Below are 55910 nucleotides of genomic sequence, written 5' to 3' on the forward strand. Positions count from 1 at the left end.
AATTCCTACGCATACACAAAGCCCGCGCGGAGAAATCCGCCGGGCTTTTGGCGTTCGCAGAAAACACTAATGCCGAACACGGCCCACCATGTTGACGAAAGACTCCGTCTGGATTTAGGCATCGACGGTACGGTGATTGCAGGAGCATGTCCTCCGAATGTTGCATTCAAAGCGGAAATGGAAACAGGACAGCCAAGAGGCCACCGGCGGCCGATATTTGATTTGAAAGCAAGCTTCGGAGATCGGTGCGCCGCGACCGCTTCTATGTTCATTCCACAAGGAGCATAGAAGGTAAAAACAATGCGTGAGATTATTCACTTTGCATGGGGGATCAGCTCCCTTGGCGACTTTGTGGTTGCGATGTCCGAGAAGGGTATTGTCGCCCTCGAATTCAGTGCAATGCATATGGCAATGGAAGACGCATTGCGCATCCGCTTTCCGGAAGCGGAGCTGGAGCGCAGCGAGGACGTGCTGGCCGACGTGATGGAGATCGTGGCCCGGACCATCGAGGACCCGGCTTCCGACTGCGATCTGCCGCTCGATCTGCGTGGGACATCCTATGAGATGCAGGTCTGGATGATGCTGCGGGAAATCCCGGCAGGGCGGACCACCAGCTATGGCGCTCTGGCTGCCAAACTTGGCTCACGCGATCCGCGTGAGGTGACCGCGGCGATCGCCAACAATCCGATCGCGGTGATCGTGCCGTGCCATCGCGTCATCAAGAAGGACGGTTCGATCTCCGGCTATCGCTGGGGCGTGCCCCGCAAGCGAGCGCTTTTAGCGCGTGAACAGCTTGGGGCGAAGCGCTAAATGGCAGGCGTGAATGTGTTTTTGAAAGGCGCGCGGGGTGATGAGCAGGCCGCCACTTCGCAACCGGCAGGGCCGGGCTGCGATCTCCCCGAACCACTGGAGATCATCCGGTTATCGCTCGCATCCGTCGAAGCCGCGCGCAGCCGCTTTCCCGGTTATCGTCTGACGCGGCTTGTCGCCGCGCGGCTTGAACTGGATGAAGCCGATATCGACCGGCTTTCGGACGTCGTCGGTGTCGATCTTCTTGGGTCGATTCCCGGCGTCTCCAGACCATTCGATTTCCATTTGCGGGATGTCATCGCGCGATACGGTCTGGAGGCGCTTTTCCGCGACGACGGGCATGCGCCATATCATCATTCGATCAGGCCGGCCGGCTATGACTTCCATCGCGACGCGGTGATTCCCGTCGGAATGGAGCAGTGGCGTGCCGATTATCGTCACATGCCGGAAGAACGGCAGATGATGGCTGCCTCCATCGTCTGGCTTTACCGGGCGGGGAAGGACAATGTCTGGCTGCGGCGGGTCCCATGCACATGGCACGCCGCCGATGCCATCGTATGTCTGGAGGCCGTTGGCGCCTTTGAAGACTGGGCGCGCCTTTATGCGCTCTATCCGGGCTGGTAAGCGCCGGGCAGCGAGGTCCGGATAGCATCCACTGGCGGGATGCCGCCGAAATCCGACGCTGCGTTTGTTGCCGATGCAGAAGACAAACTTATAGCCTCGTAGGTCTTGGAAAGCACGGTTCCATGTTGCGATTCAACCGCTCGCCAGCACTCCGTTTCATGCCTTCGAACTTAAAAAAACCGAAAAACGGGCACGAAAAACCGTTTCCGATTCAAAGGCATGAAACGGAGTTTGGCGTCCGGAAAGCTCGCCTATCCCTCCCGTCAGGTCATCGAGCGGTTTCGATGGTCGCTCGATTTGAAGAGAGGATCTTTCCATGAGCAAGGAAGAAGATAACAAGGCCATCGTCGTTCGCTGGTTCACCGAATTCTGGGGCAAGGATGTCAATCTTGCGGTTATCGACGAGATCGCCCATCCGGACATGCTCCTGCAATATTCCCTGCACGAGCCGCGTCGCGGCCGCGAGGACATCAAGGCTTTCATGACCGATTTCCGTGCCGCTTTCCCGGACCTCAACTTCTGGGGCACCGCAGACCTGATCGCCGAAGGCGACTATGTCGTCGGCCAGTGGGAGGGTGGCGGCACGCACACCGGTGCGGGGTGGGACGATCTCCTGCCCGGCTATGATACGCTTCCCGCCGCAACCGGCCGCAAGATGCATTTCACCGGCAAGACCGTGCTGAAGGTCGTCGATGGCCTGATCGTCGAAGAACAAGGCCTTGATGACGGCCTGACGGCGATGATGCAGCTCGGGCTGATCAAGAAAGCCTGATCGACCCGGCATCTGCTCGCCCGAGGGGCGGCGCGCGCTGAATGGAGGATTGAGGCCTGCGCCCCGGCGCGGGCCTCAATTACATTTATGCGTTATCGGGTGGCTGGCAGTTCGATTTGAAAGCAGGATTCGGAGTGCGCAGCCCGGTGCGTGATTGCAGATCAGGCGGAAGACATCCGAGAAGTCGAAATGATGAGCATAATCCCCGGCGCACAGGTCACCTCCAATGAATTACAGCAGGTCGTCGCCTATATACTGGATATCGCCGCGATGACCGCGACGATCACAGCCCTGCTGGAGAAGGAGATGGCCGGCTTCGCTAAGGAGATGCTGGAGATCGACGGTCGTTTTCCAGGCTTCGGCCGGCGCTTGCGCCGCCACGCAAGCAGGGAGATCGAGCGCGCCATATCCGGGGAGCTTCCGATTCTCAGGCACGAGTTTGAAGAACTGCTCAAATCCCGGCTCACGCCGGATGACATCACCACGGCACTCGCGTTTCAGCGTGAGCGTGTGGTCGCAGAATTGCGGGCCACCGCGTTCATCACGTCGCTTGAGAGGGGAGACCATGACGATACGAGCCTTTCGGCGAGGATGTCCGCCAAAATGAATCAGGAGCAGCATGCCGTCGTCGCCCGCTTTCTGCAGAGCCCTTGCGGTATGAAACTCATTCCGCTCACGCAGCAGATGCAAACGCTCAAATACGGCTGGATGCAGGCGATCGCCAATGGCGTCTCCGCGCGCCTGCCCCTGATCGGGAAAGGGATACTGCGGAAACATTATAGCCGAGTGGCGAAATCCTAGCTTAGCGTTCAAATTCCGATTCGAGCGCAAGGATCGGAGTGTGGCCGATCAGGTTCTGGAGCAAGGTGGCGCCAGATCAAATGCGAGTGAAAGACAATGGAACAGAACATCCGGTCAATGAAGACATCGCGTGAATCGGCCCTTCCTGTCGCGGAAGATCCGCGCTGGGCGCGCATTGTTGCCCGCGACAAGGCCGCCGACGGTGAGCTCTGGTATTCCGTTTCGACGACAGGCATCTATTGTCGCCCCTCGTGCCCGTCCCGTACGGCAAACCCGAAAAATGTGATGTTGCATGACACGATCGAGAGTGCGCGGGCGACTGGGTATCGCCCCTGCAAGCGGTGCAATCCCGAGGGCCTTTCGCTTGAATGCGAAAACGCCGCGCTGGTCGCAAAAGCCTGCCGCCTCATCGAGGAATGCGAGGAGGAGCCGTCGCTGGAAGAGCTGGCGGCAGCGGTCGACCGTAGTCCGAGCTATTTCCACCGCGTCTTCAAGGCTTCGACGGGCTTGACGCCAAAGGCCTATGCTTCGGCAAGCCGTGCGAAGAGAATTCGCGAGGGTCTGGAGACAGGCGTCAGCGTCACCGAGGCGATCTATGACGCGGGCTACAATTCGAGCGGTCGTTTCTACGAGAAGTCCACGGAAATGCTCGGCATGACCCCGACGCAATATCGCGCCGGTGGTGTGAACGAGGAAATCAAGTTCGCGGTCGGCCAGTCCTATCTTGGCGCGATCCTCGTCGCGTCCAGCACCAGGGGGGTGGCTTCGATCCTGCTCGGTGACGATCCAGATGCACTGGTCCGCAATCTTCAGGATCGCTTCCCGAAGGCACGCCTGATCGGCATGGATCGTGAATATGAAGCACTGATCGCCCGCGTCTGCGGCTTTGTCGAGAATCCGGGCATCGGGCTCGATCTTCCGCTTGACGTCCGTGGCACGGCCTTCCAGCGTCGTGTCTGGCAGGCGCTCCAGGAAATTCCGGTCGGGGAGCGCGTTTCCTACGCGGAGATTGCACGGCGTATCGGATCGCCGAGCGCGACGCGCGCCGTTGCTGGCGCCTGCGCCGCGAATAATCTGGCTGTCGCCATTCCCTGCCATCGGGTCGTTCGTAATGACGGCTCGCTCTCGGGTTATGCCTGGGGTGTCGACCGCAAGCGCCGGCTTCTCGATCGGGAGGCGTCGCAGAATGCATAGGGGCCGGAGCGTCGATGCTTTGGCGCAGCTTTCGGACCGCGGAGCGGCTTACCGAAACCGGCGCATTTTCTGGGAAGGCTTCTGAATGAATTTTCATACCCGTTACGATGAATCCGTCGCTTTCCTTGCGGGTTACGATGATGACTGGGCGAGACTGATCGACCTGGTCGGCCCTTGCCGGCACGATCCCAAGGCCGCGCGCGAACCCTTTGAGGCGCTCGTTCGGGCGATTGCCTATCAGCAACTGACCGCCAGGGCCGGCGATGCTATCATCGGCCGGCTCAAGGGCCTGTTCGAGGGCCGCGATTTTCCAACTCCGGAAGACCTCATCGCAACGGAGTTCGACATGCTTCGAGCCACCGGCTTCTCGGCCAGCAAGATCGCCACCATCAAGGCGATTGCACAGGGGACGATAGACGGTCTCATTCCCACGCGCGCAATCGCCGCCGTCATGGACGACGAAACGCTGATCGAGCGCATGGTCACCATCAAGGGTGTCGGCCGTTGGACTGTCGAGATGCTGCTGATGTACTCGCTGGAACGGATGGACGTTCTGCCGGTGGACGATTTTGGTGTTCGTGAAGGTTACCGTGTCCTTAAATCGCTGCCCGAGCAGCCGAAGCCGAAACAGTTGCGCGAGATATCGAAAGCATGGTCGCCGCACCGCACGGTCGCGGCGTGGTATCTGTGGCGCATCCCGCGCGAGCGCGGAAATGTGCTCGCGTGAGAGGGTGGGGAAGAACGTCATGCCGCTCCAAAATCGCGTAACCCCCTTCGGCGATATCGTCGCCATTTCCCAGCGGGGCCTGTTCACCGGCAATCGCGGCATCATCCACGATCCCACGACGAAGACGCTGCTGCGAAAGCGCTGGGCGACGCAGGCCTGGCTTATTTGCTCGTGCGATTTCAAGGGACGCCGCCGGAACGTCATGGCCAGGCGAAGCTGGACGGAACTGTTCTTTCTCGATGAGGCCGTCGCGCTGGCCGCCGGTCATCGCCCCTGTTTCCTTTGTCGACGCGAGGCTGCGGAACGATTTCGCGCGTGCTGGGTCGCCGCGAGGAACGAGCCTCGGATATCAGCTGCGGTGATGGATTCCGTGCTGCATGCCGAGCGTTGGCAGCGCGGCCACCAGCGCATGCACCCAAATCCATATCTGTCGACCGATCTACCTGATGGCGTTGTCGTTGCAGCCGAAGGGGAAGCGTATACGTTGCGCGCCGGCCTTGCCTATCGTTGGACCGCCGAGAGTTATGATCGGCCAGTGGTCTTTCACAATGCCAGCTGGCTGCTGACGCCGCCATCGACGGTCATGGCGCTCCTTGCGGGCTATCAGCCCGTCTTCCATCCTTCAATCAACTCGATACCGGATAGGCCCTGATATGCCCGATCTCTTTGGCATGTTCGCCCCGACTGAACCCGCCGTCGAGAATATGGCCGAAGGCGCCGTGTTGCTGCGCGGCGCGGCGCTTCCCTATGAGAAAGACCTGCTCGTGGCGCTTGGCGATATCACCGGCCAGTCTCCCTTCCGGCATATGGTCACGCCCGGCGGCTTTACCATGTCGGTGGCAATGACCAATTGCGGCGCAGCCGGCTGGGTTACGGATCGCACCGGCTATCGCTACGATCGCAACGATCCGGAAACCGGCCGTCCCTGGCCGGCCATGCCGGGCTGCTTCTTCGATCTGGCGGTGGAGGCGGCGACGCGGGCGGGTTATCCGGATTTCCGCCCCGATGCCTGCCTGATCAACCGCTACGAGCCCGGCGCCCGTCTGTCGCTGCATCAGGACAAGAATGAACGGGACTTCGCCAACCCGATCGTGTCAGTCTCGCTCGGCCTGCCAGCAACCTTCCAGTTCGGCGGCCTGAGGCGGAACGATCCCGTCAAGAAATATGCATTGCGGCATGGCGACGTGGCGGTCTGGGGCGGCTCGTCGCGGCTCTTCTATCATGGCGTTCCCGAATTGAAGGACGACGTTCACGAGGCCGTCGGGCGGATGCGCATCAATCTGACATTCCGGTGCGCATTATAATCTTCGAATATTCTTTCGGTTTGACGGCAATAACCGGAGTGCCGCTGAAACAACTTTGGCGCCAGATGTGCTATCGATCGCAACGTTGATCTGCGGAGCTCCGGCCGTTCAACATCGGATGGCCGCAACGGCAAAGACAAGGATATCCAGGCTCATGTTCCCGCGCGGCGGATTCGATGCGAAGGCGAGCCGGCGCAAGCTGCCCGGAACGGAGGCGGCCGTCGATGCGCTTGTCGCGCTTGCCTGGGACAATCCGGATAAGGCGCTCGTCATGAAATATATCGGCCGGTGCGTGGCCGATGGCCATGCAGAATGGGCCGCGCTCGCCAGTGGGGAAATCGAGGTCTGTTTCGCAACCGGTGAAACCTACTTGCTCGCGGAAACCACGATCATCAGGCTCGCTTGATCGATCGTATTCCCGATGCGCTGAGGCGCGTCCATGCGCGGTGGTTTTTGCACATCATATATCCGAGCCGGCTTCCGCGCCTCCCGCTGTCTGGGGTACCGGCGGTTCGAGACGGCTTGCCCCCCGGTAAGCGTTCGGCATTTTTCATTTCCGCAGCAGGATTTCGATTTGAAAACAAGGATCGGAGTTCGGCGGCGTGGCGAAGGTCGTAGTTTCGGTCATGAGGTTCGAGCAAGGAGATACGACAATGAACCGTATGATCAATACTGGTACGCTGCGGTCCGACCCGCAGGAAAATACAGTGCCGGCGACCGCTGACGTTCTCTCGTATGCGGTCACCAACTGTGAATTGGGCAAGGTGCTGGTTGCGCGCAGCCCGAAGGGCGTTTGCTCGATCCTGCTGGGCGATGATGCTGAGGTGCTCGTGGAGGATCTTGCCGGCCGCTTCCCGCAAGCCATACTCGTTCCGAACGAACCAGCCGTGAAGGACGATGTCGCCGGGGTCCTGGGCTATCTCGCGAAACCCTCCGGCGGCTTGCAATTGACGCTCGACATGCGCGGTACGCCATTCCAGCGTCGCGTCTGGGAGAAGTTGCGGGCCATACCCGCCGGCCGGACGGTGAGCTACACCGAACTGGCCGGCTGGCTGAGCCCGCTTTCCCATCCTCGCGCCGTCGCCACCGCCTGCGCCGCCAACCCGGTCGCATTGGCCATCCCGTGCCATCGTGTGGTGCGCGGCAACGGTGCGCTTGCCGGCTATCGCTGGGGTATCGAGCGCAAGCGCATCCTCATCGAGAAGGAGGCCCGCGCATGAACAGGACTGCGAACACCATGGTTCCGGCTTACGCGGATGCCTCGGCGGAAACCCGGATTGCCGCCTATGACTGGCGGGCGCTTGCCGGTGAGCTGGACAGCTATGGCTGCGCCGTCATGCCGGGGCTTCTTTCACCGGAAGAATGCCGCGGCCTTGCAGCGCTCTACCCCGACGAAAGCCATTTCCGCAGCCACATCATCATGGCGCGGCACGGTTTCGGGAAAGGGGAATATCGCTACTTCAAATATCCCCTGCCGGATCTCATCGGCGGCATCCGCACGGCCCTCTATCCGCGCCTTGCCGGTGTCGCCAATCGCTGGAACGAGCGGATGGGCCTGGACCAACGGTTCCCCGGTGAACATGCCTCATTCCTTGAGCAGTGCCACCATGCCGGTCAGGCCCGGCCGACGCCGCTGCTGCTGCAATATGTACCCGGCGACTTCAACTGCCTGCATCAGGATCTTTACGGCGATCTCGCCTTCCCGATCCAGGTGGCGGTCCTGTTGTCCGAACCGGGGCGCGATTTTACGGGCGGAGAATTCGCGCTGACCGAACAGCGGCCGCGCATGCAGAGCCGCGTCGAAGTTGTGCCGCTGCGCCAGGGCGACGGTGTCGCCTTCGCCGTCCACAATCGCCCGGTCCAGGGGACAAAAGGAAGTTATCGCGTGAATTTGCGCCATGGCGTCAGCCGGGTTCGTTCCGGCATGCGCCATACTGTTGGGATTATTTTCCACGATGCGCGGTGATGACGCGATGCCGGCGCCGGCCGGATCCGCACAATAGGAATGCAAAAGGGCTTCGGGGGAACTCGGAGCCCTTTTTCATCTGTAATCCTGAATTCCTGTGCCGATATCCCTGGTAAACTACATCTTCGCGATTGCCATAGACTCCAAACTGGCGATGATGCGCCGGACTTCAAGCTCGGAAGAACAAGCTGTGACCGCAGACCCTTTGCAGATCCTCAAGACCGTTTACGGCTACGATGCGTTTCGCGGGCGGCAGGCCGAAATCATCCGGCATGTGATGGAAGGAAACAACGCCTTTGTCCTGATGCCGACGGGCGGTGGAAAGTCGCTCTGTTACCAAATTCCGGCGCTTGCCCGAAACGGCATGGGGCTGATCGTCTCGCCGTTGATCGCGCTGATGGTCGATCAGGTCGCGGCCCTGCGTCAGGCCGGTGTGCGGGCCGAGGCTCTCAATTCCGATCTTTCGCCGGAAGCGCGCCGCGCGCTCTGGCGGGACATCCGGGCCGGCGAGGTCGATATTCTCTATGCCGCGCCGGAAACCCTTCTCAAGCCGGATGTTCTTGACGCGCTGCAATCCGTTGAACTCTCGCTGATCGCGGTCGACGAGGCCCATTGCCTGTCGCAATGGGGGCATGATTTCCGTCCGCCCTACCGTCAGCTGGATATGCTGATCGAGCGTTTCCCGAACACGCCGCGCATGGCGCTAACGGCGACGGCTGACGAACCCACCCGTTTGGAAATTCTCGGCCATCTGGGGATAAAAGAAGATGACGCCTTCATCGCCGGGTTCGATCGCCCCAATATCCGCTATGCGATCATGGAAAAGGACAATCCGCGCGCGCAGCTGAAGCGCTTCCTGAAGGATCGCGATGGTGAAAGCGGCATCGTCTATTGTCTTTCCAAACGCAAGGTGGACGAAACGGCTGCGTGGCTGCGGGAGGAGGGGCGCGATGCGTTGCCCTATCATGCCGGCATGGACAAGGCCGCCCGCGAGGAGAACCAGACCCGCTTCCAGCACGGTGAGGCGGTCATCATTGTTGCGACCGTTGCCTTTGGCATGGGCATCGACAAGCCGGATGTGCGCTTTGTCGTTCATATCGATCTGCCGGGCAGCATCGAGGCCTATTACCAGGAAACCGGCCGGGCCGGCCGCGATGGTCTGCCATCGGATGTGCTTATGCTCTACGGTTACGAAGATATTGCCTTGCGCAACCGCTTTATCGAAGAGTCTGACGCCGCAGACCAGCGCAAATACATGGAGCGCCAGAAGCTTGATGCGCTGCTCGGTCTCGCAGAAACTGCGAGTTGCCGCAGGCAGGTTCTGCTGTCCTATTTCGGCGATCGGTGTGAGCCCTGCGGCAATTGCGATACCTGCGCCGAGCCGCCGGACCTGTTTGACGGGGCCATCGCCGCACAGAAGCTTCTCTCCTGCATCTACCGCACGGGTGAACGTTTCGGTCAGGCCTATGTCATCCGTGTGCTGCTGGGTATCGAGGATGAGCGGATTTCCCGCTTCGGGCACGATCGTATCACGACTTACGGGATAGGCAAGGAACATGACAATCGCACCTGGCGCGCCATTCTGCGTCAAATGGTTGCCTTGCGGATGATTGACGTCGACCTGTCCGGGCATGGCGGCTTGTCCATTTCCGAAGACGGACGGCGGTTCCTGCGCGAAAAACCGGCCCTGATGCTGAGGATACCGTCCGCTCCCCGTTCTGCACGGCAATCGGCGCCGCGCCGCGCGGCATCGACGGTTTTACCGGAGTCCGATCGCAGTCTCTTTGAAGCACTGCGTACAAAGCGTATGGAAATCGCCCGCGCGCAGAATGTCCCGCCCTATGTGATTTTCCACGACAAGACCCTTATCGAACTTGCGATGGTAAAGCCGGCCTCGGCGAAGGAGATGGCTGAGATTCCAGGTGTCGGAGATACCAAGCTCGAGCGTTACGGGCCGGCCTTCCTGGCGGCGATCATGCAGCACGCCGCGGACGCGTGACCGCAGCTAGTCATATAAATAGCCGGATAATGAAAGCCGAAAGCGCCCGGAAAGGGTTCAGCCCGTCGTATCCTTGAACAGAACGTTCTGGTCGATGAGATAGCGCGAGAACAATGGCAGGCTCGCGCCGCCAATCGCCCGCGCCTGGCTGCCAACTGCGCCTTCGATGATGTCCGGCATAGTGACACCCTGCAAATCGTGGTGTTTGAGGGCAAGGCGGGTGGCGGCGACGATTCTCGTTCTGACCCAGTCGGGAAAACCGCCGTCGATGATCACACTGGAAAAATCGATGATGGAGGCGGCGGCGATAACCGCCTGCGCCAGCGCTGCGGCGGTTTTCCTGATCCAGCTTTCCAGCGGCTCGCCGAAATCGATCCACTCGTCAGGGGAAAACCATAGCGGGCGCGGATCGATGCCCTTTTCGCGCAGCATGTTTTCCAGAACGAAGATCGACGCGATTTTCAGAAGCTGGACGGTATTGCCATCTTGCCCTTGCACCGGCAGGGGGCCGATCGCGCCCGCCGTTCCGGTCTTTCCGGAAAACAGCGCCGAATTCAACACAACGCCGCCGCCTATGAAGGAGCCGATAAATATATAGAGAAAATCCGCATAGTTCTGGCCTGCGCCAAAAACCAGTTCGGCGCCGCAGGCGCTGGTCGCGTCATTCTGCAGAAAAACCGGATAGCTGACATTTTCGGCAATTTCCGAGCGGATATCGACGCCCCGCCACCGCTCCATTTCAATCTGTGGAGCGCCCACCTCCTGCGCCCAGTTCCACAATTCGAACGGAGCGGCAATGCCGACACCGGCGATTTTTTCCCGCTCGGCGGGAGAGAGTTTCGATTCTAGCTCCGTTATACCGTCGATCACGAAGGGCAGTATCCATTCCGGAAGAGGGTAGGGATAGGTTCTGCGAAGCTTGAGCCTGATCCGGCCGACAAAATCCATCAGCACGAGATCGACGCTGCGCCGGCCGATCTTCACGCCGAAAGAAAAGACAGCGTCGGGATTAAGCCGCATCGGCGTCGACGGTTGGCCGACTTTGCCGCGCAGCCTTTCACCACGAATGAGAAGCCCGTCCTTTTCAAGCGAACGCATGATGACAGAGACGGTCTGCGCCGAGAGGCCGCAAAGTCTTGATATTTCGGCTTTTGACAGTCCGCCGTGACGGCGGACGAGAGACAGCACGAGCCGTTCGTTATAAGCGCGCACCCCGATCTGGTTGGCGCCGCCGCTTATATCCATGGTGGTGAGCGGCGCTGGCGGCGCCGTCTCGACAGATTGTCTCATAATGTCATCCTCCCGCCCGCAATGTCCGCCGCGACCGACAAAGCAGGCTTTATGGCAATCTTGCTATCGCAACGTTAAATGACGCAGCGATATTCCTCCCTGCCGCATATTAGAATGCCATACGGAATTAATAATTCAATCGGATTTATTTATTGACAGCCGTTTCCTTTGATGGTTCCATCTGGGTCAACGATCATTGTTCTCGGAGGAGACGAGATCGTCGGGTAACCGTCACGGTGCTCAAATATCCATTGGGAGGATCTCATGAAGACCACTGTTTCCGCTCTTCTGGGCGCGCTTGCGCTTGGCGTTTCTTTCGCTTCCGCCGCATCTGCAGCCGATACCTCGGTTTGCCTCATTACCAAGACCGACACCAATCCCTTTTTCGTCAAGATGAAAGAAGGCGCGACCGCCAAGGCAAAGGAACTGGGCGTGACGCTGAAATCCTATGCCGGCAAGATCGACGGTGATTCCGAAAGCCAGGTAGCCGCCATCGAGACCTGCATCGCCGATGGCGCCAAGGGTATCCTGATCACCGCATCGGACACCAAGGGCATCGTTCCGGCCGTGCAGAAGGCGCGCGACGCCGGTCTTCTGGTCATCGCCCTCGATACGCCGCTCGAACCTGTCGATGCCGCCGATTCCACCTTCGCCACCGACAATCTTTTGGCTGGTGAGCTGATCGGCAAATGGGCTGCCGGCAGCCTCGGCGACAAGGCCAAGGATGCGAAAATCGCTTTCCTTAACCTCACCCCCTCCCAGCCGACGGTGGATGTGCTGCGCAACCAGGGCTTCATGAAGGGCTTCGGCATCGACGTGAAGGACATCAACAAGATCGGCGATGAAAACGATCCGCGCATTGTTGGCCATGATGTCACCAATGGTAACGAGGAAGGCGGCCGGGCGGCGATGGAAAATCTGCTGCAGAAGGACCCGACCATCAATGTCGTCCACACCATCAACGAACCTGCGGCAGCCGGCGCTTATGAGGCGCTGAAGGCGGTCGGCCGTGAAAAGGATGTTCTGATCGTTTCCGTCGATGGCGGTTGCCCTGGTGTCAAGAACGTGGCGGAAGGCGTGATCGGCGCGACCTCGCAGCAATATCCGCTGCTGATGGCGGCGCTTGGCGTGGAAGCCGTCAAGAAGTTTGCCGACACGGGCGAAAAGCCGAAGCCGACCGAAGGCAAGAACTTCGTCGACACCGGCGTGACGCTGGTAACCGACAAGCCGGTCAAGGGTCTCGAGTCCATCGATACGAAGGAAGGTCTCAACAAGTGCTGGGGCTGATGCCTCGCCGTTGAAACCCGCGGGGGCATTCGTGCCCCCGCCCTTGGACCAGAATGATTTCAGGCACGATCCGGGGGATCGGACAAAGGAACAAACGAGCGCGTCACGCATCCTGCGGGGATGGCACAGGCCGCTTCACAACACTTTGAAATCTACACATCATTCTCTTTGGAGGCAGGCCCGGTATCAGGGCTGATGTGATGGAGCGATCGGGAGGAAAATCCATGAGCGATCAGCCGGTGCGGGCTCAGCCGCATAATGAATTTGAAAAAGTGCTTTCGGGAAGTTCGACGCAGGTCGCCGCTTTCGATACGCATGACAAGAGTGTGCTGGAAAAACTGCAGCACTTTCTCCATTCCAGCCCGGCGGCCGTTCCGCTTATCGTTCTGGTGCTGTCGCTGATTGTTTTCGGCCTGCTTCTCGGCGGCAAGTTTTTCTCGGCCTTCACGCTGACCCTTATTTTGCAGCAGGTCGCCATCGTCGGCATTGTCGGCGCGGCGCAGTCGCTGGTCATCCTGACGGCGGGCATCGATCTGTCGGTTGGCGCGATCATGGTCCTGTCCTCCGTCATCATGGGACAGTTCACCTTCCGTTACGGTCTGCCGGCGGAACTCTCCATTCTCTGTGGTCTTGCCGTCGGCGCATTTTGCGGCTTCATCAATGGCGTACTGGTCTCGCGCATGCGCCTGCCGCCCTTCATCGTCACGCTCGGCATGTGGCAGATCGTGCTGGCGACCAACTTCCTTTATTCCGCAAACGAGACGATCCGCGCCCAGGATATTGCCCAGCAGGCGCCGATCCTGCAATTCTTCGGCGCTAATATCCGTGTCGGTAGCGCGGTCTTCACCTATGGCGTCATCGCCATGGTTCTGCTCGTCGCCCTGCTCTGGTATGTGCTCAACCGCACCGCCTGGGGCCGCCACCTTTATGCTGTCGGTGACGACCCGGATGCCGCCGAACTTGCCGGTGTCAACGTCAAGCGCATGCTGACCACCGTTTACACGCTGTCCGGCCTTATCTGCGCCTTTGCTGGCTGGGCCCTGATCGGCCGCATCGGCTCGGTTTCGCCGACCGCCGGCCAATTCGCCAATATCGAATCCATTACCGCAGTGGTTATCGGCGGCCTGTCGCTGTTCGGCGGGCGCGGCTCCATCATGGGCATGATTTTCGGCGCCCTGATCGTCGGCGTCTTTTCGCTCGGCCTCAGGCTTATCGGAACAGACCCGCAATGGACCTATCTGTTGATCGGCGTCCTCATCATCATGGCTGTCGCAATCGACCAGTGGATCAGAAAGGTAGCAGGCTGATGGCAAAAGAACCCATTCTCACGGCACGCAATCTCGTCAAACGCTACGGCCGCGTGACCGCCCTCGACCATGCCGATTTCGATCTCTATCCGGGCGAAATCCTCGCCGTCATCGGTGACAATGGTGCGGGTAAATCCTCTCTCATCAAGGCGATTTCCGGTGCGGTGACACCCGATGAGGGGGAGATACGGCTGGAAGGCCAGCCCGTGCAGTTCCGCTCGCCCATAGAGGCGCGCAAGGCGGGCATCGAGACGGTCTATCAAAACCTCGCGCTGTCGCCGGCGCTTTCCATAGCCGACAATATGTTTCTCGGCCGGGAAATCCGTAAACCCGGCATTCAGGGCAGCCTGTTCCGGGCGCTGGATCGCCCGGCCATGGAAAAGTTCGCCCGGGAGAAACTGTCGGAACTTGGCCTGATGACGATCCAGAACATCAATCAGGCAGTGGAAACCCTCTCCGGCGGCCAGCGTCAGGGTGTGGCCGTGGCGCGTGCGGCGGCCTTCGGCTCCAAGGTCGTCATCCTCGACGAACCGACGGCAGCACTCGGCGTGAAGGAAAGCCGACGTGTTCTGGAGCTTATTCTGGACGTGCGCTCGCGCGGCCTGCCGATCGTTCTCATCTCGCACAACATGCCGCATGTTTTCGAGGTCGCGGATCGCATCCATATCCACCGGCTTGGCAAGCGCCTGTGCGTTATCAATCCGAAGGACTATTCCATGTCGGATGCCGTCGCCTTCATGACCGGCGCCAAGGAAGCGCCGAAGGAAACGCTTGCCGCATGACGCTTAAACTCGAGACGATCGTCGAAGACGTTCTTCGGCGGGCAGAGCGCAAATCCCGTTTCATCATTGCCATTGCCGGTCCCCCTGGGGCCGGCAAATCCACGCTGGCGGATGCGCTTTGCGACGCCTTGCGCCTGCGCGGCGAAACGGCCGCTGTTCTACCGATGGACGGTTTCCATATGGATAACGGCATTCTTGCGGAACGCGGACTGCTGCCGCGAAAGGGTGCGCCGGAAACATTCGACGTGCGCGGGTTCCTCGATATTGTCTCCGCCGTCCGCAAGGGCGGGCAGGAAGTTCTGGTACCGGTCTTCGACCGCTCCCGCGAAATCGCCATTGCCTCCGCCCGCGCCATCGCCCCGGAAACACGCTTCGTCCTTGCTGAAGGCAATTACCTTCTGCTGAATGAAGCGCCCTGGACGACGCTTTCCGAAAGCTTCGACCTCACCATCTTTGTCGGTCCATCCGTCGACGTGCTGGAAAAGAGGCTGCGGGACAGATGGCAGGGTTACGGTCTCGATGCGGCCGCGATCCACGCCAAACTTTTCGAAAACGATCTTCCCAACGGAAAAAGGGTGATCGAAAACGCCCGCCCCGCCGATATCCGTATCGATATCTGGGAATAGATTAACGCTTTCCCGCGCTGGAGGGGCAAGGCGCACTTGCCGTTAAGCCTTTGTTGACCATGTGTTGAATCTTTTTGATCCACAGGGCGCGGCTTTCCCATGTCTATCCGTTGACGCGAAAATTTCCTCATATACTATATGTGGTGTTCGAGGTTCTTCCGATTCGCAAGGGTCGGGAGCTAAGACGGGAATTCGGTGCGTAACGCCTTCATGGCGGAGCAAGGCCGAAACTGCCCCCGCAACTGTAAGCGGCGAGCATCGTTCCGATTTGGGTCACTGGGGCTGAGAGCTTCGGGAAGGCCGGGATAGATGTTGTGACCCGCAAGTCAGGAGACCTGCCTTGAGCGCAAACGTCCACGGGCGGGGTGTCCGGAGGAAGGTGTATGGCGCAAATGATTTGCGTTCGCCCTTTTCTGCCCCCTCCAGAACAAGCTTCGGGGTGAAGTCATGCCAGTGCATTTGTTTGAGTTGCTGCGCTCGTCGGCGTAGAGAGTGATTTTACGCGGCTAAAAGCCGCGCACGCCCACCCTAATGACAGAACCATCGCCGTCCGATTGCGATTGCAATCGGCAATGTTGAGCCGTGTCCGAAACCGGCTTCGAGAGAGGAAATTATGACCGTCACCGTTTACAGCAAGCCCGCCTGCGTCCAATGCACCGCCACCTATCGTGCGCTAGACCGCATCGGCGTCCCCTATGAGATCGTCGATATCTCCGAAGATACTGAAGCGCTCGATCATGTCCGTGGCCTCGGTTACATGCAGGTTCCCGTCGTCGTTGCCGGCGAGCGCCATTGGGCGGGTTTCCGGCCGGATATGATCGGCTCGATCAGCTGAGGCGGCGGGGCGATGGGCCTGATCGTCTATTATTCCAGCCGCTCCGAAAACACCCATCGTTTCCTTCTGAAACTGGGACGGCGTCTGTTTCGTCTGCCGCTTGGCGTTGAGGAAGATGTTCCCCATGTGTCCGAGCCCTATGTGCTCGTCACCCCCACCTATGGGGGCGGCGGCACCAAAGGGGCCGTGCCAAAGCCGGTCATCCGGTTCTTGAACGAGCCCTCCAACCGAAATCTCATTCGCGGCGTCATCGCGGCGGGAAACACGAATTTTGGCGCAGCTTTCGCATCCGCCGGAGATATCGTCTCGCGCAAATGTGCGGTGCCGTTTCTCTATCGCTTCGAGCTTCTCGGCACGGAGGAAGATGTCGCCAATGTCAAACATGGATTGGAACGATTTTGGACACGCTGACCTCAGGCGCGCTGCGCAAGGACGCCAAACAGCCGGCAGCCGCAACCCAGAAGCCGCTCGATGCGGCTCTGGACTACCACGCGCTGAACGCGATGCTGAACCTTTACGACGAGAACGGAAAGATCCAGCTCGACAAGGATCGGCTGGCCGCCCGGCAATATTTCCTCCAGCACGTCAACCAGAACACCGTCTTTTTTCATAACCTCAGGGAAAAGCTCGATTATCTGGTGACGGAGGGATATTACGAACAGGAGGTACTGGATCAGTATTCCTTCAACTTCGTCCGCGATCTCTATGACGAAGCCTATGCCCGGAAGTTCCGCTTCCCGACCTTTCTCGGCGCTTTCAAATATTACACCTCCTACACGCTGAAGACCTTCGACGGAAAACGTTATCTGGAGCGTTACGAGGATCGCGTCTGCATGGTGGCACTGGCCCTTGCGCGTGGCGATGAGCAGCTTGCCAGCAATCTGGTCGATGAGATCATTTCAGGCCGCTTCCAGCCGGCAACGCCGACATTCCTCAACGCCGGCAAAAAGAGCCGTGGTGAACTGGTCTCGTGTTTTCTGCTGCGTGTGGAAGACAATATGGAAAGCATCGGCCGCTCCATCAATTCGGCCCTGCAGCTTTCCAAGCGCGGCGGCGGCGTGGCGCTGTCCTTGACCAATATCCGCGAATTTGGAGCGCCGATCAAACAGATCGAAAACCAGTCGTCCGGCGTCATCCCTGTCATGAAGCTGCTGGAAGACAGTTTTTCCTATGCCAACCAGCTTGGCGCGCGACAGGGTGCCGGCGCGGTCTATCTGCACGCTCACCACCCCGATATCATGCGCTTCCTCGATACCAAGCGCGAAAATGCCGACGAGAAAATCCGCATCAAGACCCTGTCGCTCGGCGTGGTGATCCCCGACATCACCTTCGAACTCGCCCGCAACAATGAGGATATGTATCTGTTCTCGCCCTATGATGTGGAGCGGGTCTATGGCGTGCCGTTGACCGAGATTTCGGTCAGTGAAAAATATCATGAAATGGTCGCCGATAGCCGCATCCGCAAGAAGAAGATCAAGGCGCGCGAATTCTTCCAGGTGATCGCCGAAATCCAGTTCGAGAGCGGTTACCCCTACATCATGTTCGAGGACACGGTGAACCGCGCCAATCCGGTCGCCGGCCGCATCAGCATGAGCAATCTCTGCTCGGAAATCCTGCAGGTCAGCGAAGCGAGCGAGTTCAACGCCGATCTGTCCTATAGCCATATGGGCAAGGATATTTCCTGCAATCTCGGATCACTCAATATTGCGTCGGCGATGGATTCGGCCGATTTCGGCAAGACCATCGAGACCTCCATCCGGGCGCTGACGGCTGTTTCGGATATGAGCCACATCTCTTCCGTTCCCTCGGTGGAAAAGGGCAATGATGCCAGCCACGCCATCGGACTCGGTCAGATGAACCTGCACGGTTATCTGGCGCGGGAGCGCATCTTCTACGGCTCGGAAGAAGGCATCGATTTCACCAATATCTATTTCTACACGGTGACCTATCACGCCATCCGCGCCAGCAACCGGCTGGCCGTGGAAAGGGGTCAGAGCTTCAGGGGCTTTGAGAACTCCAAATATGCCTCGGGCGACTATTTCGACAAATATACCGACCGGGAATGGTTGCCCGCGACGGAAAAGGTCCGTGCGCTCTTCGAAAAAGCCGGTATTGCCATTCCAACGCAGGAAGACTGGACGGCGTTGAAGCAGGACGTGATGGCATCGGGTCTCTATAACCAGAACCTTCAGGCCGTACCGCCAACCGGTTCGATCTCCTATATCAACCACTCCACCTCTTCCATTCATCCGATCGTCTCGAAGATCGAAATCCGTAAAGAGGGCAAGATCGGCCGCGTTTATTACCCGGCTTCCTATCTCTCGAACGACAATCTCGAATATTATCAGGACGCCTATGAGATCGGCCCTGAAAAGATCATCGACACCTATGCGGCGGCTACCCAGCATGTCGATCAGGGCCTGTCGCTGACGCTGTTTTTCCGCGATACGGCGACGACGCGTGATATCAACCGCGCGCAGATCTACGCCTGGAAGAAGGGCATCAAGACCATCTACTACATTCGTTTGCGCCAGATGGCGCTGGAAGGCACGCAGGTTCAGGGCTGCGTTTCCTGCACGCTCTGATTTGAGGGACAAGAGAATGAACATCGCCGTAAAAACCGCGTCCCGCATCCGCGCGGTCAACTGGAACCGCATCGAGGACGACAAGGATCTCGAAGTCTGGAACCGCCTGACCTCGAATTTCTGGCTGCCGGAAAAAGTGCCGCTCTCCAACGACATCCCCTCCTGGGGAACGCTGAAGCCGGAAGAACAGAAACTGACAATCCGTGTCTTCACCGGCCTGACATTGCTCGACACCATCCAGAACGGTGTCGGCGCCGTGCGCCTGATGGAGGATTCGGCAACGCCGCATGAGGAGGCGGTTCTCTCCAACATCTCCTTCATGGAGGCGGTGCACGCCCGCTCCTATTCGTCGATCTTCTCGACGCTCTGCCTCACGCCCGATGTTGACGACGCCTATCGCTGGTCGGAGGAAAACGAGTTCCTGCAGCGCAAATCCGCGCTCATCATGCGGGAATATGACAGCGGCGATCCGCTGAAGAAAAAAATCGCCAGCGTGTTTCTGGAAAGTTTCCTGTTCTATTCCGGCTTTTATCTGCCGATGTTCTGGTCAAGCCGCGCCAAGCTCACCAACACGGCGGACCTGATCCGCCTCATCATCCGCGACGAGGCTGTGCATGGTTATTATATCGGCTACAAGTTCCAGCGGGCGGTGGAGCGTCTCAGCGAAACGCAGAGACAGGAGATCAAGGATTTCGCCTTCGATCTCCTGCTCGAACTTTACGATAACGAGGCGAAATATACCGAAGACCTCTATGACGGCGTCGGCCTGACAGAGGACGTCAAGCAGTTCCTGCATTACAACGCCAACAAAGCCCTGATGAATCTGGGTTATGAGGCGCTGTTTCCTGCCGAGGCCTGCCGGGTCAATCCGGCGATCCTCTCGGCGCTTTCTCCGAATGCCGACGAGAACCACGACTTCTTTTCCGGTTCCGGCTCGTCCTATGTCATCGGCAAGGCGGTTGCGACCGAAGACGAAGACTGGGATTTCTGAAACCGGTTTGTCGGCAGGACCCGCAAAAGCTATTGCGGGTTCACCACCTGGCTCGCAAGGCGGAAGGGGCTGGCGACGGTGGCGCCGATCGCATCGAAAACAAAGGCTCCGGCGCTGTTGATATCACCCCCGCGCCTGCTTGCCTCAAGTTGCGGCACCATGGAGGCAAGCGCCGCATAGCGGTCGTGGTTGAGCGGGTCCGACGCCTTCAAATTGGAGATGTCGACGAATTGCACGCCCTCCTTAAGGGCGGCTTCCTGCACCTGCGGATCGGTCACATCCAGCGCGCCGATACGGGTAACGTCGGCACCAAGGATGGAAGAGGCTTTCAGCGCACGGTCATCCTTGGAAACGAGAACGGTAAGCGGCGGGTTGAGCCGGCCGACGACCTCGATCTGCTTGCGGAAGACATCGGCGTCAATATCGGGCGCAGCCAACACCACCTGCAGCTTGGCGATGACATCGTTTCTGCCCTGGAAGCGCAATTGCCGAAGCGCCTCCATGACCAGCCAGCCGCCCATGCTGTGCCCGAACACGACGACGCTCTTTTTTGGGGTCTGCCGGGTAAGATCGATCAACATTGCTGCGAGCGCATCGCGTGAAAAGGTCGCGGACTCCTTGTCGGCCACATAGCCGGCGACAGAGGCTTGCGACGGCCAGGAAAAGACCAGCGGCACGCCGTTCATATTGGCATCCGCGGCCATCTGCGCCGCGCGGAACAGTGCTTCCTGATAGCTGTAATTATAGCCGTGTACAAAAAGTGCGATCTGCTTGCCGGAGCGGGCTATGTCGCCAAGATCGGCATTAAAGCGCGTCTTCGTCAGCATATCGGCCCTGGTAACGACGAAATCCTTTTTCGGGTCTGGCTTGCCGCTGGCCCATTCGATTTTCCCGCTTTTATGTGTGGGCGGAATGGAAATATCGAAACTGGCGTAGTTTGGCTCCATTGCCCGCGCCGTGCCGAAGCCCTTTTTTGCGTCCGTGTTTTTCTCCCGAGTGCTCGCCACGAAGGCGGTCACGATTTTCGTGTCGTGGGTCCTGGTGTTGACGGCCTCCAGCACATCCGCCCCCGGTCGGCCTGCGCAGGAGGAGAGAAGACCGAGAGTGAGAAACAGAGAAAAGATCAGGCGCATGAATGGGGCTACCGGTGATGAGGACCGGTTCATAAATAACCGGCGACTAAAAAAGTTGCTACTGAAGAATGAATTGCACTCTAGCGGCTGTCTTCGGTGCGGACGGGCGTTCCCCACCTTGCTATCCGTCCATCTTCGTTTTAGGCCGTAAAGATGACGAACAAGGTGTCGCTTTCCCGACTGAAACTCACGGACTTCCGCAATTATGCGGCGGCCGCGCTTGCGCTCGATGACCGCCATGTCGTGCTGACCGGCGACAACGGCTCCGGCAAGACGAACCTTCTGGAGGCGGTGTCGTTTCTTTCGCCGGGACGCGGCTTGCGCCGTGCCGTCCTGTCCGAGGTGACGCGCGTGGGCGCCGAAGCCACTGGTTTCTCGATCTTCGCCGATGTCGAGGGTATGGATGGCGATGTCGCCATCGGCACCGGGCTTGAAGGCGATGGCGAGGTTGTCTCGCGTCGCCTGAGGCTGAACGGAACGTCGGTGAAATCTGTCGATGAATTGACCGATCATCTTCGGGTTCTGTGGCTGACGCCCGCCATGGATGGTCTTTTTACCGGTTCATCATCGGACCGCCGGCGTTTCCTCGACCGGCTGGTGCTGTCGCTCGATCCCGCGCATGGGCGGCGGGCAGGCGATTTCGAAAAGGCCATGCGTGGCCGCAACCGGCTGCTTTCGGAGGGCCGCTTCGATCCGGTCTGGCTCGACGGCATCGAAAAGCAGATGGCCGAACTCGGCATTTCCATGGCGGTTGCCCGCTATGAAATGCTCGGCCTGTTGAAGACCCTCATTGAGGGGCGGGCCGGCAATGCGGCCTTCCCGTCGGCGGCGCTGTCGCTTGCCGGTTTCATGGATGACAGGCTCAACCGCCCCGCCGTCGATCTGGAAGACGAATATGCCCTTATGCTGCGGGAAGGCCGGTATCGGGACGCGGCCGCTGGCCGCACACTGGACGGGCCGCACCGTGTCGATCTCTTCGTGCGCCATGCGGAAAAGGACATGGAAGCCGAGCGCTGTTCAACCGGGGAGCAGAAGGCGCTCTTGGTGGGGCTGGTGCTTGCCCATGCGCAGTTGACCGCCAATATGACCGGTCATGCGCCGGTGCTGCTTTTGGACGAGATTGCCGCCCATCTGGATGAGGGCCGGCGGGCGGCGCTATTCGATCTCATCCACGCGCTCGGAGGCCAGAGCTTCATGACCGGAACGGATACGGCCATGTTCTCCGCCCTTGGCGACAGGGCGCAGTTCTTCAATGTGTCCCACGGGAGCATCACGGCATGACGGCAAAGAGATGGAGTGCGACATGGACCCGCTGAGCCCGGAAGAAATCGAACGTTACAAGCGTCATATCCTGCTGCCGGAAATCGGCGGTGCCGGGCAGCAGCGACTGAAGGCGGCGCGTGTGCTGGTCATCGGGGCCGGCGGCCTCGGCGCACCCGTGCTCCATTATCTTGCCGCCGCCGGTGTCGGCACGCTCGGCATGATCGATGACGATGTGGTTTCCCTGTCCAATCTGCAGCGACAGGTGATCCACGATACCGGTACGATTGGGGAGTTGAAGACGGAAAGCGCCCGCAAGGCCATCGCCCGGCTCAATCCGCATGTGCGTACCCTTGTTTATGAAGAGCGCTTTTCGCAGGTCTGGGCGCATGACCACTTGCCATCCTTCGATCTCCTGATCGACGGCTCGGACAATTTCGATACGCGTTATACCGCCGCCGATGCGGCGGAGGCTGCGAAAAGACCGTTGGTCACGGGCGCCGTCGGTCGCTTCGATGGCTCGGTGACGGTGCTGAAGCCCTATGAGACAAATGCCGAGGGCGCTCTGCTGCCCGGTTATCGCGACCTGTTTCCGGAGCCGCCGCCGCAGGGTCTCATTCCCAATTGCGCGGAAACAGGCATTGTCGGCGCGCTGACCGGGGTTATCGGCACGCTTATGGCAATGGAGGCGATCAAGGTTATCACCGGTGCCGGCGAGCCGCTGATCGGCCGCCTGCTCCTCTATGACGCCCTGTCGGCCCGTTTCGAAACCGTGCGATACAAGCGGCGGCCTGCGGGAAAAAAACCATGATGGAGATCGTCAGGATCGGGGAAGAGTTCGATCGCTGGCCGGAATTGCTGGCGCTTATCATGGCCTCCTTCGCCTATATGGATGGCGTTATCGACCCGCCGTCTTCGGCCCATCGCCTGACATTGGAAAACCTTGCGGAAAAGGCGAGGGTGGAGATCGCTTTCGTGGCTCTTGATGGCGATGAGCTGCTGGGCTGCCTGTTTTGCAGGCCGGAGCCGCCGGCCTGTCTTTATGTAGGCAAGTTATGCGTTTCGCCGAAAGCACAGGGAAAGGGCATCGGCAGAATGCTTGTGCAGCGATCCGAAGCGCTGGCCCGCGAACTGGCGTTGCCGGAGCTGCGGCTGGAAACACGCATCGAGCTTCTCGCCAATCACGCCAGATTTGCCGCCTGGGGTTTCGTCAGGACCGCTGAAAATGCCCATGCGGGTTATGATCGGACGACCTCGATTGAAATGACGAAATTCCTCGGCTGAAATCGTCAGATCCGACCCGGCAGCATCGGTCCCGAGTTGGTCGACAAACATCCCGCAACAATTGCGGAGCCTATCGCAAAAGACCGGACTGAAGCATCTGGGAGAGAAAGACAGAAGAGACTCGGTCAAGACCCGTCTGGGGCTGAACGTCTGTCGACCCGACCCGCCAGATGTTTTTATCCGGCCCGCTGACGAGATGGATTTCCGTCGTGACCCTGTGGGTGAGCGGAGCCGCCTTCGTGGCCTCGATCATCTGTTTCATGAGTTCTGCGGAAGGCATGCGGGTTCTATCGCCAATATCATCCGCCTTTGCGGCTGCCTTCAGCCGCTGAAACGCAGGCCCGACATCCGGCAGCGAGCAGTTCACCTCTACCCGCGCCACAAAAAGGCCCGACGGCGATTGCGAGCCGATACGCGCGGGCTCGGCCTTACAGCGTACCCGCTCCGTGCTGGCGACCCAGAGCTTTGCGAACTGCTCCGATTGTTCGTTCGTGGTTCCCTTGGGTGAATGCATGCCCCTGTTCTTGCGCTGCCACGCGACCGGGTCTGCAACCAGTTCCATATCGGTGTAGCGCGGACCGCTGCCCGAAGATCCCCATTCCCTGTTCAAACGAGACATGCTGGGGCGATCAAAATTCAGCCAGGCGCGATAATAGAGCTCCGCGGTCTCTTCAGGGGAGGGCGAAGCAGCCCGGGCCGGGCCGCTGACCAGAATGAGCAGGGCGGAGACAAGTAGCAAAAACTTCGCCTGGATTCCCATTGAACGCATCTCCATGTGACGAGCAGACAAGATTTGCCTGAGTTGGCTCAGCTCCGTCCCGGCAGCACCCGGTTCGGTGGGCGGTGACCGTCGAACAGCGTGCGGATGTTTATGATGACCTTGTCACCCATCTCGATACGGCCTTCGATCGTCGCAGAACCCATATGCGGAAGCAGCACGACCTTACCTTCTTTGGCAAGCTTGATGAGCTTGGGATTCACCGCGGGCTCGTTCTCATAGACATCGAGGCCGGCGCCGGCGATCTTGCCTTCGCGCAGGCACTGGATCATCGCCGCCTCATCGATGATATCGCCGCGCGCGGTATTGACGATATAGCTGGTCGGCTGCATCAGCGCCAGCCGTCGTGCTGAAATCAGGTGATAGGTCGCAGGCGTCGAGGGGCAATTGACGGAAACGATATCGACCCGCGCCAGCATCTGGTCGAGGCTGTCCCAATAGGTCGCCTCAAGCTCCGTCTCGGTGGCCGGATTGACGCGTTTGCGGTTGTGATAATGAATGGAAAGCCCGAAGGCCTTGGCACGCCGCGCCACCGCCGTTCCGATGCGGCCCATGCCGACAATGCCGATGCGCTTGCCGGAAATGCGCCGCCCGAGCATCCAGGTCGGCGACCAGCCCAGCCATTCGTCTGCACCATTGGCGAGCACGCGTGTGCCTTCGATCATGCGGCGCGGCACGGCAAGCGCCAGCGCCATGGTAATGTCGGCGGTATCTTCGGTCAGCACGTTTGGGGTGTTGGTGACGGTAATGCCCTTTCGGGCGGCGGCGTCCACATCCACATGGTCGATGCCGTTGGAAAAGCTCGCAATCAGCTTCAGCTGCGGTCCGGCCTTCTCGATCATGGCGGCGGTGATGCGGTCGGTGACGGTGGGCACCAGAACGTCGACTCGCTGCATCGCCGCCACAAGCTCGTCTTCGCTTCGCTGCGTATCGTCGATGTTCAGCTCGGCATCGAAGAGTTCGCGCATTCTGGTTTCGACGACGTCAGGCAATTTGCGGGTGATATAGACTGTCGGTCTCTTCTTGTGGGTCATCGTTTGCCGCTGCCTTGTTCAGAAGTCATTAACCAGAAAGAGCGATAATTTCTTTCAATCAGGGCGTTTCTACCAGACCCACCGGCGAAGACAAATAAAACTCGCCGAAGCTTGAGGCATGTGGAACCGCGCCTCCTTAAATATCATCCGGTTTGCAGAAGGCGGGAAACGGAAATGGGCATGCGCAGTGTGGTTTCTATCGTTTGCATTGCATTGTCTCTGGGCCTCCTCGGTGCGGCAACCGACGCCATGGCGCAGGGCGCCGCAAAAGGCGCAAGCGGCTTGCCGCTGCCGCGTTTTGTCAGCCTTAAATCCAAGCGCGTCAATATGCGCATCGGGCCGAGCACGGATTATGCCGTGTCATGGATGTATCTGAAATCGGGAATGCCGGTCGAAATCATCCAGGAATATGAAAACTGGCGGCGCATCCGCGATGCCGACGGTACGGAAGGCTGGGTCAACCAGGCGCTGCTGTCAGGTGAGCGCACGGCTGTCGCAGCTCCGTGGATGCGCGGCAAGGGCAAGGAAGTCTACGTAAACATGCGCCGTGACGCGCAGTCGGGCGCCTCCGTTGTGGCGCGGCTTGAGCCTGGCGTCGTCTTCAGGATCGGCGAATGCAACGGCGACTGGTGCCGCGCCGAGGCCGGTCAGGCCTCGGGCTGGGTTTCGCAGGGCGAAATCTGGGGCGCTTACCCCGGTGAAGCCTTTAAATAAGGCCGTGCTTCTCGCCAAGCGCCTTCAGCGATGACATCGGGCGCGGCCCGATCTGCTGAATGACGGCGGCGGCGGCAAGGCATCCGAGCTTGCCGCAATCTTCGAGCGACCGGTCCTGCGTATAGCCGAACAGGAAGCCTGCGGCGAAAAGATCGCCGGCGCCCGTCGTATCGACCACGTCATGCACCGGATAGGCTTCGACCTTCACACGCTCCGTACCGCGCAGGATGACCGCGCCTTCTTCACTCATCGTCACTGCCGCGATCTTGCAGTCGGTGGCGATTTTGGTCAGTGCCAGCTCGAAGTCGTCGGTTTCGTAAAGCGAAAGCGCTTCCTGTTTGTTGGCGAAAACAATGTCCACCGTGCCGGAGCGCATCAGGTCGAGAAATTCTTCGCGGTAGCGGCCGACGCAGAAGCTGTCGGACAGCGTCATGGAGACTTCGCGACCATTTTCATGGGCAATGCGGGCGCATTCGCGAATGGCGTCCTTGGCGCGCGGCGGATCCCACAGGTAACCTTCGAAATAGGTGACCTTGGTCTGCGCCACGACGTCATCTTCCACGTCTTCCGGGCCGAGATCGACGCAGGCGCCGAGATAGGTGTTCATGGAACGCTCACCGTCTTCGGTCACGAAGATCATCGAACGGGCGGTTGGCGGGAACGTGCCTTCCGGCTTCGTTTCGAAATAGACGCCCTGGGCGCGGATATCGTGCTGGAAGATCTCACCGAGCTGGTCTTCGGCAACTTTGCCGAAATAGGCGGTCTTGCCACCGAAATTCGCGACGCCCGCCGCCGTGTTGCCTGCGCTGCCGCCGGAAGCTTCGAGAGCCGGCCCCATCAGCGAATAAAGCAGCTCGGCCCGCTCCGCATCGATGAGGTTCATCGCCCCTTTGGTAATGGCATTGTCGTTGAGGAAGCGGTCATCGCAGCGGGAAATGATGTCGACGATGGCATTGCCGACAGTCAGTACGTCGAATTTCGTCATGGGCCCTATCCGTTTCGCACGGGGTGTGCGTATTTTTTGAAAGGTCTTAAACATTTCTGGCGGCAAGAAAAGCCCAAACAGAAAATTTGGGGTTCTCGGGATGGGGCGAAAACGCGTCATCTGCCTGTAATGTGGTTAAGTTATTCCTTCCAGTAGAGCGAAAGGTGTGTGAATGCGTACCGGAATGGAAGACATGACGGTCTTCTGGCTCAACCGTTATCTCCGCCACGGATGTACTGGCGGCATATAACGGACACAAAAGGCGGGGGAGACCCCGCTTTTTCTTTTGGCTGGCCTCGGCCTGCGGGATTGCACGGGTGGCGGGCAGGGCTCCCATCAAAGGCGGCTTACCAGCTTTTCCACGTCTCGCGCACCCGATTTCATGAAAACAAAGATGCAGAGCGCTTTCGCGATTCCATTCGCGCCGAAAAGGCTCTAAAGCGGAGTATCTCCCGCAAAAGCCGCGAAAGCTTTCCCTCCATGTCTGCCGTTGCCGCGAATGTCGCCCCGATTTTCATTCTCATCCTGATCGGCTGGCTTACGGTCAAGACTGGCCTGTTCAGGGCCGATGCCGGCGATATCCTCAGCGACTTCGTGTTCAAGATCGCCGTGCCGACCTTGATCTTCCGCACGCTCGCGGAAGCCAATTTTCACGGCGCATCGCCCTTCCGGCTCTGGATTACTTATTTTGCCGGCGTAGCCGTCACCTGGACGGTTGGGCATATCGTCACCCGTTATGTCTTCAAGCAGGATGTCCGCATCGCCGTCATTGCCGGCATTTCCTCGGCCTTTGCGAATAATATCTTCATCGGCCTGCCGCTGGTTGGACGCTCCGTGGGGGATGAAGGGCTGGTGGCTCTTTCCATCCTGCTGGCCATCCACCTGCCTGTCATGATGATCGCCGGCACGATCCTGATGGAAAACGCCACGCATAAAGCGGTCGGCGGCGAAAAGCGAAGCATGGCTGCGGTGTTCAGGCAGGTGGGTCGCAATCTCGTCACCAATCCGCTGGTGATCGGCCTTGCCATCGGGCTTTCGACCAATGTTTCCGGCGTGGCCCTGACGCCCATCCTGAAAACTGTCGTCGATCAGATTGCCTCGATGGCGGGACCGGCGGCGCTGATCTCGCTCGGCATGGCGCTGACGAAGTATACCATCCGCGGCAATCTGGGCATTGCCGTCACCATGACCGTGTTCAAACTGCTGCTTCTGCCCGCCTGCGTCTGGGCCATGGGCCACGCGCTCGGCCTCAGCCGTGAATGGACAGCAGCCCTTGTGCTCACCTCGTCGGTGCCGACGGGCGTGAATGCCTGGCTGATCGCCAACCGCTTCGGCATCGGCCACAGTGTTGCGGCGTCCACCATCAGCATTTCCACGGCGACCGGCGTTCTGTCCGTGTCGCTATGGGCATGGCTGCTGAGCTGATTATTGTGGGGTGTTGATTACTTCTGGGCGCTCAGGATCTTGAAGCGGGCATTGCGGCCCACCTCGTCAGACGTGCGGAATTCCGCCGCCAGCACCGGCTCATAGGGAAGCCCGCGATTGGCGACCATCAACAGTTTGCCGCCGCTGCGCAGCGCACCGGCCGCAGCCTTGATGAAGGCCTGACCAAGGGCCGGCTCCGCCGCCTGTCCCGCCGCATGAAAAGGCGGGTTCATGATGATGAGGTCGTATTTTTCCTTCGGCGGCTCATTTGCAAGATCCTGCCAGAAGAAACGCGTCGTCAGCCGCGGATTGTTTTCGAGAAGATTGGTCTTGGCGAATTCCAGCGCGTTCCAGTCCGCCTCGAAAAGGTCGATACGGGCCGTGCGCGGCGATTTTTCCGCCAGCATGATGGAGAGATAACCCCAGCCCGCGCCGAAATCGGCGGCATTGCCATCGAAATCGGTCGGCAGGCGCGATGCGAGCAGCTCGGAGCCATCATCGATGCGGTCATGGGAGAACATGCCGGGCAAAGCGGTGAAACGACCTTCGACCGTGACGGGCTTTTGAGCAAGTTTCGATACAACGGTCGAGATATCGTCCGGCCGTTTGAACCAGAGCGCGACGCCGTGATATTTCGGCGTCGATTCCGCTTCGATGCCGAGCTTCGCCAGCGTTTTGCGCAGCGTCAGAATGCCGTCTTCCTTGGAGCCCGCCGCGACGATCAGCCCGCCCGCCTTCACGCGCGAAAGCGCCTCGGCGACGCGGTTTTCATTCTCGCCGCGATGTTTGCCACACAGCAGCAGCGCCGCATCGTAATCCTCGCCCGAAACATCAGGGGTGACCTGGGAGCCCTGTGCTTCAAGAGCGCGATAGAGCGGCCGGAGATGCTGGACCGCAACGATCTCCGCGTCGAAACCATCCAGCCGCGGACCGGCTTCCGCTCCCAGAAACAGAACGCGTTCGCCTTCTTCCGGCATGGCAAGCATGTCCGAAGCGAAGGGATGGAAAAGGGTTTTCACGGCGTCACGGCTCATGGGAGCGTCCTCGAGGTAGGATGGAGTTTGTCAGGGAAAAGCGGAAACCGGTTTCCCGAAAAGGTAAACGATAACAAAACGAAAAAAAGGCGCGGGCAAAACCCGCGCCTCGATAGGGTCTGGTGGCGCGGCCTTATTCGGCAGCGGCTTCACCGTCTTCCTTCTTCTTGTCGGCGGCGACTTCCTTGCCGGTTGCCTGATCGACAACCTTCATGGACAGGCGAACCTTGCCACGCTCGTCGAAGCCCATCAGCTTCACCCAGACCTTGTCGCCTTCCTTGACGACGTCAGAGGTCTTGGCGACACGCTCGGAAGCGAGCTGCGAGATATGAACGAGGCCGTCGCGGGCGCCGAAGAAGTTGACGAACGCGCCGAAGTCGGCGGTCTTGACAACCGTGCCTTCGTAGATATGGCCGACTTCCGGTTCTGCAACGATGGAGTGGATCCACTTGCGGGCCGCTTCGATTTCCTTGCCGGAAGAGGAAGCGATCTTGACGGTGCCGTCGTCTTCGATGTTGATCTTGGCGCCGGTCTTTTCGACGATTTCGCGAATGACCTTGCCGCCGGAACCGATGACTTCACGGATCTTGTCGACCGGAATGTTCATGACTTCGATGCGCGGTGCGAATTCGCCGAGCTGGCTGCGGCTCTCGGTGATGGCATTGGCCATTTCGCCGAGGATGTGCTTGCGGCCACCCTGTGCCTGCTCCAGAGCGATCTTCATGATCTCTTCGGTGATACCGGCGATCTTGATGTCCATCTGCAGCGAGGTGATGCCGTCGGCCGTACCCGCAACCTTGAAGTCCATGTCGCCGAGGTGGTCTTCGTCACCGAGGATGTCGGAGAGAACCGCAAAACGCTCGCCTTCGAGGATGAGACCCATGGCGATACCGGCAACCGGCTTGGCCAGCGGAACGCCGGCGTCCATCAGTGCAAGCGAGGTGCCGCAAACCGTTGCCATCGACGAGGAGCCGTTGGACTCGGTGATTTCGGAAACGACGCGCAGCGTATAGGGGAACTGCTCCGCAGTCGGCAGCATCGGGCGGATAGCGCGCCATGCGAGCTTGCCGTGACCGATTTCGCGACGGCCCGGGGAACCCATGCGGCCTGTTTCGCCGACCGAGTAGGGTGGGAAGTTGTAGTGCAGCAGGAAGCGTTCCTTATACATGCCGGTGAGGCTGTCGACATACTGCTCGTCTTCGCCGGTGCCGAGGGTCGCAACAACGATCGCCTGGGTTTCACCGCGGGTGAACAGCGCCGAACCGTGGGTGCGCGGCAGCAGGCCGACTTCCGAGATGATCGGACGAACGGTCGACAGGTCGCGGCCATCGATACGGCTCTTGGTGTCGAGGACGTTCCAGCGGACGATCTTCGCCTGAAGGTGCTTGAAGACAGCGCCGATTTCTTCCGGCGTGTACTTGGCTTCGCCTTCTTCCGGCAGGAAGTGGGCCTTCACCTTCGCCTTAACGGCGTCAACGGCGGCGTAGCGGGCTGCCTTTTCGGTGATCTTGTAAGCGTCGCGCAGTTCGGCTTCGGCGAGCGCCAGCATTTCGTTTTCGAGCGCGGAGAAATCTTCCGGTTCGAATTCGCGGGGTTCCTTGGCGGCAACTTCGGCGAGCTTGATGATCGCGTCGATAACCGGCTGGAAGCCCTTGTGGCCGAACATGACGGCGCCGAGCATGACGTCTTCGTTGAGTTCCTTGGCTTCGGATTCAACCATCAGAACGGCGTCGGAGGTACCGGCGACAACCAGGTCGAGCGTGGATTCTTCCATCTCGTCCAGATGCGGGTTCAGAACGTATTCACCGTTGATGTAACCAACGCGTGCGCCGCCGATCGGACCCATGAACGGAATGCCGGAAAGGGTCAGCGCAGCCGAAGTGGCGACCATCGACAGAATGTCCGGATTGTTTTCCAGATCGTGCTGGATGACGGTGACGACGACCTGCGTGTCGTTCTTGTAGCCTTCCGGGAAAAGCGGGCGGATCGGACGGTCGATCAGGCGCGAAACCAGCGTTTCGTTTTCGCTCGGACGGCCTTCGCGCTTGAAGTAGCCACCGGGGATCTTGCCGGCTGCGTAGGTCTTTTCCTGATAGTTGACGGTCAGCGGGAAGAAGTCCTGGCCCGGCTTCGGAGATTTTGCGGAAACCACGGTCGCGAGAACCATCGTCTCGCCGTAGGTTGCGATGACGGCGCCGTCAGCCTGACGGGCAACCTTGCCGGTCTCGAGCTTCAGCGGGCGGCCTGCCCATTCGATTTCCACGGAGTGTTGATTGAACATATCTTGTCCTTGGTTGTGGCTGCCGCGCCGGCATCGTGCCGGCGGTGGCAGCGCTGTGACGCAATCACGGGCAAGACAGCGGGAGGCTTCCGGCAAGTAAGCATCCGGCAATCCTGCCCCATGACAGGTCTGCGGTTGAAAAGGCGGCGCCGGCCCATCCGGGTCGCCCTTATCGTCCGGGGGCCACATCAGCGGCGAACGCCCGGAAATTTCTGTGGCCTGAAAAGGCCGGATATAAAAACCGGCGGGCATCGTTGAGAAGCCCGCCGGAGACGTTATTAGCGGCGAATGCCGAGAGCACCGATCAGCTTGGAGTAACGGGCTTCGTCCTTCTTCTTCAGATAGTCGAGAAGCGAACGACGGCTCGAAACCAGCGTCAGAAGGCCACGACGGGAGTGGTTATCCTTCTTGTGGTCCTTGAAGTGACCGGTCAGGTTGTTGATCCGCTCGGTGAGGATTGCGACCTGAACTTCCGGCGAACCGGTGTCGCCTTCCTTCGTGGCATATTCCTTGATGAGGGCGGCTTTGCGCTCTGCAGTAATCGACATCGGACGATCCTTTCTGTTTTAAGGAAAAATGGGACGCCTAAAGCCGGGATGTCGTCCAGCTCTGGCCATTCAGCAGCATAGGCAAAGCCCAAGCTGGCGCTGCCTATAAACTATTCCGGGTGCAATTGAAAGAGGCGATTGACAGCGCCTCTTGAGCCTTGGCTTAGCCGAAAACACGCTTCGGCCGGAATTCACCTTCGCCGATTTCACCAATGGCGACGAGCTTGCCATGCGCGGTGGCATAGGCTTCCGGATGATTGGCGGGTGCATCGCGCCCGCGCAGCAGGATGGGGTTGCCCATCTTCAGCCGGTGGGCCTGATCGTCGTTGATGATGAGGCGGGGAAGGGCGGAAAGCGCCTCGGCCGTATCGATCAGGAAGGCGTCCAGCGCCGCGAGCCGTTCGTCGCGATCCTCCACGGCTTCCAGCGCCGTCAAGGTTTCGAGCGGCACCATCATGTCTTCGCCGAAAGGGGCGACCATGGTGCGGCGCAGCTCCGAAATATGGCCGAAACAGCCGAGATCGCGGCCCATATCGCGCGCCAGCGCCCGCACATAGGTGCCCTTGCCGCATTCCACTTCGAAATGCGCGGTATTGGCGTCCGGGCAGGCAAGCAGCGTCAGGCGATGGATTTCCACCTCGCGCGCCGGGATTTCCACCGTCTCGCCGTCGCGCGCCAGATCATAGGCGCGCTCGCCGGCGATCTTGATCGCGGAAAATTGCGGCGGTGTCTGGAGGATCACGCCGGTATAATTGGGCAGGATATCGCGGATCGTCTGCTCGTCCGGGCGCAGATCGGAGGACTCGACCACCTCGCCTTCCAGATCGTCAGTCGCGCGCTGTTCGCCCCAGGTGACGGTGAACTCGTAGATCTTCCGGCCGTCCATCACGTAGGGCACGGTTTTGGTGGCGTCGCCAAGCGCGATCGGCAGCATGCCCGAGGCCAGCGGATCGAGCGTGCCGGCATGGCCCGCCTTCTGGGCATTGAACAGCCACTTGATCTTGGAAACGGCCTCGGTGGAGCCGAAATCGAGCGGCTTGTCGAGAATGAGCCAGCCCGAAATCGGGCGACCCTTGGGTTTGCGGTTTTGCTGTTTGCGTGGTTTGGACATGCTTCAGTTCTGTTCGTCGTCTTTTTCGTTCGAAGGTCCAAGATCGCGCTGCACTTCGGGCGAGCGCAGAAGCGCGTCGATCTTCTGGTAATTATCGAAACTCGTATCGTCGCGGAAACGCAGTTCCGGCATGTATTTCATCTGCCGAAGCTGCGGGCCGAGACGGCCGCGCATGTACTTTGCATGGCGGTTGAGCGCGCTGATGATATCGGTGTGGTCGGCAACGCCGAGCGGCGTCACATAAGCGGTGGCGATCTTGAGATCGGGCGACATGCGCACTTCCGAGATGGAAATGACGGTGCTTTCGATCAGATCGTCGCGGACTTCGCCGCGCTGGAGAATCTGGGTCAGGGCGGCGCGCACCTGTTCGCCGACGCGCAGCATGCGTTGGGAAGGGGCCGATGATGTAGCTTTTGCCATTGGTTATGCCTCAAACGGAGCGAGCGCCGGTAAGCCGGCGCCCGACAGTAAATTCCTGTTTTGCGGCGAGAACGCTTAGAGCGTTCTCGTGATGTGTTCGACGCGGAAGCACTCGATGGTGTCGCCGGCGCGGATGTCTTCGTAGTTTTCGAAGGCCATACCGCATTCCTGACCGACCGGCACTTCAGAGACTTCGTCCTTGAAGCGCTTGAGGGTCTTGAGCTTGCCTTCGTGGATGACGACGTTGTCGCGAACCAGACGCACGCCCGCACCACGTTCCACCTTGCCTTCGATGACGCGGCAACCCGCGACCTTGCCGACCTTGGTGATGTTGAACACCTCGAGGATTTCGGCATTGCCGAGGAAGGTCTCGCGACGTTCCGGCGAAAGCAGGCCCGACATCGCTGCCTTCACGTCATCCACCAGATCGTAGATGATGTTGTAGTAGCGGATCTCGATGCCGGCGCGTTCGGAAGCCGTACGTGCCTGTGCGTTGGCGCGAACGTTGAAGCCGATGATCGCGGCGTTGGAGGCCTCGGCAAGCGAGATATCCGATTCCGTGATGGCGCCAGCGCCCGAGTGAACGATACGAGCGCGGACTTCGTCGGTGCCGAGCTTGTCGAGCGAAGCGATAATGGCTTCGACCGAGCCCTGCACGTCTGCCTTGATGACCAGCGGGAATTCCTTCATTCCCGAAGTCTGCAACTGGCTCATCATCTGTTCCAGCGAACCGCGCTGGCCCGTCTGACGTGCGACAGCCTTGTCGCGTGCCAGACGCTGGCGGTACTCGGAAATCTCGCGAGCACGGCTTTCGTTTTCGACAACCGCGAAACGGTCACCTGCAGACGGCGTTCCGGAAAGACCGAGAATCTCGACAGGCATGGCCGGACCGGCTTCCTTGACGTGTTCACCCTTGTCGTTGACGAGGGCGCGAACGCGGCCCCACTGGTCGCCGGCCACGATGATCTGACCAGGCTTCAGCGTACCCTTCTGCACGAGAACGGTGGCGACGGCACCACGGCCGCGGTCGAGTTCCGCTTCGATGACGGTACCTTCTGCGGTACGGTTCGGATCCGCCTTGAGGTCGAGAATTTCGGCCTGCAGCAGGATCGCTTCAAGCAGTTTGTCGAGACCGAGCTGTTTCTTGGCGGAGACTTCCACGTCAAGCACTTCACCGCCCATGGATTCCACGAACACTTCGTGCTGCAGAAGCTGCTGGCGAACCTTTTCAGGATTTGCTTCGTGCTTGTCGATCTTGTTGATCGCCACGACGATCGGAACACCCGCTGCCTTGGCATGGTTGATGGACTCGATCGTCTGCGGCATCACGCTGTCGTCAGCGGCGACCACCAGAACGGCGATATCCGTCGCCTGCGCACCACGGGCACGCATGGCCGTAAAGGCGGCGTGGCCGGGAGTGTCGATGAAGGTGATCTTCTGGCCGTTCTTTTCGACCTGATAGGCGCCGATATGCTGGGTGATACCACCGGCTTCGCCTGCGACGACATTCGCCTGGCGAATGGCGTCGAGCAGCGAGGTCTTGCCGTGGTCGACGTGGCCCATGATCGTGACAACCGGCGGACGCGGCAGCATTTCGCCTTCGTCGTCTGCCTGGTTGAAGATGCCTTCTTCCACGTCGGATTCGGAAACGCGCTTGACGGTGTGGCCGAATTCGACGGCGATCAGTTCCGCCAGATCGGCGTCGATCACGTCGCCCGGCTTCATCATCTGGCCTTCCTTCATCAGGAACTTGATGACGTCGACGGCGCGTTCGGACATGCGCTGTGACAGTTCCTGAATGGTGATGGTCTCAGGCAGGATCACTTCGCGCATGACCTTTTCACGGGTCTCCTGCATCTGGCTGCGACGGAATTTTTCCTGGCGGCGGCGCATGGATGCCATGGAGCGACCACGCGGCGTGCCGTCTTCATCCAGATTGGACGAGGTGACGGTCAGCTTGCCGCGACGGCGTTCTTCTTCCGTCTTCAGGCGGGCTGCGGGCTTCGCAGGCGCAGGCGCAGTGACCTTGCCACGGACCGGCAGGTTGCCACGGCGTGCACCGCGGTCGTCCTCGTCGTCGCCATCGGTACGGCGTCCGCGCGGAGCGGCGGTTTCGGTAGCCGCGCGGGCAGGGGCGGCGGCTGGCTGAGGGCGAGCCTCGGCGCGCGGGGCCGGCTGAGCGACGGCGGCCGGCTTTTCAACGGCCGGCTCAGGCTTTGTTTCCGCGGCGGGCTGGCTCGCGGCCACCTTGGCGGCCTCGGCCTCTTCCGCGGCGCGGCGTACAGCCTCTTCCTTTTCGGCGGCGATGCGGCGTTCTTCTTCCACCTTGCGGCGCGCTTCATCTTCGGCGCGCTGCTTGGCTTCGATCACGTCGCGGGCCTGCGCCTCCATCAGCGCGCGGCGACGGGCTTCCATCTCGCCTGCCGACAGGTCGTGCAGGACATTGCCGCGCGGACGCTCGGGCTGGCGCTGCTGCGGTGCAGACGAGCCGGGACGCTGCTGCGACTGGGACGAACCCGGACGCTGCTGCTGGTTGTTGGGCTGGTGAATGCGCTGCTGCGGAGCCTGCGGACGCGGCGCTGCCACGGGGGCAGGAGCGGCCGGCTTCGGCGCCGGTGCTGCGGCCGAATGAACCTGCTTCTCGTCTTCAGGACGCATGGGGCGGCGCTTGCGTGTTTCCACGACAACCGCGTTTGTGCGACCTCGACCCATATCCTGCCGCACGGTGCCCTGATTCATCCCGCCCGGCTTGAGGGTGAGAGTCTTCTTGGCAGGCGCGTTGAGTGTCTTGTCGTCGTTGTTGTCGGTCATTCCGTTCCCGTTCCTTCGGACGAGAACCGGATGACGTCCATCAGGTCTCGTCGTTCAATTGCTGCATCGGAACGCGGCGACCGTTCATGTCGGTTAACCGCGCCATTGTTCTGTCCGGGCAGCGTCGCGTTCCGCCTGGGGCCGACCGCCAAGGCGGTACTGCTCAAGCATCGTTGCGCGCTTCACTACACCCTCACCCGCCTGCCCTGCAAGCGCACAGGCATGGATAAAAGCATTCTGGCCCATCAACTCGTCCATTTCGGCTCCGCTGAAGAGCCGGAAGGACGGAATTTCGTTGCCGGCATCGCTGCCGAGCGCCCAGGCCTTGCGGGCCTGGTCCAGTTTTCTCACGCCATCTGCCGCAGCATCGGTTGCGTGGAACACGGCAATCGCATTCCCCGAACGGACGGCGGCATCGACCTTCATCGCGCCGCTGATGAACTGGCCCGCCTTGCGCGCCATGTTCATCATCCCGGCAAGCTGCTGCGCCATCAGCCGGTCGAGAAGAGCGAGAAGCTCCGGCCCGGCCTTGACGTCGCGTTTGAGCGCCCGCGCGAAGAGCTTCTTCGCGATGGCTTTCTCGATCAGGGCGCGCTCGGGTGTTACCCAGCAGCCGCGCCCCGGCAATTGGCGTTTCATATCCGGAACGACGCTGCCGTCCGGTCCTGCGACGAAGCGGATCAGCTCATCGGGCGATCCGCTCTGCCGCGTCACAATGCACATACGTCCATTGACGTCGCCCTTGAGCCGCCCGTCGTTATCCGTTTCGGGCAGATCATCCGGCTCATGCGCCTGCGATATCATTCCTGCTCGGCGGTATCCGCCTCCTCGGCAGCCTCAAGATCGGCTTCCTCTTCGGAAGCGAGCTCTTCAGCGGTGATCCAGCCTGCCAGAAGACGGGCCTGCACCACCATGTTCTCGGCTTCGACGCGCGAAACATCGAGCTTGGAGAAGATGCCTTCGAATTTCTTCGTCTCGCCGTCCTTGCGCTCGCTCCAGCCGACCAGATCGTCTGCCGCGCAACCGGCAAAGTCCTCGATGGTCTTGATGCCGTCGTCACCCAGCGCCACCATCATCTGCGAGGTCAGGCCGTCGATCTGGCGCAGCTCGTCGGAAACGCCGAGCTCCTTGCGCTTGGCGTCCATTTCGGCTTCCAGGCGTTCCAGATATTCGCGGGCGCGGGTCTGGATTTCATCGGCGGTGTCTTCATCGAAGCCGTCGATCGAGGAAATTTCGTCGAGGTCGACATAGGCCAGTTCTTCGACCTGCGCGAAGCCTTCCGAAGCCAGAACCTGACCGACCATTTCGTCAACGTCGAGGGCTTCCATGAAGAGGGCCGTGCGCTCGTTGAATTCCTTCTGACGGCGCTCGGATTCTTCCTGCTCGGTCATGATGTCGATATCCCAGCCGGTCAGCTGCGATGCCAGGCGCACGTTCTGGCCGCGGCGGCCGATGGCGAGCGACAGCTGTTCGTCCGGAACCACCACTTCGATACGCTCGGATTCTTCATCCAGAACGACCTTGGCGACTTCCGCCGGCTGCAGGGCGTTGACGATGAAGGAAGCCGGCTCCTGGCTCCACGGAATAATGTCGATCTTTTCGCCCTGAAGTTCGCCGACAACGGCCTGAACACGCGAACCGCGCATACCGACGCAGGCGCCGACCGGATCGATCGACGAGTCGTTCGAGATGACGGCGATCTTGGCGCGCGAACCCGGATCACGGGCAACCGACTTGATCTGGATGATGCCGTCGTAGATCTCAGGGACTTCCATGGTGAAGAGCTTCACCATGAACTGCGGATGGGTACGCGACAGGAAAATCTGCGGGCCGCGCTGTTCGCGGCGAACGTCGTAGACGTAAGCGCGCACACGGTCGCCGTAACGCATGTTTTCCCGCGGGATCATCTCGTCACGACGGATAATGCCTTCGCCACGGCCGAGATCGACGATGACATTGCCATATTCGACGCGCTTGACGGTGCCGTTGACGATTTCGCCGATGCGGTCCTTGAACTCGTCATACTGGCGGTCACGCTCGGCTTCGCGCACCTTCTGCACGATGACCTGCTTGGCGGACTGGGCGGCGATACGGCCGAAATCCATCGGCGGCAGCGGATCGGCGATGAAGTCGCCGAGCTTGGCGTCCGGGTTGCGGTCGCGGGCCAGCTCCAGCGGGATCTGGGTCGAATAGTCCTCGGCGGCCTCGACAACTTCCAGAAGACGCTGCAGGCGGATTTCGCCGGTCTTGGAATTGATGTCGGCACGGATGTTGGTTTCCGAACCATAGCGCGAGCGGGCGGCTTTCTGGATAGCGTCGGCCATTGCGGCAAGCACGATTTCGCGGTCGATGACCTTTTCGCGCGCCACAGCATCGGCGATCTGCAGAAGCTCAAGCCGGTTAGCACTCACTGCCATTTTTCTATCTCCGTAAGTCGCATAATTGCGTTGATCGCCCGTTTTTCGGGCTTTACGTTGGAATTAGTCTTCGTCTGCTTCGTTTTCGTCGTTCTGGTTTGCGGCGGCGGCCTTGGCGGCCTTGTCTGCCCGCAGCGCATCACGAATAAGGTCGTCCGTCAGAATGAGCTTCGCATCGGAAAGCGCGCTGAACGGAATGATGACTGTCGGCTCTTCGCCATAGGCGATCTGGTCGCGTTCCAGCTTGAAGCCGTCAGCACTGACCTCGACGATCTTGCCGCGAAACCGCTTGCGGTTCTCGACCAGAATGGAGGTTTCGACCTTCACCAGATGGCCCTGCCAGCGGGTGAAATCCGATTTACGAACCATCGGCCGGTCGATGCCGGGCGAGGAAACTTCGAGATGATACGCTTTATCGACCGGATCTTCCACATCAAGAACCGGTGAAATCGCCATGGAGACGGCTTCGCAGTCCTCGACGGTCATGGTGCCGTCTTCGCGCTCGGCCATGATCTGAAGCGTCATGCCGTTCTGGTTGGAGAGCCGCACACGCACCAGAAGATATCCCATGCCCGTCAAAACAGGCTCGATGATCTCGGCGATACGCTGGTCGATGCCCGTTTCGGTTATCAGTCGCGGTTCTTGTGCGGTGTCTGCCATCTGGCCTTCCGGTCTTTGATGTTCACCGGGCTTTCTGCCCGTGGTTTCCGGTTCGCCTAACGAAAAAGAGCGGAGCCTTGCGGCCCCACTCTTCATCAAGCGATCAAGAATTTCAGGGGTCATATAGACCCATCGGGGCAGGATTGCAAGGTTTTCGCGGGCGTCTCCGCTTCGGTCGCAACCTCGGCCACATTTTCACCCTTACCATGTCGGAAAGGCTGGCATGATTGCCGGCACTGTCTATAGTTGCCATTCGACAAATCGCAGTTGCATCAAGTGGACAGAGCGTGCCTGACCGTAAATCGCCACTCGCGCCTTTAAGGCATTTGACTTACAGACGAATCTGGATCGCCAGCCTTGCTTCGAATTTCGGCGGACTGATCCAGGCGGTGGGCGCCGCATGGATGATGACGTCGCTCTCAAGTTCGGAAAACATGATCGCGCTGGTGCAGGCCTCCACCTCGCTGCCGATCATGATGTTTTCACTGATTTCAGGCGCGCTGGCCGATAGTTTTGATCGTCGTCGCATCATGATTTCCGCCCAGCTGCTCATGCTGACGGCTTCGATCCTTCTTACGGTTTTTGCATGGTCCGGTTGGCTCACGCCCTGGCTGCTGCTCTTCTTCACTTTCATGATCGGTTGCGGTACCGCGCTCAACAATCCTTCATGGCAGGCTTCCGTTGGCGAAATGGTGCCGCGAGAGGATTTGCCTGCCGCCGTGACGCTGAATAGCGTCGGCTTTAACATCACCCGCAGCGTCGGCCCGGCCATCGGTGGCATCATCGTTGCGGCCGCAGGCGCCGCTGCTGCATTTTTCGTGAATGCGCTCAGTTATTTCACCCTGATCTACGCGCTGTTTCGCTGGCAGCCGCCAAAATATGCCTCGACATTGCCGCGCGAACAGCTTCTCGCCGCCATTTCGGCTGGCATGCGTTACGTGGCCATGTCGCCCAATATCGGCAAGGTGCTGGTGCGCGGCTTTCTCTTCGGTCTTTCCGCCAGCGCCATCCTCGCTTTGATGCCGATCGTCGCCCGCGATCTGGTGGAAGGCGGCCCGTTGACTTACGGCGTCATGCTGGGTGCATTTGGTGTCGGCGCCATTGGCGGAGCGCTCATCAGCGCCCGGCTGAGGGAAGTCATGTCCAGCGAATGGATCGTGCGCGTCGCCTTTTTAGGCTTCGCCTTCAGCTCCGGCGTGACGGCAATCAGTACGAGCGCCATCATCACGTCCCTTGTCCTGACGGTTGCCGGTGCCTGCTGGGTTCTGGCGCTTTCGCTGTTCAACACCATCGTCCAGCTCTCCACCCCGCGCTGGGTGGTTGGTCGCGCGCTCTCGCTTTACCAGACGCTGACCTTTGGCGGCATTGCGGTGGGCAGCTGGCTGTGGGGTGAACTCGCGGAAGATTACGGCATTTCCTACTCGCTTCTCTGTTCCTGCGTGCTGATGCTGCTTGGCGTGGTCGTCGGCCTCAAGCTCGCCATGCCCGCCTTCGCCTCGCTCAATCTCGATCCGCTCAATCGCTTCGTGGAGCCGCCGCTGAGGCTGGATATCAAGCCGCGCAGCGGCCCCATCGCCATTCTCATCGACTATGAAATCCATGATGAGGACCTCGGCGAATTCCTGCCGCTGATGGCCGAGCGCCGCCGTATCCGCATCCGGGACGGTGCCCGCAACTGGAACCTGATGCGCGATCTGGAAAACCCCGACATCTGGACCGAAAGCTACCATGTGCCGACCTGGGTGGAATATGTCCGCCACAACCACCGCCGCACCCAGGCGGATGCGGAGGCCTGGGACCGGCTGCTTGAGCTTCATCGCGGCAAGACGCGGCCACGCGTGCACCGGATGATCGAGCGGCAGACCATTCCGCCAACCGACGATATCTTCCACAAGCCCCATACCGATCAGCATTGAGAGGCTGGGAGAGGCAGAAACGGGTCAGGTAAAAAGGCTGTTGATGGCCCTTGCCATAACCCTCGACGTCATCCTCGGGCTTGTCCCGAGGATCCAACCACGTATCGTTAAATCAATCGGTTGCAAATGCTCGGGACAAGCCCGAGCATGACGACGGAGAGGTTTTCCGACGTCGCCCGTAACGTGCTATTTCAGCTTAGCCTTCAGGCTTGCATCTGGAAAACACGTCGGTGAAAGCCCGTTCTTGGCCTGCCAGTCGCCGAGTGAGCGGCGCGTCTTGAAACCGGCCAGCCCATCTGCCTTGCCGACATCGTAACCCTTGGCCACCAGCGCCTTCTGCATGGCGAGAACATCCGAGCGCAGCATCGATCCGACATTGCCCCATTCACCCTTGAACGGGCCCGCCCCATGGGCGATGCGGTCGGCGAGATTGCCGATGAACAGCGCGTAGAGATCGGAATTGTTATATTCCTTGATGACGTAGAAATTCGGCGTCACCACAAATTCCGGCCCATGCCGTCCGGCCGGCACCAGCATCATGCCATCGGCGGATAGGTCATTGGACGGGAAGGCTTTTCCGGAAACGCGGGTAATGCCCATCTTCGCCCAGTCGGCCACCGGCCGGGCAAGATCAGGGCCTTCCTGCGCGCAGGAGACATTGGCGGGGATCGCAACTTCGAAACCCCAGTCGCGATTTCTCTGCCAGCCGCGCTGGGAAAGATAGTTCGCTATGGATGCCAGCGCATCCGGCACGGAATTCCAGATATCGCGATGGCCGTCGCCATCGAAATCAACCGCATATTTGAGATAGCTCGACGGCATGAATTGCGGCTGGCCGAGCGCGCCGGCCCAGGAGCCCATCATGCGCGAGGCTGCGATATCGCCGCTTTCGACGATCTTCAGCGCATCGATCAGCTCGGTGCGGAACATCTCCTTACGGGTGGACATATAGGCTTTCGTGGCCAGCACATCGACCACGGAATGCGGCAGTTTCGCTCGGCCAAAACCGGATTCGCGGCCCCAGATCGCAACGACGATATCGCCGGGCACGCCGTATTTCGCCTCGATCCTGCGCAGCGTCGCCGCATGGGTGGCGGCAAGAGAGCGGCCGGTGCCCGCCAATCCCTGCAGCCGTTTTTCGGAGAAATAGGCGCCCGGCGAGGAGAATTCCGCCTGACTCTGGCTCTGCTCCTTCGGTGGCTTCTGGCCGGGAATGACAAGATCGGGCAGGTTCCAGCTGATGGACAGACCGCTGAGCGTAGCTTCAAGCGTCTTTTGCGAAATGCCGGCCTTACGGGCTTCTGGCCAGATTTCCTTTTTCAGCCAGGCATTAAATTCAGCGTCATATCGGGCTGCCGCTGCTCCTGTCGGTGCCGATTGCGCCAAGGCCGTCGTTGCTGAAAAAACGGAAAGAAGTGCAGCCAGTGCCTTCGGGGCAAAATGGTTTCGCATTCGGTCTCCTCTTTGAATGACGGGGAGGGAGGGTGGCTTCAGATCGTCGTGCGCGCCCGAAGCGCCGCCGTCAATGTGCCCTCGTCGAGATAATCGAGTTCACCGCCCACCGGCACGCCATGCGCAAGCCGGGTGATCTTGATGTCGAGACCGGAAAGGCGGTCGGTGATGTAGTGGGCGGTCGCCTGCCCCTCCACCGTCGCATTGACGGCGATGATAAGCTCGCGGATACCGCCGGCGCTGACACGGTCGATCAGGCCCTTGATATTCAGGTCCTCGGGCCCGACGCCGTCGAGCGGCGAAAGCGTGCCACCCAGCACGTGATAGGCGGTGTTCATCGCGCCCGTCCGCTCCAGCGCCCACAGATCCGACACGTCTTCCACCACGATGATGACCGACTGGTCGCGCCGGTCGTCGGCGCAGACGGTGCAGGGATCGATTGTATCGACATTGCCGCAGCAGGAGCAGATCTTCACCTTGTCATAGGCCTCGCCCATGGCATGGCCGAGAGGCCCAAGAAGCTGTTCCTTCTTCTTGATGAGATGCAACGCCGCCCGCCGCGCCGAGCGGGGGCCAAGCCCCGGCACTTTTGCCAGAAGCTGGATCAGTTTTTCAATTTCAGGACCGGTGACTCGTTTTGCCATGAGCGTTTTCTACTGCATAAATCGGGAAACGGGAATCATGAAGCGCAAAGGGCAGTCCATGAAAATACGGGCGGTGTGCCGGGGCGAGGCAAAAAGCCTGCCGGGAAAGACGATGAAGACGGGTATCTTCAAGCATCCCGTCCACGGCCCGGTCATGGTTGATGCGGAGGGTATCGTCAGCGATGCCGTCTGCAATCGCAAACATCACGGCGGGCCGGATCAGGCGATTTACGTCATGGGGTCCGTCGATCTCGATTTCTGGTCGCACTCTCTGGGCTTTGTCGTCGAAGCCGGGTTTTTTGGCGAAAACCTCGTGCTTGATGGCGTCGACAGCGCAAAACTCCATGTCGGCGACAGGTTCTTGGCCCACGAAGTCGTGCTGGAGGTAACCGCCGCCCGCATTCCCTGCGCCACTTTGTCGGCCCGCATCGGCGATCCCGATTTCGCACCGCGCTTCCGGCAGGCGGGCCAGCCGGGTTTTTATTGCCGGGTGCTGAAAGGCGGAATGCTTGCTGCCGGGGAGGATATCGCCTTCGAACCCTATCGGGGAACGAAACTGCCGATACCGACCATTCTCCAGCACTTCCGCCCCATGCAGCTCGATGCAGCCGAACGCAGGGCCTATCTCGAAACGCCGCTTGCAAGCCGGTTTCGCGCGATGCTGGAAGCCTAGACCCATTCTAGACGCGAGGACGGCGTGCATCACGCCATCCTCTTCGGTCGGATTATATCAGAACGGGAATTTCATGCCGGGCGGCAGCGGCAGACCCGCGGTCAGGCCCGCCATCTTTTCTTGCGCCTGTGCTTCGCCCTTTTCCTTGGCGTCCTTGTGGGCAGCCACGATCAGGTCTTCGAGGATTTCCACCTCGTCTTCCTTGAACAGCGAAGGATCGATTTTCAGGCCGCGCATTTCGCCCTTGCCGTTGAGAATGACGGTCACCAGACCGCCACCGGCCCTGCCTTCGACTTCAAGGGCGGCGATTTCTTCCTGCACCTTCTCCATCTTGGACTGCATTTCCTTGACCTTGCCCATCATGCCCATGATGTCACGCATGTGCCAATCTCCTGTTCTTTTTGTTTAAAACTCGATGTCGTCGCCGGGAAGGATGTCGCCTTCGCTCGATTCGGCAACCGATGGCGGCGCGATCTCTTCCGCCTCATCCTGTGCGGCGGCGCGGATGCGCACGTCGGTGATCTTTGCGCCGGGAAACTGCGCCAGAATGGCGGCAACGTCAGGATCCTGACGCGCATCGACAAGACGGGCGTCGCGGGCGTTGCCTTCGGCTTCAACAAGGGTCGGCTCGCCCTGTTCCCTGCTGAGGCTGATGATCCAGTGGATACCGGTCCATTCCTTGAGCTTGACGCCAAGTTCGCCGGGCAGCGATCCGGGCGCGCCTTCGCCGAGGCGCATATCAAGCCGGCCGGGCTCCAGCCGCACCAGCCGCACAAAGTTGCGCACCTTCGCCCGCATGACGGGATCGCGGTTCTTCTGGCAGAGATCGGCAATATCCTGCACCGAATTGACGGGAACCTTCGGCTCCGGCCGCTCTTCGGTTTTCGGTGCCGCGACCTGCATCTCCTGCGGGCGGCTGTCTGGAACGGCGCGCAGCACGGCGGAGGTCTGCGGTGTTGGCTGGCGCTGGGCGGGAAGATCGACAGGTCTTCCCGCGGCCACGGCCTGTCCTGACGAATAGGCGCGCGCACCGCCGCCATTGCCGCCGCCCGAAGGTCCACCATTGGCGTAACCGCCGTCACCGTTCGAAAGCTCCGCCAAGCGCCGCGCGGCATCTTCAGGTGCGGGCAGATTGGCGGCATGCGAAAGCCGGATCAGCACCATTTCGGCCGCACCGGCCGGGCGCGAGGCGTTTTCCGTTTCCGGAATGCCTTTCAGCAGCATCTGCCAGATGCGCGACAGCGCCGTCACGGCAATCGTCTCGGCGAATTCCGCGCCGCGCACGCGCTCGATCTCGGAAAGCGAGGGGTCTTCCGCCGCGTCAGGCACATATTTCATGCGGGTGACGAGATGGGTGAAATCGGCAAGATCGTTCAACACGACGACAGGGTTCGCGCCCGCCTCATATTGTCCGTTGAATTCCGAAAGGGCTGCCGCAACATCGCCTTTGACGACGTGCTGGAAGAGATCGACGATACGTGCACGGTCGGCAAGGCCGAGCATGCCGCGCACCGCTTCCGCCTCCACGCGCCCGCCGCCATGGGCAATCGCCTGATCGAGCAGCGAAAGGCCGTCACGGGCGGAACCTTCGGCAGCGCGGGCGATCATCGACAGCGCCTGCGGATCGGCTTCGAAACCTTCCTTGCCGGCAATGGCGGTGAACAGGCCTACCAGATCGGCGGCGCTGATGCGGCGCAGATCGAAACGCTGGCAGCGCGACAGAACCGTGATCGGAACCTTGCGGATTTCGGTGGTTGCAAAGATGAATTTCACATGTTCCGGCGGCTCTTCAAGGGTCTTCAGAAGACCGTTGAAAGCCTGCGTCGAGAGCATGTGCACTTCGTCGATGATATAGACCTTGTAGCGTGCCGAAACCGGGCGGTAACGCACCTGCTCGATGATCTCGCGAATATCGTCGATGCCGGTATGGGAGGCGGCGTCCATCTCGATCACGTCGACATGCCGGCCTTCCATGATCGCCTGGCAATGTTCACCGGGAATGCGCAGATCGATGGTCGGCTTGTCGATGGTATCGGTCTTGTAATTCAGCGCGCGGGCGAGAATGCGGGCCGTGGTCGTCTTGCCCACACCGCGAACGCCGGTCAGCATATAGGCCTGCGCGATACGGCCGGTCTCAAACGCGTTGGTCAGCGTGCGGACCATCGGCTCCTGGCCGACCATCAGATCGGAAAAATCCTTGGGGCGATATTTGCGCGCCAGTACCCGGTAGCCGGTCCCGACCTGGGATTCGCTTGATGTGGTGGGTACGGTGTCGCTCATTGCCTCGCCAGTTTGTTTTGCCAGTTTGTCTTGGGGCGCTGAACTGGCCCGGCGAAAGCTGAGCACGTCTTTTAAAAAAGGGTGGGAGGCTGGCACGGCGACCCGTGCCGGGCTCGTTAGGGCTGCTTCCTTCCGGACCTGACCCGGTTGGCGAGTGGCTCGTCCACCACCAACCTCCCGGGGCCACATATCGGCAATATCGAAAGCAAATGCAAGCCAAGCCTTCAAAAAACTGCTATCACAATGAAAACAAACATGGAGGACACCTTGGAGACATTCCGGCTGGACGACAGGCTGGCGCGCGACAGCGTGCTTGTGACGCGTTTGGGACTATGTGAACTGCGTTTGCAAAACGACAACCGCTGGCCCTGGCTGGTGCTGGTGCCGCAGCGAGACGGCGTCAGCGAATTGTTCGATCTCACCCCGCTTGATCAGGCCGTGCTGACATTCGAGACCAATCTCGTCGCGTCCGCCTTGAAAGAAATCACCGGAGCCACCAAGATCAATGTCGGTGCTTTGGGCAATATCGTCCGGCAGCTTCATGTGCACATTATCGCCCGCAATGAAGGCGACACCTGCTGGCCGGGTCCCATCTGGGGTCACGGAACGCCTGTGCCCTATGCCGCGGGCGAAAAGGAAAGTTTGATGAAAAAAATCTCCGGCGCGCTCTGATGATATCAATGAAAATTTTTGAAACCACTGCCCCCCATGCCGAAGCAAGCCTGCTGACAGCCTTTTCCAAGAACGCCCTCGACCGTTTCGCCGAAAAACGGTCGGAAGAATGCGTGGCCGATGCGCTGAAGGTCGATGGCACCCATATTTTCGCTTTCTCGGGCAACCGTCTTGTCCTGAAGCATGACGAGCAGGTGATCGATCCCCTGTTTTCCGCCTATGAGCTGGCTGAACTGCAGCCGGATTTCGACAATGCCGTGCTGCTCGGATATCGCGAAACCGGCGAGCCGAGAATTGCGGTGCCGGTTGCCGTTGCCGAGGATCAGCTCGCGAGCCACTACAAGCTCGCCGACGCCCGCACGCTTTATCGCGACCATCTTCTCGATGAGGAATTGCTGAGCGAGGTCGCCCAGGCCGTCAGCCTTACCCACTGGAACGCCGACAATCGGTTTTGTGGAAAGTGCGGCGGCACCATGGAGCTGCGCATCGGCGGCTACAAGCGTATCTGCGCCGCCTGCAGCCATACCATTTTCCCGCGCACCGATCCCGTTGTCATCATGATGACCATCGATATCGAGCGCGACCTCTGCCTGCTTGGTCGCGGTGCGCATTTTGCGCCGGGCATGTATTCGTGCCTTGCCGGTTTTGTGGAGCCGGGCGAAACCATCGAGCAGGCCGTCCGCCGCGAAACGCATGAGGAATCCGGTGTTGAAGTCGGTCGCGTACGCTATCACGCATCGCAGCCCTGGCCGATGCCGCATACGCTGATGATCGGCTGTTATGCCGAGGCATTGTCTTTCGATATTGCCCGCGATGAGATCGAACTGGAGGATTGCCGCTGGTTCACGCGGGCGGAAGTCGCCAAGATGCTGGAAACGGCAACGGGTGAGGGCTTTTCCGCGCCTCCCGGTGGCGCCATCGCGCATCGGCTGATGCGCGATTGGGTGGAATGGACGAAATAATCGGGTTCGGCAGGCTCAACCCTGGTTGAGCTTGCCGCGCATCGCATGGCCCTTGTAGACACCGAGAATGCGGACTTTTTCCGAGAAGAAGCGCAGCTCGTCCAGCGCATGCCGCACCGGCTCGTCATCGGGATGGCCTTCGATATCGGCATAAAACTGCGTCGCCACGAATTTGCCGCCGAGCTGGTAGCTTTCGAGCTTCGTCATGTTGATGCCGTTGGTCGCGAAACCGCCCATGGCCTTGTAGAGCGCGGCCGGGATGTTGCGAACATTGAAGACAAAGGTCGTGACGACGATTTCGTCGTTTGTCTGGCGCCTGGCCCAGTTTTCATCGCGGGAAAGCACCACGAAGCGCGTGACGTTGTTTTCCGAATCCTCGACATTTTCCGCGAGAATATCGAGACCGTAGAGGCTGGCGGCAAGACGCGGCGCAAGGGCCGCCATGCTGCGGTCGCCCTTTTCGGACACGAGCCTTGCGGCGCCCGCCGTATCGCCGGCGATGACGGGCTTCCAGCCGTTCGAACGGATGATCTTGCGGCACTGGCCAAGCGCATGGATGTGGCTGTGGACGGTGCGGATTTCATCCTTTTTCACGCCCGGCATCACCATCAGCTGAAAGCGGATCGGCATGAAATATTCGCCGATGATGTGCAGGCGCGATTCCGGCAGCAGGTGATGAATATCTGCGACACGGCCGGCCAGCGTGTTCTCGATCGGGATCATGCCGAGATCGGCTTCGCCATTTTCAATGGCGTTGAAGGCATCCTCGAATGTCGGGCACGGCAAAGGCTCCATATCAGGGAACATGTCGCGGCAGGCCATGTCGGAATTCGCGCCGAATTCGCCCTGGAAGGCAATGCGATTTGTGCTCAAGGTCATGGGACTGTCCGTTAGAGGGTTCTGCTTGCGAGAATTTTGCGGGCTTTTTCCAGATCGTGCGGCGTGTCGACGCCGAGCGGCACGGAACTGACGATTTCGGCGTCGATGCGCATCCCCGCTTCCAGCGCGCGCAGCTGTTCCAGCCGCTCGCGTTTTTCCAGCGGCGAGGGCGGCAGGCTCACGAATGTCTCCAGCGCGGCGCGGCGATAGGTATAAAGTCCGATGTGATGATAAAGCGGGCCGTCGCCATAGGGGGCGGTGGTGCGGGTGAAATAAAGCGCGCGCAACCGCGTCTCGGAAAGCGGGCTGCCCACCACTTTCACCACGTTCGGATTGGTCTTTTCCTCTTCGTCGGTGATTTCGACCGTCAGTGTCGCAATATCGACGGCGGCATTCTCCAGCGGGCGCAGCGAAGCGCGGATCGTCTCCGCTTCGATGGTCGGAAGGTCGCCCTGGACGTTGATGACATATTCCGCCTTGCCATAGGGGTCGGCCTTTTGCAGAGCCTCGAAAATGCGGTCCGAGCCGGACTGGTGGTCGTCGCGGGTCATCATCACGTCGAAGCCGGCATTTTTGACGGCCGAAAACACCTGTTCGTCATCGACCGCAACGACAATTCGCTCCGCACCGGCTTCGCGCGCCCGCAGGGCAACCTGCACGATCATCGGCTTGCCGCCAATGTCGGCGAGCGGCTTGCCGGGCAGGCGTGTGGACGCCATCCGCGCCGGTATGAGGACGACAGCTTTCTCGAATTCCCGATTCTTCATCCGACACCCTTCAAATCCCGCCCGAAAAGTGTCAAAACGTCACGGTGTGGGGAGCATTATTCAAGTTGCGCAGGCTGTGCAAAAGCCATAGCTTTCGAGCAATTTCAAGATGCCCGTTATATCAAGCGGATGCGAGGGAGCGCATATAGATGAATTCTTATGTAAATATGGGCGTTGGGGCGTTGCTTGGCACGGTTTTCGTCCTGATGTCGGTGTCGATTGCGTCTGAGGGCATTTTCCATGCGCCTGCGCCCGAAAAGGAAGGTTACGCCATTGCCGCAGCAGAGAGCGGCGGTGAGGCTGGCGGCGGGGAAGCTGCTGCCGTGGCGACGCCGATCGCGCAATTGCTTGCCAGCGCCGATGCCGCCAAGGGCGAGACGGTCTTCAAGAAGTGTACGAGCTGTCATACCGGAGAGAGTGGTGGTGCAAACAAGGTCGGCCCCAATCTCTTCGATATCGTCAACCGGCCGATCGCCAGCCATGAAGGTTTCAGCTATTCCGCAGGGATGAAGGATTTCTCCAAGGGCGGTTCCGTGCATTGGGATTACGATCATCTCAGCTTCTTCCTCGAAGCTCCCAAGAAACACGTCCCCGGCACGGCCATGGGCTTTGCGGGTGTGAAGAAGGAAACGGAACGCGCCGATCTCATCGCTTATCTGCGGACGCTGTCGGCCAACCCGGCGCCGCTTCCGGATCCTGCTGCGGCTCCCGCGCCGACAAACTGATTGTCATGATGATTTCATGATAAAAGCCCGGCATCGCTGCCGGGCTTTTCTGTATTTGCGGGCGGATTTGAGGCTGCGAGAACGGCCTCCGGTGAATCAGAAGCCCTTGCCGCCGCGTAATTCGGAAATCACGGTTCCAACCATGATCTTGATATCCAGCCAGACCGAAAAATTGTCGACGTAATAAAGATCGGAAACGATGCGGGCACGGGCCTTGTCGCTGCGATCGGTCGGGCCGCGCAGTCCCCGCATCTGTGCAAGTCCGGTTATACCCGGCCGCATCCGGTGCCGCATATGGTAATGGGGAACCAGTTCTTCATAAAGCCGGCCGGCCGCCAGCATGCCGATCGCGTGGCAGCGAGGCCCCACCAGCGACATGTCGCCCTTCAACACATTGATCAGCTGCGGCAGTTCGTCGATATTGGTGCGACGGAGAATGGCGCCGATACGGGTTACCCGCGGATCGTTCTTCACCGTTTGCGCCACCCCGGTGGCGTCGCCCAGTTCGGCCCGCATCGAGCGGAATTTATAGACGCGGATTTTTCTCCCGTTCATGCCCCAGCGGACCTGCGAGAACAGCACCGGGCCCTTGCTGTCGAGCTTCACCAGCAATGCAACGGTCGCCAATACCGGCGCAAGTGCGACAAGGGCGATGGATGCCCCTGTAATATCGATGGTTCTTTTGAGCGCAAACTGGCTGCGCAACAAGTTTGATGGTTTTTTTCCCGACAGGGGTGATTGTATTTCCGCCGTTTCAAAGGCGGCGGCGGCAGAATAGGGAGCGCCGTAAAAAACGGCATGCGATGAGCTTTTAGTACCCAGCATAATATCGAACCCTGAAAAGTTATTTTGAAACAAGAAAATTAATTTATATGAGCCATTAGTAATTCATTTACCCTAAAAAGTCACTCGAAATGTAGCCACCTTTGTGCAAATGGCAATCTAGGGTTAATGGCTGCGCACGCATATGTTGCGTGTTTCATATCCTCGCCGCCCATGGCTGCGGATGCGACAGGCCAAGTCTCCGGAAAAGCGGGATCTGTGAGAAGACGAACGGGTCACCGCTGCCGAGTCATCCCCCATGGTGTCGGCCGGTCCGTTGTCCGGTGCCGGTTAATTCCCCATCAGAATATCGAGAAGCGTCGTCTGTTTTGGGCCCGATGGTGCGGGCGCCTGACCGCCTATATCGGCCGGCGGTACAGGCCCGTTGCCGGCCTGGTAGCCGGGTTCGATATCGCGGGAGGGTATATTCGCAGGCGGCATGGCCATACCCGGCTGGTTTGGTGAAACGGGCGCGTCGGGATAGGCCCGCGTATCGGTCGTTCCACCACCCAGCGCGTTGGAAATAATATCGCCGATGGATGAGGGGGCGGTTTCCGGTGCCGGCTGCTGCATTTCCCCAAGCGGCGGCACGCCGCCTGCGCCGAGGCCGAAAAGCGGTGAGGGCGAGAGCCCGGAATGGGCGGCGGTCATGAAATCCTTCCAGGCCCTCGCCGGAAGTCCGCCGCCGGTGACCTTTTTCATCGAAGTGCCGTCGTCATTGCCGAACCAGACACCCGTGGTAAGGTTGCTTGTGTAGCCGACAAAAAGCGCATCGCGGAAGGACTGGGTCGTGCCGGATTTTCCCGCAGCCTGCCAGCCTTGCAGGCGTGCGGCCTTGCCGGTGCCTTCGGTGATGACGCGCGACATCATGCCGTTCATGGTTGCGGCAATCTCTTCACTCAGAACGCGCGGCGGATTGTCGTATTTGTTTTCGTAAAGCACCTTGCCGTCGGCGTCGGTGATGCGCCGGACGATATGCGGCGTCGCCTTGTAGCCGCCATTCATGAAGGGGGCATAGGAGGCGGTGAGTTCCATCAGCGACACTTCCGAGGTGCCGAGCGCGATGGACGCATTGTTCTGCAGCTCCGATTCGATGCCCATGCGATGGGCCACCTGCGTCACCCGCTCGGGGCCGACCTCCATCACCAGCTGCGCGGCAATCGTGTTCAGCGAATTGGCGAGCGCAGTGGCGAGTGTCACCTCGCCACGGAATTTCTTCTCGTAGTTTTCCGGGGTCCAGTTACCGATACGAACAGGCGCGTCATTGCGGATGGTATAGGGGGAAAGCCCGGATTCGAGCGCGGCGACGTAAACGAAGGGTTTGAATGCCGAGCCGGGTTGCCGTTTTGCCTTGGCGGCGCGGTTGAACTGGCTTTCGGCATAATCCGCCCCGCCCACCACGGCCCGGATTGCGCCGGTGCCATCGATGGAAACCAGCGCCGCCTGCGAAGCGCCCTGCTTCTTGCCATCACCCTGCAGCACGTGGGTCAGCGCCTTTTCGGCGTCACGCTCGAGATTGGGGTCGATGGTGGTATCGACAACGATGTCCTGCTTGACCTCTCCGACCAGGCTGCGCACTTCCTCCAGCACCATATCGGCGGCGTAGTGTTCGGCGCCCGACCAGAAACGTTTCGCCTTGGTCGGCGGCTGCGACATGGCGGTCTTGATTTCGTCATCGGTGATGAAGCCGACATCGCGCATGGATTGCAGCACGACCTGCGCCCGCTCCTCCGCCGCCTGCGGGTCGCGCGCCGGTGAAAGCCGCGAGGGCGCCTTAAGAAGCCCGGCAAGCATTGCCGCCTCGCCCAGATTGACGTCACGGGCTGATTTGTTGAAGTAGCGCCGGGAGGCGGCCTCGACGCCATAGGCGTTGGAGCCGAAATAGACGCGATTGAGATACATCGCGAGTATCTGGTCCTTGGTGAATTCATGTTCCAGCCAGAAGGACAGCAGCACTTCCTGAACCTTGCGTTCCAGTGTGCGATCCGGCGAGAGGAACAGGTTTTTGGCGAGCTGCTGCGTCAGCGTCGAGCCGCCCTGCACGGTTCGTCCCGTCAGCACATTTGTGACGATGGCGCGTCCGAGGCCGAGCGGATCGACCCCGAAATGCGAATAGAACCGCCGGTCCTCGATTGCCATGACGGCCTGTGGAATATAGGGCGACATGTCTTCCAGCGCGAGAGCCTCGCCGCCGGTGGTGCCGCGATTGGCGAGCACGCTGCCATTCACCGAAACGATCTTCACATTCGGCGGACGTTCGGGAATGGACCAGCTGCTGGCGCTCGGCATGCGCGCGCCATAATAAAGGACAAGACCGGCAACGCCGATGCCGCCCCAGATGCCGAGGACGATGCACCAGTAAACAAGCGAGCGAATGAAGCCCGTCGCGCCACGGCCGGAGCTGCGGGTGCGCTTTTCCTTTTTCCCGGATCTGGTGCGGACGGATGCCGGCTTCGGCCTCCCGGCTTGCTGCTTTGTGGTTCCGCTGATGCGTTCGCTGGCGTCAAGGCGCAGATCGTCACCGGACTCGTGGAAATCCCCGAAGGAGGGCTCTACCCTTTCGCGTGATTTACCTTTGCCTGCCATCCAGCCGAAGTCGCTCCTATTCGCGAAACCGCGCGCATCCCGTTCGGGTTTAAGGCTTCTATGCCTGCGCGATCCTTAATCCAGGATGAAGAGTTTAAATGCGGCAATTTAAGGCGGGGTTAAGTCCTGGCCGGATCAAATCGGCGTCATTGGCAGACGTCGACCCATTCCGCACCCGTCAATTCGGCCATCACTTCCGGCGAAATCTTCACCGCCGCATTGGTGGCGCCGGCCGCGGGAACCACCTCATGATAGTTTTTCAGGGAGACGTCGCAAAACACCGGAAGCGGGGAGGGCAGGCCGAAGGGGCACACCCCACCGATGGGATGGCTGGTCACCGCAACCACCTCTTCCGGTCCCAGCATGCGCGGCTTTGCGCCGAAATGATCGCGGAATTTGCGGTTGTCGAGCCGCTTCGTACCGGCGGCGACGACGAGAAGAATGGTGTCACCCGCCTTCAGGCAGATGGTTTTCGCAATCTGGTCGGGCTCGACGCCGTGCGCTTCGGCGGCCAGCGCAACCGTCGCCGAACTCGCTTCGGTTTCAATTACGGCCACTTCGGGCGACTTCTCGGTGAAAAAGGCTCTGACGGATTCGATAGACATGCGTATTTATTAGGCGTTACGCGGAGAAGCTTCAAGTCGCCCCGAAACAGCTATGCATTTTTCGCAATGCTGCGCTGCGATGAAGCGTCTGTTTTTTAAGCTGATATCCTGTATGTTCAAACCATCGAAGCGACGCACTCCTCCTCCCAGCGTCGCCCGATTGGACTGACAATACTCCTCCTCCCAATTGTCAGTCAGTTTCAAGAACCCGGCGCACCTCCTCCCGCGCCGGGTTTTTGCTGTTTAGGGCCCTGTTTCCGATGGCTTCGTCTCGTCTTTGGTTCACAAAGATCGCCCCGTTTTTCAAAGAAACTTGACTTTCAGCCCCTTCCAACCTACGTGTTCGCCCATCGATATTTGTTTGACGACCAGAGCTTCGGCGCCTTTTGGGGTGCACACGACGATCTTTCCTTCAAATTCGACCCAAGTCCGCACTGCTCGCAGTGCAAATACAATTGCCAACGGAAGGAAATCGTTATGGCGACTGGTACAGTAAAGTGGTTCAACGCAACCAAGGGCTACGGCTTCATTCAGCCGGACGACGGTTCGCAGGACGTATTCGTTCACATCTCCGCTGTTGAGCGCGCTGGTCTGACCGCCCTCAACGACGGCCAGAAGCTCTCCTATGAGCTGATGCAGGATCGTCGCTCGGGCAAGATGTCCGCAGGCAACCTCGTTGCCGCTTAATAAGCGCTTTGGTCCGAAAGGATCATTCGCATGAATGGAAAGGCCGGATTTTTCCGGCCTTTTTCTTTTGGAAGACCGTAACGACGCACGGGCCTTGAAAAGGCGGGGTGGCATACCAATATAGGGTTCAACAGTGTTTCGGATGAAAACTGTCAGGCGGGCATTTTGAAAGTGCCGCTGTTATCGTGTTAACCAAAGATTAACCGAAGCAGCCGATCCTGATGGTGAAAGCAGCGTCGACGCGAGTGGACGCGCTCTGGAACATCAGACCGTTGAACGCTTTGACCACGGATGTACTGGCATTGACGAAAACGGATGGAAAGGTCGGGCTTGCCCGGCCTTTTTGTTTTTGCGACGAGCAAATGGAAGAAAAGGAAGCGCCGGGTGCCCGACGCTTCCTTTTTTATTATTTCGCCGCCAGTGCATCCAGGATGCGGACCCAGGA

Annotated in this window: 56 protein-coding genes, 1 other RNA gene and 1 riboswitch (1 of these 58 running past the window's edge); of the genes, 32 read left to right on the plus strand and 25 right to left on the minus strand. The window is 59.9% G+C overall.

The window, feature by feature from the left end:
* The 13 genes from N5D22_RS03915 to recQ all read left to right on the plus strand — a co-directional run.
* Positions 1 to 288, plus strand: a 288-nt coding sequence (locus tag N5D22_RS03915) for a hypothetical protein (RefSeq protein ID WP_279654474.1), incomplete at its 5' end; no start/stop codon positions are given.
* A gap of 12 nt (positions 289 to 300) precedes the next feature.
* Entirely contained in the window at positions 301 to 810 is a 510-nt protein-coding gene (locus tag N5D22_RS03920; RefSeq protein ID WP_279654475.1) for a methylated-DNA--[protein]-cysteine S-methyltransferase, read from the plus strand.
* Positions 811 to 1434, plus strand: coding sequence for a hypothetical protein (locus N5D22_RS03925; RefSeq protein ID WP_279654476.1), 624 nt, complete (start codon positions 811 to 813; stop codon positions 1432 to 1434).
* Between the two features lie 316 nt (positions 1435 to 1750).
* Positions 1751 to 2206, plus strand: coding sequence for an ester cyclase (locus tag N5D22_RS03930; RefSeq protein WP_279654477.1), 456 nt, complete (start codon positions 1751 to 1753; stop codon positions 2204 to 2206).
* Positions 2207 to 2395: 189 nt separating this feature from the next.
* Positions 2396 to 3007, plus strand: coding sequence for a hypothetical protein (locus N5D22_RS03935; RefSeq protein WP_279659175.1), 612 nt, complete (start codon positions 2396 to 2398; stop codon positions 3005 to 3007).
* Between the two features lie 117 nt (positions 3008 to 3124).
* On the plus strand, positions 3125 to 4201 hold the full coding sequence (gene ada, locus N5D22_RS03940; RefSeq protein ID WP_279659176.1) for a bifunctional DNA-binding transcriptional regulator/O6-methylguanine-DNA methyltransferase Ada: 1077 nt from the start codon (positions 3125 to 3127) through the stop codon (positions 4199 to 4201).
* 85 nt (positions 4202 to 4286) lie between these two features.
* Positions 4287 to 4928 carry a DNA-3-methyladenine glycosylase gene (locus tag N5D22_RS03945; protein WP_279654480.1) on the plus strand — a complete coding sequence of 214 codons (642 nt, stop codon included), beginning with the start codon at positions 4287 to 4289 and terminating at the stop codon, positions 4926 to 4928.
* A gap of 19 nt (positions 4929 to 4947) precedes the next feature.
* The gene (locus N5D22_RS03950; RefSeq protein WP_279654481.1) at positions 4948 to 5580 is read left to right on the plus strand and encodes a hypothetical protein; all 633 of its coding nucleotides are present in this window, start codon (positions 4948 to 4950) and stop codon (positions 5578 to 5580) included.
* Positions 5581 to 5599: 19 nt separating this feature from the next.
* Entirely contained in the window at positions 5600 to 6232 is a 633-nt protein-coding gene (gene alkB, locus N5D22_RS03955) for a DNA oxidative demethylase AlkB (RefSeq protein ID WP_279655032.1), read from the plus strand.
* A 154-nt stretch (positions 6233 to 6386) separates the two neighbouring features.
* Positions 6387 to 6638: a hypothetical protein gene (locus tag N5D22_RS03960; protein WP_279654482.1), complete on the plus strand. Its 252-nt coding sequence runs from the start codon at positions 6387 to 6389 to the stop codon at positions 6636 to 6638.
* Between the two features lie 247 nt (positions 6639 to 6885).
* Positions 6886 to 7452, plus strand: a complete 567-nt coding sequence (locus tag N5D22_RS03965; RefSeq protein ID WP_279659177.1) for a methylated-DNA--[protein]-cysteine S-methyltransferase — start codon at positions 6886 to 6888, stop codon at positions 7450 to 7452.
* Positions 7449 to 8198: a 2OG-Fe(II) oxygenase gene (locus tag N5D22_RS03970; RefSeq protein ID WP_279654484.1), complete on the plus strand. Its 750-nt coding sequence runs from the start codon at positions 7449 to 7451 to the stop codon at positions 8196 to 8198. Before N5D22_RS03965 ends, N5D22_RS03970 begins: the two co-directional genes overlap by 4 nt.
* 190 nt (positions 8199 to 8388) lie before the next feature.
* Positions 8389 to 10197, plus strand: coding sequence for a DNA helicase RecQ (gene recQ, locus N5D22_RS03975; RefSeq protein WP_279654485.1), 1809 nt, complete (start codon positions 8389 to 8391; stop codon positions 10195 to 10197).
* Between the two features lie 57 nt (positions 10198 to 10254).
* Here recQ and N5D22_RS03980 read toward each other — a convergent pair whose 3' ends face one another.
* Positions 10255 to 11487: an ROK family transcriptional regulator gene (locus tag N5D22_RS03980; RefSeq protein ID WP_279654486.1), complete on the minus strand. Its 1233-nt coding sequence runs from the start codon at positions 11485 to 11487 to the stop codon at positions 10255 to 10257.
* 264 nt (positions 11488 to 11751) lie between these two features.
* Here N5D22_RS03980 and N5D22_RS03985 point away from each other — a divergent pair, with 264 nt between their 5' ends.
* The 8 genes from N5D22_RS03985 (at position 11752) to nrdF (ending at position 19900) form a co-directional block, all read left to right on the plus strand.
* Entirely contained in the window at positions 11752 to 12774 is a 1023-nt protein-coding gene (locus N5D22_RS03985; protein ID WP_279654487.1) for a sugar ABC transporter substrate-binding protein, read from the plus strand.
* Positions 12775 to 12998: 224 nt separating this feature from the next.
* On the plus strand, positions 12999 to 14081 hold the full coding sequence (locus N5D22_RS03990; RefSeq protein WP_174055801.1) for an ABC transporter permease: 1083 nt from the start codon (positions 12999 to 13001) through the stop codon (positions 14079 to 14081).
* Entirely contained in the window at positions 14081 to 14863 is a 783-nt protein-coding gene (locus N5D22_RS03995; protein ID WP_003524281.1) for an ATP-binding cassette domain-containing protein, read from the plus strand. The genes N5D22_RS03990 and N5D22_RS03995 overlap by 1 nt, the downstream gene beginning before the upstream one ends.
* Positions 14860 to 15489: a nucleoside triphosphate hydrolase gene (locus N5D22_RS04000; RefSeq protein ID WP_279654490.1), complete on the plus strand. Its 630-nt coding sequence runs from the start codon at positions 14860 to 14862 to the stop codon at positions 15487 to 15489. Before N5D22_RS03995 ends, N5D22_RS04000 begins: the two co-directional genes overlap by 4 nt.
* A gap of 133 nt (positions 15490 to 15622) precedes the next feature.
* Positions 15623 to 15847: riboswitch (cobalamin riboswitch) on the plus strand.
* Between the two features lie 255 nt (positions 15848 to 16102).
* Positions 16103 to 16324 (plus strand): glutaredoxin-like protein NrdH, encoded by a 222-nt coding sequence (gene nrdH, locus N5D22_RS04005; protein WP_174055803.1) that lies wholly within the window; start codon positions 16103 to 16105, stop codon positions 16322 to 16324.
* A gap of 12 nt (positions 16325 to 16336) precedes the next feature.
* On the plus strand, positions 16337 to 16735 hold the full coding sequence (nrdI, locus tag N5D22_RS04010; RefSeq protein ID WP_020812691.1) for a class Ib ribonucleoside-diphosphate reductase assembly flavoprotein NrdI: 399 nt from the start codon (positions 16337 to 16339) through the stop codon (positions 16733 to 16735).
* A complete protein-coding gene (gene nrdE, locus N5D22_RS04015; protein ID WP_279654492.1) occupies positions 16723 to 18909 on the plus strand; it encodes a class 1b ribonucleoside-diphosphate reductase subunit alpha in 2187 nt (728 codons plus the stop codon). Before nrdI ends, nrdE begins: the two co-directional genes overlap by 13 nt.
* A 16-nt stretch (positions 18910 to 18925) precedes the next feature.
* Complete coding sequence (gene nrdF / locus N5D22_RS04020) at positions 18926 to 19900, plus strand: class 1b ribonucleoside-diphosphate reductase subunit beta (protein ID WP_279654493.1); 975 nt, start codon at positions 18926 to 18928, stop codon at positions 19898 to 19900.
* A 29-nt stretch (positions 19901 to 19929) separates the two neighbouring features.
* Here the strand turns inward: nrdF and N5D22_RS04025 are convergent, their stop codons facing one another.
* The gene (locus N5D22_RS04025; protein ID WP_279654494.1) at positions 19930 to 21033 is read right to left on the minus strand and encodes an alpha/beta hydrolase; all 1104 of its coding nucleotides are present in this window, start codon (positions 21031 to 21033) and stop codon (positions 19930 to 19932) included.
* Positions 21034 to 21186: 153 nt separating this feature from the next.
* Between N5D22_RS04025 and recF the strand changes: the two genes are divergently transcribed.
* From recF to N5D22_RS04040, 3 genes are read left to right on the plus strand one after another with little or no spacing between them, the layout of a single operon-like run.
* On the plus strand, positions 21187 to 22314 hold the full coding sequence (gene recF / locus N5D22_RS04030) for a DNA replication/repair protein RecF (protein WP_279654495.1): 1128 nt from the start codon (positions 21187 to 21189) through the stop codon (positions 22312 to 22314).
* Positions 22315 to 22336: 22 nt separating this feature from the next.
* Positions 22337 to 23104: a molybdopterin-synthase adenylyltransferase MoeB gene (locus N5D22_RS04035; protein WP_279654496.1), complete on the plus strand. Its 768-nt coding sequence runs from the start codon at positions 22337 to 22339 to the stop codon at positions 23102 to 23104.
* The gene (locus N5D22_RS04040) at positions 23101 to 23577 is read left to right on the plus strand and encodes a GNAT family N-acetyltransferase (RefSeq protein ID WP_279654497.1); all 477 of its coding nucleotides are present in this window, start codon (positions 23101 to 23103) and stop codon (positions 23575 to 23577) included. Before N5D22_RS04035 ends, N5D22_RS04040 begins: the two co-directional genes overlap by 4 nt.
* A gap of 70 nt (positions 23578 to 23647) precedes the next feature.
* Here the strand turns inward: N5D22_RS04040 and N5D22_RS04045 are convergent, their stop codons facing one another.
* Complete coding sequence (locus N5D22_RS04045) at positions 23648 to 24337, minus strand: hypothetical protein (protein ID WP_279654498.1); 690 nt, start codon at positions 24335 to 24337, stop codon at positions 23648 to 23650.
* Between the two features lie 47 nt (positions 24338 to 24384).
* Positions 24385 to 25389, minus strand: a complete 1005-nt coding sequence (locus N5D22_RS04050) for a D-glycerate dehydrogenase (RefSeq protein ID WP_279654499.1) — start codon at positions 25387 to 25389, stop codon at positions 24385 to 24387.
* 180 nt (positions 25390 to 25569) lie between these two features.
* Here N5D22_RS04050 and N5D22_RS04055 point away from each other — a divergent pair, with 180 nt between their 5' ends.
* Positions 25570 to 26103, plus strand: a complete 534-nt coding sequence (locus N5D22_RS04055; RefSeq protein WP_279654500.1) for an SH3 domain-containing protein — start codon at positions 25570 to 25572, stop codon at positions 26101 to 26103.
* Here the strand turns inward: N5D22_RS04055 and N5D22_RS04060 are convergent.
* Complete coding sequence (locus N5D22_RS04060; RefSeq protein ID WP_279654501.1) at positions 26096 to 27088, minus strand: adenosine kinase; 993 nt, start codon at positions 27086 to 27088, stop codon at positions 26096 to 26098. The two genes, N5D22_RS04055 and N5D22_RS04060, sit on opposite strands and share 8 nt — an antisense overlap.
* 480 nt (positions 27089 to 27568) lie before the next feature.
* Between N5D22_RS04060 and N5D22_RS04065 the strand changes: the two genes are divergently transcribed.
* Positions 27569 to 28513 carry an AEC family transporter gene (locus N5D22_RS04065; protein ID WP_279654502.1) on the plus strand — a complete coding sequence of 315 codons (945 nt, stop codon included), beginning with the start codon at positions 27569 to 27571 and terminating at the stop codon, positions 28511 to 28513.
* 17 nt (positions 28514 to 28530) lie between these two features.
* Here the strand turns inward: N5D22_RS04065 and N5D22_RS04070 are convergent, their stop codons facing one another.
* From N5D22_RS04070 to rimP, 9 genes are all read right to left on the minus strand, one after another.
* On the minus strand, positions 28531 to 29547 hold the full coding sequence (locus N5D22_RS04070) for a class I SAM-dependent methyltransferase (protein WP_279654503.1): 1017 nt from the start codon (positions 29545 to 29547) through the stop codon (positions 28531 to 28533).
* 133 nt (positions 29548 to 29680) lie between these two features.
* On the minus strand, positions 29681 to 31828 hold the full coding sequence (gene pnp, locus N5D22_RS04075) for a polyribonucleotide nucleotidyltransferase (RefSeq protein WP_279654504.1): 2148 nt from the start codon (positions 31826 to 31828) through the stop codon (positions 29681 to 29683).
* A gap of 278 nt (positions 31829 to 32106) precedes the next feature.
* The gene (gene rpsO / locus N5D22_RS04080) at positions 32107 to 32376 is read right to left on the minus strand and encodes a 30S ribosomal protein S15 (protein ID WP_003492949.1); all 270 of its coding nucleotides are present in this window, start codon (positions 32374 to 32376) and stop codon (positions 32107 to 32109) included.
* 163 nt (positions 32377 to 32539) lie between these two features.
* Positions 32540 to 33487, minus strand: coding sequence for a tRNA pseudouridine(55) synthase TruB (gene truB / locus N5D22_RS04085; protein ID WP_279654507.1), 948 nt, complete (start codon positions 33485 to 33487; stop codon positions 32540 to 32542).
* Between the two features lie 3 nt (positions 33488 to 33490).
* Positions 33491 to 33907, minus strand: a complete 417-nt coding sequence (gene rbfA / locus N5D22_RS04090; RefSeq protein ID WP_065656377.1) for a 30S ribosome-binding factor RbfA — start codon at positions 33905 to 33907, stop codon at positions 33491 to 33493.
* Between the two features lie 75 nt (positions 33908 to 33982).
* Positions 33983 to 36718 (minus strand): translation initiation factor IF-2, encoded by a 2736-nt coding sequence (gene infB, locus N5D22_RS04095; protein ID WP_279654508.1) that lies wholly within the window; start codon positions 36716 to 36718, stop codon positions 33983 to 33985.
* A 93-nt stretch (positions 36719 to 36811) separates the two neighbouring features.
* Positions 36812 to 37522: an RNA-binding protein gene (locus N5D22_RS04100; RefSeq protein WP_279654509.1), complete on the minus strand. Its 711-nt coding sequence runs from the start codon at positions 37520 to 37522 to the stop codon at positions 36812 to 36814.
* The gene (gene nusA / locus N5D22_RS04105; protein ID WP_279654510.1) at positions 37519 to 39135 is read right to left on the minus strand and encodes a transcription termination factor NusA; all 1617 of its coding nucleotides are present in this window, start codon (positions 39133 to 39135) and stop codon (positions 37519 to 37521) included. The genes N5D22_RS04100 and nusA overlap by 4 nt, the downstream gene beginning before the upstream one ends.
* 63 nt (positions 39136 to 39198) lie before the next feature.
* Positions 39199 to 39795, minus strand: coding sequence for a ribosome maturation factor RimP (gene rimP / locus N5D22_RS04110; protein WP_279654511.1), 597 nt, complete (start codon positions 39793 to 39795; stop codon positions 39199 to 39201).
* Positions 39796 to 40082: 287 nt separating this feature from the next.
* On the opposite strand from rimP, the gene N5D22_RS04115 reads away from it, so the two are divergent.
* Complete coding sequence (locus N5D22_RS04115; RefSeq protein WP_279654512.1) at positions 40083 to 41711, plus strand: MFS transporter; 1629 nt, start codon at positions 40083 to 40085, stop codon at positions 41709 to 41711.
* Between the two features lie 186 nt (positions 41712 to 41897).
* On the opposite strand, the gene N5D22_RS04120 is transcribed toward N5D22_RS04115, so the two are convergent.
* Both N5D22_RS04120 and recR read right to left on the minus strand, forming a co-directional pair.
* Positions 41898 to 43163 (minus strand): lytic murein transglycosylase, encoded by a 1266-nt coding sequence (locus tag N5D22_RS04120; RefSeq protein WP_279654513.1) that lies wholly within the window; start codon positions 43161 to 43163, stop codon positions 41898 to 41900.
* A gap of 38 nt (positions 43164 to 43201) precedes the next feature.
* Complete coding sequence (gene recR / locus N5D22_RS04125; RefSeq protein ID WP_003507177.1) at positions 43202 to 43807, minus strand: recombination mediator RecR; 606 nt, start codon at positions 43805 to 43807, stop codon at positions 43202 to 43204.
* Positions 43808 to 43844: 37 nt separating this feature from the next.
* Between recR and N5D22_RS04130 the strand changes: the two genes are divergently transcribed.
* Complete coding sequence (locus N5D22_RS04130; protein ID WP_279654514.1) at positions 43845 to 44480, plus strand: MOSC domain-containing protein; 636 nt, start codon at positions 43845 to 43847, stop codon at positions 44478 to 44480.
* A 57-nt stretch (positions 44481 to 44537) separates the two neighbouring features.
* Here the strand turns inward: N5D22_RS04130 and N5D22_RS04135 are convergent, their stop codons facing one another.
* From N5D22_RS04135 to ffs, 3 genes are all read right to left on the minus strand, one after another.
* The gene (locus tag N5D22_RS04135) at positions 44538 to 44861 is read right to left on the minus strand and encodes a YbaB/EbfC family nucleoid-associated protein (protein WP_003507179.1); all 324 of its coding nucleotides are present in this window, start codon (positions 44859 to 44861) and stop codon (positions 44538 to 44540) included.
* A 24-nt stretch (positions 44862 to 44885) separates the two neighbouring features.
* On the minus strand, positions 44886 to 46760 hold the full coding sequence (locus N5D22_RS04140) for a DNA polymerase III subunit gamma/tau (protein WP_279654515.1): 1875 nt from the start codon (positions 46758 to 46760) through the stop codon (positions 44886 to 44888).
* Between the two features lie 81 nt (positions 46761 to 46841).
* Positions 46842 to 46938, minus strand: an RNA gene (gene ffs / locus N5D22_RS04145) — signal recognition particle sRNA small type.
* 65 nt (positions 46939 to 47003) lie between these two features.
* Between ffs and N5D22_RS04150 the strand changes: the two genes are divergently transcribed.
* Both N5D22_RS04150 and nudC read left to right on the plus strand, forming a co-directional pair.
* On the plus strand, positions 47004 to 47432 hold the full coding sequence (locus N5D22_RS04150; protein ID WP_065654787.1) for an HIT family protein: 429 nt from the start codon (positions 47004 to 47006) through the stop codon (positions 47430 to 47432).
* Positions 47432 to 48394, plus strand: coding sequence for an NAD(+) diphosphatase (gene nudC, locus N5D22_RS04155; RefSeq protein WP_279654516.1), 963 nt, complete (start codon positions 47432 to 47434; stop codon positions 48392 to 48394). Before N5D22_RS04150 ends, nudC begins: the two co-directional genes overlap by 1 nt.
* Before the next feature lie 15 nt (positions 48395 to 48409).
* Here the strand turns inward: nudC and N5D22_RS04160 are convergent, their stop codons facing one another.
* On the minus strand, positions 48410 to 49273 hold the full coding sequence (locus N5D22_RS04160; protein ID WP_279654517.1) for a prephenate dehydratase: 864 nt from the start codon (positions 49271 to 49273) through the stop codon (positions 48410 to 48412).
* An 11-nt stretch (positions 49274 to 49284) separates the two neighbouring features.
* Complete coding sequence (locus N5D22_RS04165) at positions 49285 to 50040, minus strand: 3-deoxy-manno-octulosonate cytidylyltransferase (RefSeq protein WP_279654518.1); 756 nt, start codon at positions 50038 to 50040, stop codon at positions 49285 to 49287.
* A gap of 149 nt (positions 50041 to 50189) precedes the next feature.
* Between N5D22_RS04165 and N5D22_RS04170 the strand changes: the two genes are divergently transcribed.
* The gene (locus N5D22_RS04170; protein ID WP_279654519.1) at positions 50190 to 50765 is read left to right on the plus strand and encodes a cytochrome c family protein; all 576 of its coding nucleotides are present in this window, start codon (positions 50190 to 50192) and stop codon (positions 50763 to 50765) included.
* A gap of 96 nt (positions 50766 to 50861) precedes the next feature.
* Here the strand turns inward: N5D22_RS04170 and N5D22_RS04175 are convergent, their stop codons facing one another.
* The 3 genes from N5D22_RS04175 to N5D22_RS04185 all read right to left on the minus strand — a co-directional run bounded on the left by N5D22_RS04175 (position 50862) and on the right by N5D22_RS04185 (position 54778).
* Complete coding sequence (locus N5D22_RS04175) at positions 50862 to 51590, minus strand: sugar transferase (protein ID WP_279654520.1); 729 nt, start codon at positions 51588 to 51590, stop codon at positions 50862 to 50864.
* 288 nt (positions 51591 to 51878) lie between these two features.
* Positions 51879 to 54173, minus strand: a complete 2295-nt coding sequence (locus N5D22_RS04180) for a transglycosylase domain-containing protein (RefSeq protein ID WP_279654521.1) — start codon at positions 54171 to 54173, stop codon at positions 51879 to 51881.
* A 146-nt stretch (positions 54174 to 54319) separates the two neighbouring features.
* Positions 54320 to 54778: a YbaK/EbsC family protein gene (locus N5D22_RS04185; RefSeq protein ID WP_279654522.1), complete on the minus strand. Its 459-nt coding sequence runs from the start codon at positions 54776 to 54778 to the stop codon at positions 54320 to 54322.
* Positions 54779 to 55255: 477 nt separating this feature from the next.
* Between N5D22_RS04185 and N5D22_RS04190 the strand changes: the two genes are divergently transcribed.
* Positions 55256 to 55465 carry a cold shock domain-containing protein gene (locus tag N5D22_RS04190; protein ID WP_003492998.1) on the plus strand — a complete coding sequence of 70 codons (210 nt, stop codon included), beginning with the start codon at positions 55256 to 55258 and terminating at the stop codon, positions 55463 to 55465.
* Between the two features lie 406 nt (positions 55466 to 55871).
* Here the strand turns inward: N5D22_RS04190 and N5D22_RS04195 are convergent, their stop codons facing one another.
* Positions 55872 to 55910 carry the final stretch of a dipeptidase gene (locus tag N5D22_RS04195; RefSeq protein WP_279654523.1) on the minus strand. The gene runs 1353 nt beyond the window's last position, so the window shows 39 of its 1392 coding nt (coding positions 1354–1392); the start codon falls outside the window, past its right edge; the stop codon is at positions 55872 to 55874.

Source organism: Agrobacterium sp. GD03872 (assembly GCF_029840625.1).
Taxonomy (GTDB): domain Bacteria; phylum Pseudomonadota; class Alphaproteobacteria; order Rhizobiales; family Rhizobiaceae; genus Agrobacterium; species Agrobacterium fabrum_A.

Excerpts from the sequence above, each read along its gene's own strand:
- N5D22_RS04100 (WP_279654509.1), bottom strand. The coding sequence starts at position 37,522 with ATGATATCGCAGGCGCATGAGCCGGATGATCTGCCCGAAACGGATAAC.
- N5D22_RS04150 (WP_065654787.1), top strand. The coding sequence starts at position 47,004 with ATGAAAACAAACATGGAGGACACCTTGGAGACATTCCGGCTGGACGAC.
- rbfA (WP_065656377.1), bottom strand. The coding sequence starts at position 33,907 with ATGGCAAAAGCTACATCATCGGCCCCTTCCCAACGCATGCTGCGCGTC.
- N5D22_RS03990 (WP_174055801.1), top strand. The coding sequence starts at position 12,999 with ATGAGCGATCAGCCGGTGCGGGCTCAGCCGCATAATGAATTTGAAAAA.
- N5D22_RS04135 (WP_003507179.1), bottom strand. The coding sequence starts at position 44,861 with ATGCGTGACATCATGGGCATGATGGGCAAGGTCAAGGAAATGCAGTCC.
- alkB (WP_279655032.1), top strand. The coding sequence starts at position 5,600 with ATGTTCGCCCCGACTGAACCCGCCGTCGAGAATATGGCCGAAGGCGCC.
- N5D22_RS03925 (WP_279654476.1), top strand. The coding sequence starts at position 811 with ATGGCAGGCGTGAATGTGTTTTTGAAAGGCGCGCGGGGTGATGAGCAG.
- recR (WP_003507177.1), bottom strand. The coding sequence starts at position 43,807 with ATGGCAAAACGAGTCACCGGTCCTGAAATTGAAAAACTGATCCAGCTT.
- N5D22_RS03965 (WP_279659177.1), top strand. The coding sequence starts at position 6,886 with ATGAACCGTATGATCAATACTGGTACGCTGCGGTCCGACCCGCAGGAA.
- ada (WP_279659176.1), top strand. The coding sequence starts at position 3,125 with ATGAAGACATCGCGTGAATCGGCCCTTCCTGTCGCGGAAGATCCGCGC.
- N5D22_RS04180 (WP_279654521.1), bottom strand. The coding sequence starts at position 54,173 with ATGGCAGGCAAAGGTAAATCACGCGAAAGGGTAGAGCCCTCCTTCGGG.
- N5D22_RS04130 (WP_279654514.1), top strand. The coding sequence starts at position 43,845 with ATGAAGCGCAAAGGGCAGTCCATGAAAATACGGGCGGTGTGCCGGGGC.
- N5D22_RS03960 (WP_279654482.1), top strand. The coding sequence starts at position 6,387 with ATGTTCCCGCGCGGCGGATTCGATGCGAAGGCGAGCCGGCGCAAGCTG.
- N5D22_RS04190 (WP_003492998.1), top strand. The coding sequence starts at position 55,256 with ATGGCGACTGGTACAGTAAAGTGGTTCAACGCAACCAAGGGCTACGGC.
- infB (WP_279654508.1), bottom strand. The coding sequence starts at position 36,718 with ATGACCGACAACAACGACGACAAGACACTCAACGCGCCTGCCAAGAAG.
- nusA (WP_279654510.1), bottom strand. The coding sequence starts at position 39,135 with ATGGCAGTGAGTGCTAACCGGCTTGAGCTTCTGCAGATCGCCGATGCT.
- pnp (WP_279654504.1), bottom strand. The coding sequence starts at position 31,828 with ATGTTCAATCAACACTCCGTGGAAATCGAATGGGCAGGCCGCCCGCTG.
- N5D22_RS03935 (WP_279659175.1), top strand. The coding sequence starts at position 2,396 with ATGATGAGCATAATCCCCGGCGCACAGGTCACCTCCAATGAATTACAG.
- nrdH (WP_174055803.1), top strand. The coding sequence starts at position 16,103 with ATGACCGTCACCGTTTACAGCAAGCCCGCCTGCGTCCAATGCACCGCC.
- N5D22_RS04055 (WP_279654500.1), top strand. The coding sequence starts at position 25,570 with ATGCGCAGTGTGGTTTCTATCGTTTGCATTGCATTGTCTCTGGGCCTC.
- N5D22_RS04040 (WP_279654497.1), top strand. The coding sequence starts at position 23,101 with ATGATGGAGATCGTCAGGATCGGGGAAGAGTTCGATCGCTGGCCGGAA.
- N5D22_RS04035 (WP_279654496.1), top strand. The coding sequence starts at position 22,337 with ATGGACCCGCTGAGCCCGGAAGAAATCGAACGTTACAAGCGTCATATC.
- N5D22_RS03930 (WP_279654477.1), top strand. The coding sequence starts at position 1,751 with ATGAGCAAGGAAGAAGATAACAAGGCCATCGTCGTTCGCTGGTTCACC.
- recF (WP_279654495.1), top strand. The coding sequence starts at position 21,187 with ATGACGAACAAGGTGTCGCTTTCCCGACTGAAACTCACGGACTTCCGC.
- rimP (WP_279654511.1), bottom strand. The coding sequence starts at position 39,795 with ATGGCAGACACCGCACAAGAACCGCGACTGATAACCGAAACGGGCATC.
- N5D22_RS04175 (WP_279654520.1), bottom strand. The coding sequence starts at position 51,590 with ATGCTGGGTACTAAAAGCTCATCGCATGCCGTTTTTTACGGCGCTCCC.
- N5D22_RS04160 (WP_279654517.1), bottom strand. The coding sequence starts at position 49,273 with ATGACCTTGAGCACAAATCGCATTGCCTTCCAGGGCGAATTCGGCGCG.
- N5D22_RS04165 (WP_279654518.1), bottom strand. The coding sequence starts at position 50,040 with ATGAAGAATCGGGAATTCGAGAAAGCTGTCGTCCTCATACCGGCGCGG.
- N5D22_RS04060 (WP_279654501.1), bottom strand. The coding sequence starts at position 27,088 with ATGACGAAATTCGACGTACTGACTGTCGGCAATGCCATCGTCGACATC.
- N5D22_RS04045 (WP_279654498.1), bottom strand. The coding sequence starts at position 24,337 with ATGGGAATCCAGGCGAAGTTTTTGCTACTTGTCTCCGCCCTGCTCATT.
- N5D22_RS03920 (WP_279654475.1), top strand. The coding sequence starts at position 301 with ATGCGTGAGATTATTCACTTTGCATGGGGGATCAGCTCCCTTGGCGAC.
- N5D22_RS04170 (WP_279654519.1), top strand. The coding sequence starts at position 50,190 with ATGAATTCTTATGTAAATATGGGCGTTGGGGCGTTGCTTGGCACGGTT.
- N5D22_RS04065 (WP_279654502.1), top strand. The coding sequence starts at position 27,569 with ATGTCTGCCGTTGCCGCGAATGTCGCCCCGATTTTCATTCTCATCCTG.
- N5D22_RS03985 (WP_279654487.1), top strand. The coding sequence starts at position 11,752 with ATGAAGACCACTGTTTCCGCTCTTCTGGGCGCGCTTGCGCTTGGCGTT.
- N5D22_RS03970 (WP_279654484.1), top strand. The coding sequence starts at position 7,449 with ATGAACAGGACTGCGAACACCATGGTTCCGGCTTACGCGGATGCCTCG.
- truB (WP_279654507.1), bottom strand. The coding sequence starts at position 33,487 with ATGTCCAAACCACGCAAACAGCAAAACCGCAAACCCAAGGGTCGCCCG.
- N5D22_RS04120 (WP_279654513.1), bottom strand. The coding sequence starts at position 43,163 with ATGCGAAACCATTTTGCCCCGAAGGCACTGGCTGCACTTCTTTCCGTT.
- N5D22_RS04000 (WP_279654490.1), top strand. The coding sequence starts at position 14,860 with ATGACGCTTAAACTCGAGACGATCGTCGAAGACGTTCTTCGGCGGGCA.
- N5D22_RS04025 (WP_279654494.1), bottom strand. The coding sequence starts at position 21,033 with ATGCGCCTGATCTTTTCTCTGTTTCTCACTCTCGGTCTTCTCTCCTCC.
- nrdF (WP_279654493.1), top strand. The coding sequence starts at position 18,926 with ATGAACATCGCCGTAAAAACCGCGTCCCGCATCCGCGCGGTCAACTGG.
- N5D22_RS03980 (WP_279654486.1), bottom strand. The coding sequence starts at position 11,487 with ATGAGACAATCTGTCGAGACGGCGCCGCCAGCGCCGCTCACCACCATG.
- N5D22_RS03995 (WP_003524281.1), top strand. The coding sequence starts at position 14,081 with ATGGCAAAAGAACCCATTCTCACGGCACGCAATCTCGTCAAACGCTAC.
- nrdI (WP_020812691.1), top strand. The coding sequence starts at position 16,337 with ATGGGCCTGATCGTCTATTATTCCAGCCGCTCCGAAAACACCCATCGT.
- N5D22_RS04185 (WP_279654522.1), bottom strand. The coding sequence starts at position 54,778 with ATGTCTATCGAATCCGTCAGAGCCTTTTTCACCGAGAAGTCGCCCGAA.
- N5D22_RS03950 (WP_279654481.1), top strand. The coding sequence starts at position 4,948 with ATGCCGCTCCAAAATCGCGTAACCCCCTTCGGCGATATCGTCGCCATT.
- N5D22_RS04140 (WP_279654515.1), bottom strand. The coding sequence starts at position 46,760 with ATGAGCGACACCGTACCCACCACATCAAGCGAATCCCAGGTCGGGACC.
- rpsO (WP_003492949.1), bottom strand. The coding sequence starts at position 32,376 with ATGTCGATTACTGCAGAGCGCAAAGCCGCCCTCATCAAGGAATATGCC.
- N5D22_RS03945 (WP_279654480.1), top strand. The coding sequence starts at position 4,287 with ATGAATTTTCATACCCGTTACGATGAATCCGTCGCTTTCCTTGCGGGT.
- nudC (WP_279654516.1), top strand. The coding sequence starts at position 47,432 with ATGATATCAATGAAAATTTTTGAAACCACTGCCCCCCATGCCGAAGCA.
- N5D22_RS04050 (WP_279654499.1), bottom strand. The coding sequence starts at position 25,389 with ATGACCCACAAGAAGAGACCGACAGTCTATATCACCCGCAAATTGCCT.
- N5D22_RS04070 (WP_279654503.1), bottom strand. The coding sequence starts at position 29,547 with ATGAGCCGTGACGCCGTGAAAACCCTTTTCCATCCCTTCGCTTCGGAC.